We start from the raw sequence: 57671 nt of genomic DNA on the forward strand, positions 1-57671 counted from the left end.
TACTTGCGATGCGGAAGCTGGCCGAAGCCCCTCCCTTGTTGCTCACCACGGCAGCTACTTTGTCGAGCACCGCTTTGGCCGGTTGGGCCATTGCCCCACAGCTTAGTGTAATCAAGGCTATCAAAGCAAGAATGTTTCTTTTCATATACTTTTCGTTTTCTAAATTCTATATGGTTGTGTACACTCAGTGAACCGTCCTCAATGACTTTATCTGGTTGTCAAGACTGACCTCGTCCTGGATAAGCACTTCACGCGGCTTGCTGCCCATTGCTGCCCCAACGATGCCGGCCTTCTCGAGCTGGTCCATCAGTCGGCCTGCCCTGTTGTAGCCGATGGAGAACTTGCGTTGGATGAGGCTGGTGCTGCCCGACTGGTTAAGCACAATGAGGCGTGCCGCTTCCTCAAACAGCGGGTCGAGGTGCTGCATGTCCATGTCGGCCGAACTGCCAAGGTTTTCGCCGTCGCCATTGTCCGGCTCTGGCAGCTCGAACGGAGTGGTATATCCCTGTTGCTGGGCAATGTACTTGTTGATGCGTTCCACTTCGGGCGTGTCTACAAATGCGCATTGCACCCGGACAGGCTCGTTGCCGTTGAGGAAGAGCATGTCGCCACGCCCAATCAGCTGGTTGGCACCCGGCCTGTCGAGAATTGTCTTCGAGTCAATCATGGCACTGACCTTAAAGGCAATGCGCCCCGGGAAGTTGGCCTTGATGTTTCCGGTGATGATGCTTGTCGTGGGGCGCTGGGTCGCAATGACCATGTGTATGCCCACGGCACGCGCCAGCTGGGCTATTCTCGCAATGGGAAGCTCTATTTCCTTGCCTGCAGTCATTATCAGGTCGCCGAACTCATCGATTATCACTACTATGTAGGGCATGAACCGATGGCCCTTCTCCGGGTTGAGTTGCCTTGAGATAAACTTCTTGTTATACTCCTTTATGTTGCGCGCGCCGGCTTGCTTGAGCAAGTCGTAGCGTGTGTCCATCTCCTTGCACAGGCTGTTGAGCGTCCTTACTACTTTGCTGACGTCCGTAATGATGGGTTCGGCGTCTTCGTCCGGCACTTTGGCAAGGAAGTGGTTGGCTATCGGGCTGTATATGCTGAACTCGACCTTCTTGGGGTCTATGAGCACAATTTTCAGTTCTGCAGGGTGCTTCTTGTATAGAAGTGATGTGATGATTGCATTGAGGCCAACCGACTTTCCCTGTCCTGTCGCACCAGCCACAAGCAGGTGCGGAATCTTGGCAAGGTCGAACATGAACACCTCGTTGGTAATGGTCTTTCCCACGGCACAAGGCAGTTCCATCGTCGTCTCCTGGAATTTCTTTGAATTAAGTATGCTTTCCATCGAGACGATGTTTTGCTTTGCATTAGGCACTTCAATGCCGATGGTGCCTTTCCCTGGTATAGGGGCAATGATTCTGATGCCCAATGCCGAGAGGCTCAGCGCTATGTCGTCCTCAAGATTGCGTATCTTTGAGATTCTGACCCCTTGCGCCGGGGTGATTTCATATAGGGTTATTGTCGGGCCTACCGTGGCTTTTATGCTGCTTATCTCGACCCCGAAGTTGCGCAACACTTCCACGATGCGGTTTTTGTTGGCTGTCTGTTCGGCCATGTCGATGTAAGGCTTGCCGTCATTCTCATACTTCTTCAGCAAGTCGAGCGTAGGGTAGTGGTAGTTCTCCAAGTCGCGCTTGGGGTCGTAGGGGGCCATTGTCGTCACATTCCCGTTGACCAGTGAGGTGCCGACAGCCTCTTTCTCGTCGCCGGCCACCTTGATGTCCATGACCACATCTTTGTCTTTCTCTGTGTCGGCAGGCTCAGGTGTCGCTTTTGTGTCGCCTGTGGCTCGGGCCGGCCCTGTTGGCATGGCAACGTCATCTCCTTCAAACTCAATCACTTCGGTTGTGGGGTCGTCAAACACCTTGGGGTCTTCAAGGGTTTCGATAGTGTTGGTCGGCTTTGCTGTGTTTTGCTCTTCATAGCTCGTGACGTTGAACTTGACCCTGTCGGTAAAGAATTTGACGGGGTTGAGCAGCTTCCTTATCAGGTAGATAGTTTCTGCGCTGATGTATGTCAGGAAGGCTATGGCAATGACAATAAGTATTGCTGTCAGGCCGGGAGAGCCCACCAGGTTTTCTATTGTCGTGCAAAGGAACACTCCGTGGTCGCCACCCGGGTTGTAGCACTGGTCTACAAACACGGGTGAGAGAAACTTAGCCAGCGTTACCGACAGCCATATCATCAGTAGCATTAGGCACAGAAACCACTTGACGAGGTTGAGTTGGTATGCCCTCATGAGCCTCATGGCCACCATGCACAAGAATGTGGGCACGAGAAACGACGCCAGTCCAAAGCATCTTTTTACGAAAAAGTAGGCTGTGTGCGCCCCGATGGAGCCACAACTGTTTTTAAACTCACGCTGGGTGTTCATCAATTCGCCTACCTTAGGCATTTCAATCAATGTCTGGTCGGCTGCACCTGTGGTGAAAAACGAGGTGAACGCCAATATCATATAACCGGCCATTACAAGTAAAAGCAGGCCAATTACAAAATTCAGTTTCTCGTTGTGGAATATAGTATTGAACCCAAGGGTTTCGCTTAGAGAAGAAGTTTTACGCTTATCTTTTTTCCTTGCCATCTTTGAATCTTTCTCAATTATTGTGCAAATGTAGCTGAAAAAAGTCAGAATAGATAATAAACTCATGATTTTTTTGTAATTTTGCATCTTGAAACGCTTTCACTGCAGAGGGGCGCGGCCGGCCTGTTGACAGTCTGAATGGCGGTGGCTGACAATGGGTGAAAGCTTACCATGCTACAGCATAGTCCTGTGGGTGAGTTGGTTCCGGTTGGCTGTTCGGCTCAGGCATATAGGATTGGCGTATAATAGTGTTAGAATAAACGATGAAAACAATATATAATAAGTATGACAAGTCGCAAATCGGCGTGCTGCCCCGGGCTTTGTTCCAGGGGCGTATCGTGGTTGTGCTGTCAGCAACAGAAGCCAAAAAGGCTGTTGACTTCCTGCTGTCACAGCCCATATTGGGTATAGACACGGAGACACGGCCTTCGTTTAAGAAAGGCGTGACGCACAAAGTGTCGTTGCTTCAGGTGTCTTCAGTGGATACTTGTTTCTTGTTCAGGCTTAACATCATTGGCATGTCTGAAGACATCATACGCCTATTGGAAGATACCAAGGTGCCCAAGGTCGGACTGTCGCTTCACGACGACCTCCTAATGTTGCACAAGATAGCCGAGTTTAAGCCCGGTTATTTCATTGACTTACAGGACCACGTGGGCGAGATAGGCATTGAAGACAAGAGCCTGCAGAAGCTTTACGCAAACGTGTTCGGTGAGAAAATAAGCAAAGGGCAGAGGCTTACAAACTGGGAGGCCGACGTGCTCAACGACAATCAAAAGCTGTATGCCGCTACGGATGCTTGGGCTTGCATCAAGCTTTACGAGGAGTTGCAACATCTGAAAGCCTATGGCGATTACGAATTAATAAAGCAAGAAGATGGACAAGTACAGAAAAGTATATCTTAGAAAAGGCAAGGAACAGAGCCTTGACCGCTTCCACCCATGGGTGTTCTCTGGCGCGATAGCCCACGTGGACGATGGCGTCGACGAGGGCGAGGTTGTTAATGTGTTTTCGTCCGACGGTCGTTTCATTGCCGTGGGGCATTACCAGATAGGCTCTATCTCTGTCAGGGTGTTGTCATTCGATGATTGCGATATTGATTCAAAGTTCTGGTCTGCCTCGCTGAAGGGCGCTTTGGAAATGCGCATTGCCCTTGGCCTGGCCGACAGTTCGGCCGGCGACACCTATCGTCTGGTGCATGGCGAGGGCGATTTCTTGCCCGGCCTGGTCATCGACGTGTATGGCAAGACCGCTGTAATGCAGGCCCACAGCGTTGGGATGCACATGATGCGCAACGACATTGCCCGGGAGTTGATGGCTGTCATGGGCGGGCGCATTGACAATATTTATTATAAGAGTGAGACAACACTGCCATTCAAGGCCGAGTTGGGGCAGGAAGACGGCTTCATCTGTGGCGGAAGCGCCGACAATGTGGCTGTGGAAAACGGATTGAAGTTTTACGTCGATTGGCTGAAAGGCCAGAAAACGGGCTTTTTCATCGACCAGCGCGACAACCGCTCTCTGCTCGAGCACTACTCGGCGGGGCGCAATGTGCTCAATATGTTCTGTTATACCGGGGGCTTTTCCGTGTATGCCATGCGTGGCGGGGCGGCGTCGGTGCATTCTGTCGACAGTAGCGCCAAGGCCATAGAGCTTACGGAGAAGAACGTGGAATTAAACTTCTCGTCTCACGAACGCCACGCTGCTTATTGTGAAGATGCCTTTAAGTACCTCGACAAGGTGGCTGACAAGTATAACCTTATCATTCTCGATCCGCCGGCATTTGCCAAGCATCGCGGGGCATTGCACAACGCCTTGAAGGGTTACACGCGGCTCAATGCCAAGGCACTTGAGAAAATACAGCCCGGCGGCATATTGTTTACGTTCTCTTGCAGCCAGGTTGTCACCAAGGACAATTTCCGCAATGCCGTATTTACCGCGGCCACTGTTGCCCGGCGCAAGGTCAGGATATTGCATCAGTTGCATCAGCCCGCCGACCATCCAATCAACATTTACCATCCTGAAGGAGAATATCTGAAGGGGCTGGTGCTTTACGTAGAATAGACTGCAGTGGCAATAAAAGACATTGTTGCGGGATATATAGCCAAGCACGGGCTTTTGGATAAGCGTTCCACATGCCTTGTTGCACTGAGTGGCGGGGCCGACAGCGTGGCCTTGTTGCTGCTTTTGCGCGAGCTGGGCTATGCCGTAGAGGCTGCCCATTGCAATTTTCACCTGAGGGGAGAAGAGTCCGACCGCGACGAGGACTTTGTTAAATGCCTTTGCCACACCAACAATGTGCCTTTGCACATAGTCCACTTTGATACAAAGGCGTATGCTTCGTTGCACAAGGTGAGCATAGAGATGGCTGCCCGACGGCTGAGGTATGCCTACTTCAAGCAACTGTTGGGCGACATCGGTGCTGCCGCTGTGTGTGTGGCCCACCATCAGAATGACAATGTCGAGACGGTGCTGATGAACCTCATGCGTGGCACCGGCATTCACGGACTGGTGGGCATAAGGCCGAAGAATGGCTTTGTGGTGCGCCCGCTGCTATGCTTGAGCCGCAGCGACATCGAACAATACCTCAGCTCACGCGGCCAGGGATATGTGACCGACAGCACAAACCTCGTGCCCGACGTGGTGCGCAACAAGATACGGCTTGAGCTGATTCCGCTGATGAAAACAATCTATCCCGAGGCTGTAGGCAACATCCAGCGTACTTCCGGGCTTGTGGCTGAGGCCGAAAAGGTGTATGATGCCGCAATCGCCGATTCGGTGTCGATGGTGACGGGGCGCGAAGGCGGTTTGGTGTATGTGAACATTGACCGACTGAAACAACAGCCTTCGCCCGAAGCCACGCTGTTTGAGATACTTCAAGGTTACGGATTTTCGTCGCAGCATGCAGAGCAGGTATACCTTAACATAGACGCCGCACCGGGAAAGGTGTATTCTTCCGGTGGCTATGACTTGGCCATAGACCGGGGCAGGATGCTTATTTCAGAAAAGCGTGAACCATGCCGTGATTTGCGCATGCCTGAGCCTGGGGTATATGTATATGGCGATGGAAGGAAGCTGCGCCTTGACGTCAGGCCGGTCGACGCGTCGTTTGCAATATCTCGTCAGGGCTGCGTGGCGAGTGTTGACGCGGCAAACGTGGCATTCCCGCTTACACTCAGGCATGTGCGCGAAGGCGACAGGTTTGTGCCGTTTGGCATGAAAGGGGCGAAGCTTGTCAGTGATTACCTCACTGACCGCAAGCGAAACCTGTTTCAGAAGCGTGGCCAGCTTGTGGTTGAAGATGCCACCGGTAAGATTGTCTGGCTCGTGGGTGAACGCGTAGACAACAGATGCCGCATCACCGGCGAAAGCAAATCGGCGTTGATAATGTCGTTTGTCGAAGAGCCTTAGGCTGCAACCGGGCTTTGCGCTTACGGTTGATTGATTGCCGTAGGTGCCATATCTGTCATGAGAGATTGTGGAATTCAAGCAATTCCGGCAGCCGGGAAATTTGGTATGCAAGGCTAAAAGACATAGTGTGCCAGTCTGCCACATGAGGCAAGCAGACAGGTTCGACATCTGTTTCGCCGTCATACCGAAACGGTGCGCCATGCTGCTGGAGGCATGGCTTTTGCATTCCTGCCATGCTCCGCAATCGCTTCCTGCCTCTTGCAGGCATCTTGCCAGCTCGCTTTGTCTGCCGTTGCCAGGTATGCCTTTGGCAAGGGCGCCAAGGAGCCTGCATGGTAAGAGAATGAAAAGGTGTGGATGTATAATGGCCGATAGGGGTTGAAGCCCAGGCAATAAGCAAGAAGGGGCAGGCCGCTTTCGGCCTGCCCCTTCTTGCATAGGGTTGATGGTTTATTCCAGAAAGACATCGTCCTTTCCCTCAGCTTTGCCAATCCTTATGGTCTGCCCTTGTTCAAGGTCGCCGTTAATGATCATTTCACACAGCTTGTCTTCAATGTAGTTCTGGATGGCCCGCTTCAAAGGCCTTGCCCCAAACTGCACGTCGTACCCCTTGGTTGCAACAAACTCCTTGGCTTCGTCGTTTATCTCGATGTTGTAGCCCAGGGCGTTGACCCTTTTGAACAGCCCCGACAGTTCGATGTCGATTATGCTCTTGATGGCCGTAAGGTCCAGTTGGTCGAATGTTATTATCTCGTCCAGGCGGTTGAGGAACTCTGGCGAGAACTGCCTGCTCAGCGATTTCTGTATGATGCTGCGCGCATACTCTTTGTCTTTGTCGTTCATGGCGATGCCCGCATTGCCCGCCGTGAATCCCACACCGTGGGAGAACTCTTTGAGCTGGCGCGTGCCCGCGTTGCTTGTCATTATGATTACCGTGTTGCGGAAGTCGACAAAGCGGCCGTTGCCGTCGGTAAGCCTGCCTTCGTCGAGCACCTGCAGCAACAGGTTGAACACATTTCCGTGGGCCTTTTCAATCTCGTCGAGCAGCACGATGGAATAGGGGTGGCGGCGCACCTTTTCCGTCAGCTGTCCGCCTTCCTCGTAACCCACGTATCCCGGAGGCGCCCCGATGAGCCTTGAAACATTGAAGCTCTCGGTGTATTCGCTCATGTCTATGCGTATAAGAGCGTCTTGCGAGCCGAACATAAACTCGGCCAGTTTCTTTGCAAGATATGTCTTGCCCACACCGGTAGGCCCGAGGAACATGAACACTCCAATAGGGTGGTTGGGGCTTTTCAGCCCTACACGGTTGCGTTGGATGGCTTTCACCATTTTGTCTATGGCCCTGTCTTGCCCCACAACCTCCTTCTTCAGCTCCGAAGCCATGCCTTTAAGGCGCAGCCCTTCCGATTCGGCCATTCGCTGCACCGGCACACCCGTCATCATCGAAACCACCTCGGCCACGTCTTTTTCGGTCACCGTCTGGCGCTCTTCGCCGTCGCCGTTGGTCCAGCGTTCGTTGAGTTCGGCCAGTTCCTTTTCCAGTTCGGTCTGCTTGTCGCGGAACCCAGCAGCCAGTTCAAAGTTCTGGTTGCGCACAGCCGCCTGCTTCTTTGCCTTTACGAGTTCAATCTCTTTCTCCTTCTCTGTTATCTCGGGAGGTATCCGTACGTTGCCCATGTGAACCCGCGAGCCTGTCTCGTCCAGGGCGTCGATGGCCTTGTCAGGGAACTGGCGGTCTGTGACATATCTCTCTGTCAGTTTGACACACGCGCTGAGAGCCCCGTCGGTATACTTCACATGGTGGTGATGCTCATACCTGTCTTTTATGTTGTTGAGTATGGTCAGCGTCTCGTCACTGCTTGTCGGTTCCACCAGCACTTTTTGGAAACGCCTCTCGAGCGCGCCGTCTTTTTCAATGCTGTTGCGGTATTCGTCGAGCGTTGTGGCCCCGATGCACTGTATGGTGCCCCTGGCCAGTGCCGGTTTGAGAATGTTGGCGGCATCCATGCTGCCGGGAGTCGAGCCGGCGCCGATTATTGTGTGTATCTCGTCGATGAATATAATGACGTCCGGGTTTTGCTCAATCTCCTTTATCAGCGCTTTTATGCGCTCTTCAAATTGCCCACGGTATTTCGTCCCGGCCACAATGCCGGTCATGTCGAGGCTTATAAGCCTTTTCCCGAAAAGCACCGGCGACGTCTGTCGCTTTGCAATAAGCTGTGCCAGCCCTTCCACTATGGCGCTCTTTCCAACACCGGGCTCGCCAATCAGAATTGGGTTGTTTTTCTTCCTGCGGCCAATTATTTCCACCACCCGGGCTATCTCGTGCTCGCGTCCCACCACGGGGTCGAGCTTGCCTTCGGCCGCTGCCAGTGTCAGGTCGGTGCCAAAGTTGTCGAGCACGGGCGTCTTCCCGCCAGGCTTGCGTGTCTGCGTGGTGGGTTGCTGCCCGCCCTGCTGCCTGTCGCCATATTTGCCCTTGTCATCCTGGTTTGCCTCTTCGTACTCGTCTTCGTCTGGAAGTCCGATACCGTCGTTGACGCTGCTCTTCTGTTGCAGCAGAGCATATACGTCGTCGTATGTCATGTCGTTCTGTTCCAATATTTCTTTTGCTCCGTTGTTTACGTTGTCGTGTAGTATTGCCAATAGAATATGTTGCTCGTCAACTCGCTGCAGGTGTTGTATTCGTGCCTCAAGTACAGCAAGTTTGAGAATGTTGCTCGCCTTTTCGTTTAACACGAGTTCGGATGTGTTTATTGGCTGGCCCACTTCGTTCTGCTTAACCCTGTCCTCCAGTTCGGCCTTTACGAGCCGGAGGTCGACATTCAGTCGCCTGAACACATCAATCACCGGGCCATCTTTCATCCTGAGAAGCCCCAAAAGCAGATGCTCCGGCGCTACCGAACTGCTGGCAAGGCGTGCTGCTTCTTCCCTGCTATAAGCGAGTATCTCTGATACTTTGGGTGAAAACTGGCTTGTCATATTGTCTGTTCCTTTCTTTATCTATGTAATGTGTAGTCAAGTGCGTGTTGGTGCAATGACAATATACAGTATTGCAAAAGCTGTGCCAAACATTGCTCTGATGCTCAGCCGCGACGTCGATTTATGACATTTTGCATTTGTTTGTGCGCTCTTGGTTCCACATTGTAAACATAATGTGTGGCTCAGGGCTGCCCCATTGCGCCTTTGGGGGTTGCCACCCGGTTCGGCAGGCCTGCCTCGGCCGCACGTCTCCGCCCGGGCTCGCTACTGTTGCAACTATCTCATCGGGGCATATTTCAGGTATTGTTGTTTATATTTAATTATTTGATATATGCTATTTTACATGAGAACATTAAATTATTGGTTTAGCGAATGGCCTGTGTTGGATTCTGTCCCGGTCGGCCCGGCTGGGTGAAACGGGTCGTATTGCATTGCGGAACGGCCTGTTTCGTTTTCAGGCAGATTCCGTTGGCCTTGTTCCCCCTGCTCGGTTCAACGGCAAGGGCAGTCGGTAGCGTGCCCGTAGGAGCCACTCTTGCCGGCAGGCAGATGGGGCGCGAGCCTTTCATATCCGTAAGGAATCCCGACGAATGCCGGCGTACGGCGGCAGGTATGGCCCTTGCCGTCACCCCAGATGGCGCAGTCGGCGATGCGGGCGTGAGGGCTGCTGCCGGCCGCTTGCGCTGCCCAGGCCTTGTGCCTCGGCTTGTCGCTCCACCGCCGCGGCGGCAGCTAAAACCCATAGCATTTGGCAGAGTAGCCTAAAAAAGGCTAAAATGTTTTGCCATGTAAAGAAAATGTAGTAATTTTGAATGCTAAAAAGGAACTTAATCGCGCCAGAAGCTGCGTAAATGGCCTTAGACGGCATTTTGCGCCGTGAGTGCCGCCGTCAAGTTGATGATGTGAAAACAACGGAGTGAGCGAATATAAAATAGAATTAAAACAATATAGACAATCCAATGGATCAGACATTAGATCAAGACAGAATTATTAAGATTAATATCGAGGAGGAGATGAAATCCTCCTATATAGACTACTCGATGTCGGTGATTGTGGCCAGGGCGCTGCCTGATGTGCGCGATGGTTTCAAGCCCGTACACCGCCGTATTCTGTATGGTATGTTGGGAATTGGCAACACGAGCGATAAGCCATATAAGAAGTGCGCGCGCGTGGTAGGTGAGGTTCTGGGTAAGTACCACCCCCACGGCGACAGTTCCGTTTATGGCGCCTTGGTCAGGATGGCACAGGATTGGAACATGCGTTACACGTTGGTTGACGGGCAAGGCAACTTTGGTTCGGTGGATGGCGACTCGCCCGCGGCCATGCGTTACACTGAGTGTCGCCTTTCGAAGATGGGCGAACACATCATGGACGACATGGAAAAAGACACTGTCGACATGGTGAACAACTTCGACGACTCGCTCACCGAACCAACCGTGATGCCTACAAAGATACCCAATCTGCTGGTTAACGGAGGAAACGGCATCGCGGTGGGTATGGCCACCAACATACCTACGCACAACCTCGGCGAAGTGATTGACGGTTGTTGTGCATATATAGACAACCCCGACATCGACACCGACGGGCTGATGCAGTATATCAAGGCCCCCGATTTCCCTACGGGTGCATATATATATGGTGTAAACGGGGTGAAGGAGGCTTATGAGACCGGGCGCGGCCGCATCGTGATGCGCGCAAAGGCCGAGATTGAGAGCGGCGACACCCACGACAAAATTGTTGTTACCGAAATACCTTATGGCGTAAACAAGGCCGACTTGGTTAAGTATATAGCCGACCTTGCCAACGAAAAAAAGATAGAAGGAATAACCAACGTCAACGATGAGTCGGGCCGTCAGGGCATGCGTATCGTTGTCGACGTCAGGCGCGACGCCAATGCCAATGTCATACTTAACAAGTTGTTTAAGATGACGGCGCTACAGTCTTCGTTCTCAGTGAATTGCATCGCGTTGGTGAAAGGCCGTCCGAAGCTCCTCTCACTAAAGGATTGCGTGCGCTATTTCGTTGAGCACAGGCACGACGTGACCATCAGGCGCACCAAGTTCGACCTTAACAAGGCACAGGAGCGCGCCCATATACTTGAGGCTTTGATTGTGGCCTGCGACAATATCGACGAGGTGGTTCACATCATCAGGGCTTCAAAGACACCTCAGGAGGCCATCGAAAACCTGAAGCAGAGGTTCGGCTTTGATGACGTTCAGGCAAGGGCCATCGTTGACATGAGGCTCAGGCAGCTGACAGGACTGCAGATGGACCAGCTGCGCCACGACTACGAGGAACTTGAAAAGCTCATCGCCTACCTGCAGTCTATACTTGACGACCCTGAGCTATGCAAGAAAGTGATAAAGGATGAGCTTCTCGAGGTGAAGGAGAAATACGGCGACGAGCGCCGTACGGAAATAAAGTATACAAGCGAGGAGTTCAATGCTGAAGACTTCTATCCCGACGACCCCGTGGTGATTACCATCAGTCACCTGGGCTATGTCAAGCGCACGGCGCTCTCGGAGTTCAGGGAGCAAAGCCGTGGCGGGGTGGGCAGCAAGGGCGCCAATACCCGCGACGAAGACTTCACAGAGTATATCTATCCGGCCACGATGCACAACACGTTGCTGTTCTTCACCCAGAAGGGCCGTTGCTACTGGCTCAAGTGCTACGAGATTCCCGAGGGGGCGAAGAACGCCAAAGGGCGCGCCATACAGAATCTGCTCAATATCGAGTCGGACGATGCCATCAATGCCGTGCTCAGGATAAAGAAGTTTGATGACGCCGAGTTCCTTAACACACACTATGTGGTCTTTGCCACCAAGAACGGAGTGATAAAGAAGACATGCCTTGAGGCTTACAGCCGTCCGAGGGCGAATGGTGTGATAGCCATCAACATTATGGATGACGACCAGGTGGTGGGCGTGCGACTTACCAACGGCAACAACGAGATTGTGCTGGCCAACAGAAACGGGCGCGCCATACGTTTCAATGAGAGCGATGTCAGGACCATGGGGCGTGTCTCTACAGGTGTACGCGGCATGAAACTCGACGGTGGCGACGACGAGGTTGTGGGCATGGTGTGCATCAACGACCCACAGACGGAGACCATCATGGTGGTCAGCGAGAAGGGTTACGGCAAGCGCAGCAATGTAGAAGACTACCGCAAGACTTCACGTGGGGCCAAGGGTGTGAAGACGCTCAGCATCACCGAAAAGACCGGGCGGCTCGTAGCCATAAAGGTTGTGACCGACGACAACGACCTGATGATAATCAACAAGAGCGGAATACTTATCCGGCTCAAAGTTGCCGACGTCAGGGTCATGGGCCGTGCAACCCAGGGCGTAAGGCTGATAAACCTGACAAAGAAGAATGATACGATTGCGAGCGTATGCAAGGTGATGAGCGCAAGCGACGAGGAAGTGGTCGAGCAAGAGAGCCTCGATGAGTTCGGCGAGGAGATGGGCGGTGCACATCAGAATGCCGAAACGAGGCCGTTAGGCGACAACGGCGCCGATGCCTCGGGACTGGCCGAAGCGTCGCAGGATGGAGACGATGGTGATTCGGAATTAAGTTAAGGTGAAATAAATGTTAAACTAAATTTACAAAGCAATGAAAAGGATTATGATGATGGCAGCTTTGGCAGTCATGACTACCGCTGCTTTCGCACAGGATGACTTGGTAAAGAGTGCCAAGAAACTGTGCGACAAAGGTGAACTGGAGGAAGCTGTAAAGACTATCACTCCTGCACTTACTTCCGACCAGACGGAAGACAAGGCCGAGGCGTGGAACGTGATGAGCGAAATCCAGTATCAAATCTTCATGAAAGGTCAGGCTGCCGAGCAGGCAAACAAGGCCAACAACTCTACCACTCCTTTCGATACCGCGGCCATGCACAAGGCCATGGTGGCATCGCTGGAGGCTGCTATGAAGTGTGACGAGTACGACCGTCAGCCTAATGCCAAGGGCAAGGTGAAGATTCGCTTCCGCGAAGCCAACGGCAAGAAGTTCTTCATCTCGCGTCCTTATGTCATCAGCGCAGGTCTTTACGAGTACAACAACAAAAACCTGCCCGAGGCAATCAAGGCATGGAAGCTTTACATAGACAGCGCCGAGGATCCTCTTTTCACGGGTCTTGACATGACCAAAGATCAGTATCGCTCTGAGGTTTGCTATTATATAGGCCTTTCTTCCTATAATATCAAGGACTATGCAACAGCCACTAAGTATGCTAAGATGGCCGCACAGGACTCTGCCAAGGCACAAGAGGCTAACGAAATCTTGCTTTTCGCCCAGAAAGATGGCGCAAAGACAAAGGAAGACTCGCTCGCTTACCTTGCCACCGTCAAGGATTTGCATTCTAAATATCCCGACGAGGCCAGGTATTTCAACCTGTTGATGGATTACTATTCGAAGCCCGGACGCCAGGCAGAGATGAAGCAATGGACTGAAGAGGAGATTGCAAAGGATCCCAACAACAAGATGACATGGGCCTTGAAGGGCGAGGTTGAGATGAATACCGGCAAGTGGGACGACGCCGTGGAATCCTACAAGAAGGCTGCTGAGCTTGATCCTACTTTTGTGCAGGTTATCTTCAACACCGGCGTATGCCTCAACCAGAAAGCTATCGAGCTGAAAGACAAGCTGGCAGACAAGAAGACCGGTGGCCTGACTCCCGACAATGCAAGCAAGGTTAAGGCAGTGTTGGCTGAGGCAAAGGTCTACCTTGAGAAGTCGAAGGAAATCGACCCGAACCGTGAGAAGGTCGACTGGGCTTATCCATTGTATCAGATTTACTATAACCTCGGCGACAAGGCAAAGGCTGCTGAAATGGAGAAGCTCGTGGGAAACAAGTAAAACAGTAAATGCGGATGAGGAAGCTTGTTATTATAACGCTTCTCTTGCTATCCATAACACCGTGCTTGAGAGGTCAACGAAAGGAGATGTCTCAAGCACGGTCTTACATAAAGAGCGGCAAGGATTATGACAAAGCAGAGAAGCTGATGGTTGAGCTGCTGTCTAAGGATTCATTGAACAGGATGAATCCAAAGATTTATTTGCTTTTGTATCAGGCTGTGCTTAAGCAGTATGAGGCTGGGAACGAGAAACTTTATCTGAACCAACAGTACGACACTGCATCGCTCTTTAATATCACAAAGCGTATGTTTGCCGTCCTTGAGGCGCTCGACTCGGTGGATGCCGCGCCCGACAAGAAAGGGCGGGTTAAGCTCGAGTATCGGAAGAAACACGCTTCGGAGCTCGATACTTACAGGCCAAACTTGTATTACGGAGGGACGTTCAACATACACAAAAAGGATTATAAGACGGCCTTTGTTTTCTTTGACGCCTATTTGGATTGCGGGCGCCAGCCTCTCTTTTCGGCGTTCGATTATTGGCAAAATGACAGGAAGATGCTTGATGCGGCATATTGGGCCACTTATTGCGGATTCAAACTGAAAGACCCGCAGCTCACGTTGAAATATGCAGATGCGGCATTGAGCGATTCAACGCGCCGCAAGACAGCCCTAATCTATGTAGCCGAAGCTTGCAATCTGATGGGTGCCAAGGATAAGTACAGGGATGTCTTGAAGGCCGGATTCGACAAATATCCGCAGTCGCCGTATTTCTTTTCCCATCTGATGGACTGCTACACGCTTGACAACAAGCTCGATAGTGCATTGTCGGTAGTAGACAGGTCGTTGTCGTTGGACGGCGACAATCCGTTGTTCCTCTTTGCAAAGTCGACCGTATTGCTTAACTTGGGGCAATATGATGAGTGCATTTTGGTAAGCGACTCTTTGATTAACGTTAACGACACATTGGCTGAACCATATTACAATGCAGGCACGGCATACCTGAACAAAGGGCTTAACTTGGTGCAAAAAAACAACTCACGGCAATACGGGAAGCAGATTAAGGAGTTGTACCAGAAGGCTTTGCCATATATGGAAAAGTACAGGAAGCTGGCTCCCGAAGCCAAACAAAAGTGGGGGCCGGCGCTTTACAGGATTTACCTGAGGCTTAATATGGGCAAGCAGTTTGAAGAGATGGACAACCTGCTTAACGAAAAGTGAGCCGTTGTTTGGCCTTGCCGGCTTGTTGGGCTGGCCGCGATGGATTACCATCATTTGCAATTTTGTATCATTCCGTCATTCAGATGAGAGCGGTGTCTTAGCTTTAATGACACCATCTTGCCTGGCTGTAGGGCAACACGGCGGCAGGAATGCCGCTTGTTGCAGCCTTAGGTTGTGCAATAGTTCACTGCTAAAAAAATGAAAAACCGTAATGTAATGCCTTCCGTTCGGGATATTTTTGTTATCTTTGTAAAAGGATTTTTGTATATCTAAACATTGAAAATTATGGAGAATAACGAACAACTTATTGCTCAATGCGAGGCTAAGGCACAACAGTGGCTTGCCCCATCGTTTGATGCCAAAACCCAAGAGGCGGTAAAGGCAATGTTGTCGAGTGACGACAAAACAGAGCTCATTGAAAGTTTCTATAAGGATTTGGAGTTCGGAACCGGCGGACTCCGTGGGATAATGGGTGCCGGAAGCAACCGCATGAACATCTATACCGTAGGTCTGGCCACGCAAGGTTTCGCCAATTATCTGCGCAAAAACTTCGCCGGACTGAATGAGATTTCGGTCGTGGTTTGCCACGACTGCCGTAACAACAGCCGCTTGTTTGCAGAGACTGTGGCCAATGTGTTCTCGGCAAACGGCATCAAGGTATACCTGTTCGACGACATGAGGCCTACGCCCGAGTGTTCTTTTGCTATACGCTACTTGAAGTGTCAGGCCGGAGTGAACGTCACGGCAAGCCACAACCCGAAAGAGTATAATGGCTATAAGGCCTATTGGGAAGACGGTGCTCAGGTGCTTTCGCCCCACGACACAGGCATTATCGACGAGGTTAACAAGGTTAAGATATCTGATGTTAACTTCTCCGGCAACAAGGATTTGATTAATATCATTGGCGAAGAGATAGACAAGGTTTATCTCGACAGGATAAAAGAAATATGCATCGACCCTGAGGTGATAAAGCGACAGAAAGACCTGAAGATTGTCTATACGCCTCTGCATGGAACCGGAATGACCCTTATTCCGCGCTCGCTCAAGCTTTGGGGCTTTGAGAACGTGCATTGCGTGAAAGAGCAGATGGTGAAGAGCGGCGATTTCCCCACCGTTGTTTCGCCCAACCCAGAGAACGGCGAGGCCCTGACGTTGGCTCTTCGTGACGCGAAGGAGATAGATGCCGATATCGTGATGGCAAGCGATCCGGATGCTGACCGTGTGGGAATGGCTTGCAAAAACGACAAGGGAGAGTGGATTCTCATCAACGGCAACCAGACATGCTTGCTGTTCCTGTACTATATCATCACCAACCGCAAGGCCAAGGGACTGCTCAAGAAAGGCGACTTCATAGTGAAGACCATCGTTACCACGGAAGTAATACGCAAGATTGCCGATAAGCAGGGCATAGAGATGCGCGACTGTTACACCGGCTTCAAGTGGATTGCAAGCGAAATAGCCAAGTCGGAAGGCAAGCAACAGTATATTGGTGGCGGTGAGGAGAGTTACGGATTCCTGGCCGAGGATTTCGTCCGCGACAAGGATGCGGTATCAGCCTGCTCACTGTTGGCTGAGATTTGCGCTTACGCCAAGGACCAGGGCAAGACGCTGTATGACATACTTATGGACATATACATTGAGTATGGGTTCTCAAGGGAGTTCACTGTCAATGTGGTTAAGCCGGGCAAGAGCGGTGCTGACGAGATAAAGCAGATGATGACCGACTTCAGAAACAACCCGCCTCAGGAACTTGGTGGCAGCAAGGTTGTGGTATGGAAGGACTATCAGACACTTGAGCAGCTTGAAGCTGACGGCTCAAAGTCGAAGCTCGACATGCCTACAACGAGCAATGTTTTGCAGTGGTTCTGTGAAGACGGCACCAAGGTGAGCGTGCGCCCATCGGGCACCGAGCCTAAGATTAAGTTCTATATAGAGGTTAAGGACAACACCATGAAGTGCTCAAACTGCTACGGCCGTTGCATGGAAGGCGCCGAGGCAAAGATTGAGGCTATAAAGAAGTCGTTGAACCTTTGATGTGACGATATTGCATAAATAGTAAAATCATTGCAGGCATGGTGCTCGTTGACCATATAGCCTGCAATGATTTTTTATATGACATAAAGGCTGTCAGGCAGTAGGTAGCTTAGTCCACATTGTTGCTTGGCATGTGGTTTGCCGTTTGTTTGCGGCTCGCGGCCTTATGGACTTTACGCCTTCCAGGCTTGTGGACAGCATGTTTTATATGCGTTCCAGCACAAGCCTGATCAAGTCGTCTATCTGGTTTTTGTATCCTGTGTTAGCTTTTCCGGCCACACGATTGGCAATCACCATGCACACCGTGGTGGCTTTGTGGCCCATGAGCCTCGACAAACCGGCCAGGGCAGAGCTCTCCATCTCGAAGTTTGTTATCCGGCGGCCGTTATACTCAAAGCTCTCCACTTTCTCGTTCTGGTGCGGGTCGGCCAGCGGGATGCGCAGTTCGCGCCCTTGCGGTCCGAAGAATCCGCCGCAGGCGATGGTTATTCCCCTCACCATGTCGTCAGCGGCAATGCGTTCTACGAGCTCCTCGTCGGCATCGACAGCATAAGGGTAGGGGGCGCACATGTTTCCCGTCCATCCCAGGTGGGCAATGAGGGCGCGCTCCAACTGTAGGTCGCACACGGCATTTCGGCCGGCATAGAAGTTGAGTAGGCCGTCGAAGCCGATGGAAGTCTGCGAGCATACGAACGTACCTTCGGGAGTGAAAGGCTGCAGTCCGCCACAGGTGCCAATCCTTACTATCTCAAGATGGCGCAGGGTGCTTTTCTCTTGCCTTGTCTTGAAGTCTATGTTGGCAAGGGCGTCTATTTCGTTCAACACTATGTCGATGTTGTCGCAACCAATTCCGGTAGATATGACAGAGATGCGCTTTCCGTTGAATGTGCCGGTTATGGTGTGGAACTCGCGGCTCTCGACGTCACACTCCTTAGTGTCAAAATGCGACGCAACCAGCCCAACGCGGCCCGGGTCGCCCACCAATATGACCTTGTCGGCCAGTTGTTCGGGAGTTATGTGCAGGTGGAACACACTGCCATCAGAGTTAATGATTAGTTCTGACTCAGCAAAATATTTCTTCATATACCGTCATTTTAAAAGTTTGTTCTCTTCGTTTCTTATCTCTTTGCCTGTTTGGGCAATATTTGTCTCAAGCGATTCTATCTGTCTCTCGCTTTGCAAAATCTCGTTTTTCAGGGCGTTGCGTTCGTTGGTGCTCGCTGTGGCATAGTAGTCGCGGGCCTTTGCCAGCGCCTTGCTCAGAGCGGCATGCTTGCTTTCCAGCTCTTGCAGTGCCTTGAATTTTTCCAATCCTGCTTTAGAGCGGAAGTCGGCCATCTTGGTGTAGGTGGTCTTGTCGTTGACCACGAAGCTGAAAGAGCCCTTGGCTGCCATGGCAACCTTTTCGCTTTGCATGGCCTTGAGGCGCTCCATGGCCAGTTGCCTTTCTTTTCCGTCGCCCCAAGTGTCGGCAATCCTGTTAAGGTTGGCAAGGCTCCTGATTTGCTCTTCCGAATATTCGTCGGGCGAGTAAAGCTGCCTTGAGTCCGACGGAACGAACATATATATGCACACCTTGCCTTCGCTTTGGTTCCTGTCGGTGGCAAACCAGCCAATGTTGTTAAACTCGTCGATGGCATACATATAGTCGTTTGCCGTAGAGTTGAAAGGCATGCCGATGTTCTCCGCTTTCAGGAAAGTGCCCCTCTCCGAGTCGAATCGTGTGGCAAAGATGTCGTATCCGCCAATGCTCTCGTCGCCGGTGGCTGCAAAGTATAGCGTTGATCCGTCGGCCATCATGAACGGATAGTTCATCGACTTGTGCCCTGCGTCGTCGTCGAGTCCGTCAAGCCGGGCTGCGGGAGTCCACGAACCGCTCAGGTTGTCGCTTGTGTATAGGTTGAAGTCGCCCACCGAGTCTTCTCTTGAGAAGTAGCATTTGTCGCCCAGTCCGTTGACATACACGTATGCGTTGGCCTGGTCTTTGGCCTTGAAGAAGTCGTCATACTTGTACAGCCGGCCCGCATCCTGGCACAGGTTGTATTTTGTCAGGAATGCGTCTTTGTCTACAACCACGCTGTCAATGAACATTACTTTCTGTGTTGCGGCCACCATCTGTTCTATTCTCTGTTCTGCCTCCTTGGCCGTCTTTGCAGCCTGGGCCTTTGCGGCGGCCTGGCTTTGCCTTTTGCTTTGCCCGCTTGCCGGCATTGCCGAGAGCATGGCGAGTGCAGCTAATGATATCAATGTAGTCTTCATCATGCGGTTTGTTGTTACACTTCGTTTGGCATGCAATCACCGTTGCCCTTTGCAGCCGCGCTTATGTGGCTGCCGTTCAGATGATTGCTGGTTGTCTTTACAAAGGTAATGAAAAGATTTTGAAAACTTATGGCGTTAACATAAATTTGTTTTGGCTTTGGTGTCGCCAGCCTTCCGGCATGGTTTGGCCCCGGTCTGTTTGTATGAATATGTTACTGTATGGCTCAAATGGGCAACGCATTGTATGCCAGTGGCTTGCGATTCATTTCCGATGGCTTTGCGAAACGTGCCGTATGGTGTGTCCGTATGGCCCGTTTCGCATTGCAAAACAGCCCGTTCGGGCCCCTCGTTCGGGCCGTATGGCGTCGGCATGCCCGCCGTGTCATTATATTTCATGCACATTATGGGGTGGCACCATGCCATGAAAAAGCCGCCAGGCACATCTGTCTGATGGGCTTGGCGGCTGGTTTGCTTGCAGCTGTCGGCTCATCGCCGGCGCTCTTTGATTATGCCATGGCGGTAGGCATACAGCAGTTTCTTCAAGTCGACGATTTGCGCCTTCAGTTCGTTGCCGCAGTCGGTGTCGGCCACTAGCATCCTGTGGGCCGACATTTCCACTATTTGCGTGGTGCTCTTGATGTCGGTTCCGCGTTTTATGGCATCGGCCGCGCTGGTGAACGGCTCGTGTTGCACGAGCTGGAAGCCGCGGCTGTGGTATACGAGCGTATACCCGGCAATTCCCGTTTCGTTGTGGTAGGCCTCGCTGAATCCGCCGTCGATTACCATCAGCTTGCCGCCGGCCTTGATTGGGTTCTCGCCGTTTGACGCATGCACAGGCACGTGCCCGTTTATGATATGCCTGTTGTCGCCTGTCACCCCGAAAGCGTCGAGTATGCTGTCGCATATTGCCTCGTTGTCGCGCAGCCTGAAGTAGTATCCCTTTTCTTCCTTGTATGTGGTCTTGTCTTTCAGGAAATATCTTTCAAAAGTGGCCATCTTCGACTTGTCGAACAGCGGGCTGTCTTTTCCGCACCACAGGTAAAGGAAGTAGTCGATGGCGTAGGTGCGTTCGGCGGGGGCTGTGTCGGAATTGAACGCCGAGCGTATTGTCATCTCAATCTGGTACATCAGTTCCTTGCCACTGTATTTCTCGCCGTTGTAGAGCGTCACTTCTTTCAGCGTTCCGTCAGAGTTCAATGGCACGGAGGCGTGGAACAGCAGGTTGCTGTTGTATATTGCGAACATCCCTCCGTGTCCGAGCAGTGTCTTGATATGGCGGTGCAGCTTTTCGCTTACGGCGAAAGAGTGGTGCAGCCGCTTCATCAGCTTTGTTTCCTCTTCTGTCAGTTTGTATGGCGCGGCAGGGTCGACGGTTGGGAAATTGTTGCTTTTCATCTCGTATTCTTTGCCGTCGATGATGCAGACGCCGCGCTGCCGGTCGATGCACGACAGGAGGTTGCGCCCCGACATGCGCCATTCCGGGTTGCGCAAGAATATCTGTGCCTCTACCTTGAATTGTATTATGCTGATGGCTTTGTGCATTTGGGCTATCAACCTTATGGTCTTTCCGTCGAAAGTGGCTCCGTTGGTCACCTTGGGCATGAACTCCTCGCACGGGTCGTTGCCGTAAGTTTCCATTGCGAATGTGGCAAGCGGCACAAGGTTTATGCCGTAGCCTTCTTCGAGTGTGGCCAGGTTGGCATACCTGAGCGAAAGCCTCAGCACATTGCAGATGCAGGCGTCGTTGCCGGCGCATGCCCCCATCCATAGTATGTCGTGGTTGCCCCATTGTATGTCCCAGCTGTGGTAGCGCTGCATGGTGTCCATGATGATGTGCGCCCCGGGGCCTCGGTCGTAGATGTCGCCGAGTATGTGCAGTTGGTCGATGGCCAGCCTTTGTATCACGTTGCACAGGGCAATGATGAAGTCGTCGACCCTTCCGGTGGTGATTATGGTGTCGACGATGACGTTGACGTATGCCGTCTTGTTGGTGTCGTCGGTGTGTTCGTGCAGCAGTTCCTCGATGATGTAGCTGAAATCGGGCGGCAACGACTTGCGCACCTTTGAGCGGGTGTACTTGCTGCTTACGTCTCTGCAAACCTTGACAAGCTGGTGTATGGTTATGTGGTACCAGTCTTCAAGTTCGGGTTCGGACTCCTTAATCAGCTCAATCTTCTGCTCCGGATAGTATATCAGGGTGCAGAGCTCCTTCTTTTCCGACTCCCTGAGACTGTTTCCGAACAGTTCGTTCACTTTGCGCTTAATGTTTCCGGAGGCGTTTTTAAGCACGTGCTGGAAGGCTTCGTTCTCTCCGTGGATGTCGGCAAGGAAGTGTTCAGTGCCCTTTGGCAGGTGTAGTATTGCCTCGAGGTTGATGATTTCCGTGCATGCCGCCGCGATGGTGGGGAACAATTTGGACAGCCAGTTGAGGTACTGTGTGTCTGAATTGTGTTCAGTCTGTTGATTTTGGGTCATAGGTTAACGTGTTTTGTTATTATCTTCTTTATTTTTCTCGTTGTCCTGTCATCCTTTTCTGGCAGTATCATGAAGCCCTCGTCCAGTCCGGTCATGTCGGACAGCAGGTGCATGATGCGTGACGTGTGCTGCTCAAGCCCGCATTCCTTCAGCTCACCGGCCACCTTTTCTTCGTCTATGATGCTGTGTGTGAGCAGCTCAGCCATTCTTATCAGGTGACAAATGCCGAAGCCTTGTTCCTTGATTTGCCTTTTAGAGGCCTTTATTGCGGAAAGCAGGGCGTCGTCGGGCGATTCGTGCCCTCCCGTGGCCACTGCCTTGGCGTGGTTTGTCGCCGGCATGTGGTAGTTGTCGACACACTGCGGCAGTGCTTCAGGGGGTGTGAATCCGATGCATTCGATGCCTTTCGCTATAGTGTCGTTTATGTGCTCGTCGCATGAGAAAACGGCAATCTTGTGCCACTCTTCGTCGCTAACAGCGTTGCAGGCCTGCTGTTCCTCACTGTCCAGCCATCTGCTGTCGCCGGTTATCCCTGCCTTGATGAAGCCCCTGAGGGCCGTCTTCGTCTGTGGCAGCATGAGTTCCATCGTGTCGGTGTCGAGCACTTTCTTGTAAGCAAGAAACATCTGCCGGCCCATCTGCCCGTCGCTAATGGTCTCGGTGATGAGCGAGTTGAGAATGGTTTCAATGCGCGTGTTGTATCCAAGGCGTTCCATGTAGCCCGCCTCCATGCGCCCCATGGCTATTATGCAGTAGGCTTTCCGCAGGCATCGGCGTTGGTATAGCAACAGCTTTGGCAGCTTTTCGGTCCAATGCCTTTGCTTTATCACCCACGGTTCCAGTTGCCCGTGTGGGGTGATGACAACACGTGCGCCAGACTTCATGCCTATCTTTGCCGCCCTGGCAATAGACAGTCGCCATGCACCGTGGAGGTGGACGATTTGGGGTTTCCATGATTCGATTGCCTTGCGAAACGCCTTCAGGCTGTCGCACGATTGTATTTCAGTGCCATCAAGCATCGAGCCGGCCAATCTGTCTATGTATTGGCAGGCTCTCTCATCGTTTTTTATGTAGAAATGCAATATCCTCATGGTGCAGCTGGTTTTACCTTCTAATGAAGTCGTATTTGTCTGAAAACCTGTGGCGGAGCATGAAATAGAGGTTTTGCCAGGCAACCCTTGTTTCCATTAATGGCACAGACCACAAACTGACATGTACGCCGAACAGTTTCATTGCCTTGTTGGCAATGGTGGCCCTGAGCGCAAGCGTGATCATTGCCGAGGCTACGGCAGCACCCAGGATGGGCCAGTCGGAGGTCAAGGCCGAATATACCATGGCCGCTACCTGGGCCAGGTAGTTGATGTGCAGCAGCAGCGTGTCGGTGTTGAACAGCATCCGATAGCCGAAGCTGCGCTCAAGGTGCCTTCTTGTTTCCATGTAAAATAGGTGGCTGTTTGCCCATTTCTTCCTCGACGGGCTGTCTTGGATGATGTGGGCCTCGGGCTCTATGGCCACGGCTGTGCGTTGCGGCTGTGCATGCTCATTGGCTATGAAGTCGTATTCTCCGCGCAAGAACTTGAGGTTCTTCAGAAACCCGTTGTTGCTCATGAATACGCTTTTGCGCATAGCCAGGTTGTGCCCGTCGTACCTGTATGCCATCCCCCTTTGTGCCTTGCGCATGCAATAGCACGATGTGAGCAGTCGTTCAAACTGGTAAAACGGTTTGGACGACTGCTCAAAAGGTGTGAATCCGAGCACCAGGTCGTGAGAGGCGTTGCAGTGTCTGGACATAGCCTGAAGCCAATTGCTGTCATTCGGCTTGCAGTCGGCATCGGTTATTATAATCCATTCATTGTGAGCGGCTTTCACGCCAAGGGTTAAAGCCAGTTTCCGGCGGCTGAGATAGTGGCTCGACTCGGGAATGAACGTGGTGTATAAGTTGTTGTGCTGATGCTTGAAACGCTTCAGCACGTCTTCCGTTTCGTCGGTTGACGATTCGTCGACGATGATGATTTCATACCCCGGGGCATAGTCTTGGGTGAGGAATGCCGGCAGGTTGCGTTCCAGTTCTTGGGCATTGTCGTGGACAGCCATTATTATCGAGATGGCTTGTCCTTCGCCTTCCGGCGTGCCATCTTCTTCGCGATGCGGCCTTCTGTGCAGTCCGCTGCAGAATGGTGTGGCAGCGGCCAGCATGACAAGCAACGCGCAAATACATATAGTCAGCATGCTTATGACCATGGCCTGTGCATTAAATCAGCTCCTCACTCGTATATCCGGCAGGAAGGCGGCGGCAGTTGTATTGCGAAGCCATTATCTCGCCGTATGCCCCCGCCGACCGTATGGCAATCAAGTCGCCGCGCTGGCATCTGTTTATTTCGGCCTGCTTGGCGAATACATCGCTTGACTCGCATATCGGACCCACCACATCGTATGTGCCTACCGGGCCGTCGTTGCTTATGTTTTCTATCTTGTGGAAGGCGTGGTATAGGGCTGGCCGTATCAGGTCGGTCATGCCGGCGTCAACTATTGCGAATTGTTTTGCGGTGCCTTGTTTCACGTATAGCACCTTGGTGATGAGCGAGCCGCACTGGCCAACAACCGACCTTCCAAGCTCGAAATGCAGTTTTTGGCCGTCGCGCAGCTTCAGATGCTTTGCATAGGTGGCGAAATAGCCCTTGAAGTCGGGTATTGGCACACGGTTGGGGTGCTGGTAATCTATGCCCAGACCGCCTCCGACGTTGATGTGTTCCACCCAGATGTGGCTCTTCTCAAGCCTGTCTTGCAGTTCGTTGATGCGGTTGCATAGAGCCATGAAGTCATTCATGTCCATTATCTGCGACCCGATATGGAAGTGCAGGCCTTTAAACTGCACGTTGTTCAGCTGTTCGGAGTGGCGTATTGCCGTCTCCATGTCGGCCATGGCTATGCCAAACTTGTTTTCGGCCAGGCCCGTAGTGATGTTTGCATGCGTGTGTGCACCGATGTCAGGGTTTATCCTGAACGCAACCATTGCGGTCTTGCCGGCCTTCTGCGCCAGTTCGTTTATGACATCAAGTTCGGCAATGCTCTCAACGTTGAAGCAGAAAATGTCTTTTTCCAGGCCAAGGTTTATCTCCCAGTCGCTTTTGCCCACACCCGCGAAAACAATCTTTTCAGGTGAGAATCCGGCCTTGATGGAAGCCTCTATCTCGCCACCGCTCACACAGTCGGCTCCCATTCCGCTTTCCCTTATGATGTTCAATATCTTCGGGTTTGCATTGGCTTTTATGGCGTAATGCACCGTAAAGCCATTGTATTTGCCTGCCTCGGCATTTATTTCAGCCAGGGTGCGGCGCAGCAAGTCGGTGTCGTAATAGTAGAACGGGGTTGCTAATGTACTGAACTTGTCTGTTGGAAAATGTCCTTTCATAATGATGAGATTAATTACTTGGCACTATAGATGCACCCCGCGTGCCCCCGGTGACTTGGTCACGGGGGCACGGCGGGCAAGTAGGGAGATTTATTTGTTGAACAGAGTGTCGCTCAAGCTTTGCAGGGCGCGCTGCTTGTCGGCCTCTTTTATCAGGAACGATATGTTATAGTTGGAGCCTCCGTAAGAAATCATCCTCACCGGGATGTTCTTCATCGCTTCCATGGTGAGCGTCTCAAAGCCCACGTTGCTCCAGTCAAGGTCGCCCACGACGCACACAATGCACATGTTGCGGTCGACTGTCACTGTGCCGTATTTTTTCAGCTCGTCGACTATCTCGTCGAGGTGGGTCACGGTGTCTATGCTCATCGAGACGCCAACCTCCGACGTGCATACCATGTCGATGGGGGTCTGGTAGCTTTCGAATATCTCGAACACCTTGCGCAGGAAGCCGGTTGCCAGGAGCATTCGGCTGCTCTTAATCTTAATCGCCGTGATGTTGTCTTTGGCTGCCACGGCCTTTATCTTGCCTTGTTCGGTTTTGTTGCTGATAATTGTTCCTTCGGCTTCGGGTGCCATGGTGTTGAGCAGCCTCACCGGGACGCCTGCGTATTTTGCCGGCTGTATGCAAGTGGGGTGTAGTATTTTTGCCCCGAAATATGCCAGCTCGGCAGCCTCCTCAAAATGAAGCTGGTGCACGGGCGACGTCTTGTCGACAACCCTCGGGTCGTTGTTGTGCATGCCGTCGATGTCGGTCCATATCTGTATTTCCTCCGCGCCTATTGCCGCTCCGATGAGCGAGGCGGTGTAGTCGCTGCCTCCGCGCTGCAGGTTGTCTATCTCGCCATAGGCGTTCCGGCAGATGAATCCTTGCGTGATGTACACCTGTGCCCCGGCATTCTCGGCCATGATGGCGTTGAGTTTCTCTTTTATGTATAGAGGGTCGGGCTCAGAGTTCTTGTCGGTGCGCATGAAATCGAGGGCAGAGAGCAGCGTCACGTTGACCCCGGCCTCCTTCATGTAGTTTGTAACCATGTTGGTGCTGATGATCTCGCCTTGCGCAACGATGCTCTTTTCTTCGAAACTTGTGAAGAGCTCCTTGGTGAAAGTGCGCAGGTAGTTGAACTCCTCTACAAGGAAGTCCTTGGTCTTTTGCTTCCATTCGTCGGTGGAGTACAGCTCTTCGACATGCTTGAAGTATTTGTCTTCGAGCTTGTTTATTATTTCATTTGCACCGTCGGGGTTCTTTTTGTAGAGGTAGTCGGAGATTTCAACGAGCGAATTTGTTGTTCCTGACATTGCAGAAAGCACAACAAAAACAGGCTCCCCGGATGCGGTTACCAGTTTGGTTACTTCTTTCATTCTGGCTGGCGTGCCTACCGAAGTGCCGCCAAATTTCATTACTTTCATATCTTATTCAGTTTTTGTCTGTTATACTTCATGTCGTGGGCAGTTCCTGCCTGAGGTCAGCGTCGTTGTCGGCATCGTTTGGTTGCTCCTGGCTTTCGGCGTCGTCGGCCGGCGCCATCCTGTTGAAGTCGTCGGTCACTTCATGCAGATGGCCGTTTGCACAGCGGTAAACGATGCCGGGATATTTGTCGAGCAGGGGCATGTTGTGTGTGCTCATTATCACCGATGTGCCGGTTTGCGATACATATCTTAGCAACTTTATTATGTTTTCGGCGGTTTCGGGGTCGAGGTTTCCCGTCGGCTCGTCAGCCACTATCAGCTTCGGCTTGTTGAGTATGGCCCGTGCTATGGCTATTCGCTGCTGTTCGCCTCCCGACAGTTCGTGGGGCATTTTCTGCGCCTTGTCGAGCATGCCTACATCGTTGAGCACCTCGTTGATGCGCTTGTCAATCTGCTTCTTGTCTTTCCAGCCGGTGGCCTTGAGCACGAACCTCAGGTTTTTGTAAACCGTTCTGTCGCCCAGCAGTTGGAAGTCTTGGAATATAACGCCCATCTGCCGCCTGAGCGACGGCACGTGCTTGCGCTTGAGGTTGCGCAAGTCGTGGCCCAGCACCGTAGCTTCTTCGGCCTCATCCACGTCAAGCTCAAAGTAAACGGTCTTGAGCAGTGAGCTCTTTCCGGAGCCTACGCGGCCTATGAGGTAGATAAACTCACCCTCGTCGACGTGGAAATCAACGTCGCTGAGCACCGGTGTGTCGGCCTGTTGGTATATGTTGACCTTCTTGTAGTCTACTAACATATCTGCAATTTTTATGTTGTTTGCTGTTCTTTATCGTCGTTTTGCCGGGGCAGCAGCCCCTTGTTTGGCACTCTCAAGTGTAAGGCTTTTTCTTATAATAGCCGATGGCGTGTAACAAACTGTGCATCAGTCTGTTGGTAGACCGCCGTTAGAGCATTGCCGAATGGCCTGTTCCAGGCTCCCATACGGCCCGTTTCACGGTCTGTTCCGGCCCGTTTTGCCGCCTTGTTTCACCGTTGCCTTGCCCCCGCTTCGGTTTTGTACATATTGTTCACACCCGATGTGGCTTCCCGCCAACCATCTTGCCGTGCGCCATCAGTGCTTGTGCCAGTTCGGGTCGTGGCGCACCTGCAATTCCTTTGCGAGGTCTTCGATGCGAAGCCCCTTGCTGGTGAGCAACACCGTGAGGTGATAAAGCATGTCTGCCCCTTCGTATATAAGCCTTTCGTTGCTACCGTTGACAGCTTCTATCACAGCCTCCAATGCCTCTTCGCCAACCTTTTGGGCCATGCGGTTTATCCCGTCTTTGAAGAGCGACGTAGTGTAGCTGCCCTCCGGCATTTCTTCGTGCCGCTTCTCGATGAAGTCTTGCAGTGTCGTAAGGAACAGCAAGGGGTTGGCTTCGTTTGCCTCGCCCCAGCACGTGTCGGTGCCCTTGTGGCACGTGGGGCCGCAGGGGTGGGCCATGACCAGCAGCGTGTCGTTGTCGCAATCAGGGGCAATGCTAACAAGCTCAAGGTAGTTGCCCGACGTCTCTCCCTTTGTCCACAGGCACTTGCGGCTGCGGCTGTAGAATGTCACCCGGCCGGTCTGTATGGTCTTTTCGTATGCTTCGCGGTTCATGTAGCCAAGCATGAGCACTTTCATCGTAGTGGCGTCTTGTATTATGGCGGGCACGAGTCCACCTGATTTGTCGAAGTCTATTTCCATAATTGCGTTGTTATATCCTTACGTTGATGTTTTCTTCTTTCAAGTATGCCTTCAGTTCCCTTATGTCAATTTCTCCGAAGTGGAACACGCTCGCTGCCAAGGCGGCATCAGCATGGCCAATGGTGAAGGCGTCGCGGAAATGCTCTTTCTTTCCGGCCCCGCCGCTGGCGATGACAGGTATCGACAGCGTGTCGGCCAGCATGGCCAGTGCCTCGTTGGCATATCCCTCCTTGACACCGTCGTGGTTCATGCTTGTGAAGAGTATTTCTCCGGCTCCTCGGTCTTGCGCTTCCTTGGCCCACTCGAGCAACTTGCGCTCGGTGCGCAGTCGGCCGCCGTTGAGGTAGCAGTGCCATTGGCCATCCTCGAGCCTGGCATCGATGGCGCACACGCACACCTGGCTGCCGAATCGCCTGGCGATGTCGTCTATCAGGCCGGGCGAGCGCAGTGCAGCGCTGTTCACGCTCACCTTGTCTGCCCCGGCGTAAAGCAGTCGCTCGACGTCGGCCAGTTCGTTGATGCCTCCGCCGACGGTGAACGGTATGTTTATTTCGGCAGCTATCCGGGTAACCGTTTCTGCAAACGTCTTTCTGCCCTCGTGGCTTGCCGTTATGTCAAGGAAGATCAGTTCGTCGGCCCCCGCCTTGCTGTATGCCTTGCCAAGCTCCACAGGGTCGCCGGCCTTGCGTAGGTTGACGAAGTTTGTTCCTTTCACCGTCTGCCCGTCTTTCACGTCGAGGCAGGGTATTATCCGTTTTGCCAGTCCCATAGATCGTTCAAGTTTATCTTGCCTTCGTATATGGCCTTGCCAAATACTACGGCCGGTATTCCTTCGTTGTCAAGTTCCTTTATGTCGTCGATGTTCGACACCCCGCCACTTGCTATTAGGTGGAGTGTGGGGTGGGCAGCCATGATTTGCTTGTACAGTCCGGTGGCCGGCCCGCATAGCATGCCGTCTTTTGATATCTCGGTGCATAGCACGTTTTTGATGCCGTGGGCCGAATAGAAGTCAAGGTATGGCATGAGGCCCTGCTTGGTTTCGTCGAGCCATCCGTTCACAGCTATGTTCCCATTGCGCACATCGGCCCCCAGTATCATCTTGTCGGCCCCGAACCGGTCTATCCATTCGAGGCATGTGTCAGGCGATGTGACCGTCACCGAACCGACGGTGACCATGCTTGCGCCATTGTCGAATGCCGTTTTTATGTCGTCTTCTGTCTTGATGCCTCCTCCGAAGTCAATCGTGAGACTGGTCGCGGAGGCAATGGCGTTCAGTGTGCTTGCATTGACGATGTGCTTTGATTTGGCCCCGTCGAGGTCGACCACATGCAGCCTTTTGAACCCAATGTCTTCAAACCTCTTGGCAATGCTTGCCGGGTCGTCGCCATATACGGTCTTTTGGTTGTAGTCTCCTTTTGAGAGACGAACGCATTTCCCGCCGATTATGTCGATTGCTGGTATGAGCTCAATCATAGTTCGAGGAAGTTTTTAAGTATTTTCTCTCCTGTGCTGCCGCTTTTCTCCGGGTGGAACTGCGTGGCGTAGAAGTTGTCTTTGTTGAGCGCAGCGCTGTAGCTGACAATGTGTTCCGTTGTGGCAATGGTCGATTCGCACACCGGGGCATAATAGCTATGCACGAAATAAGCGAATTCTCCGTCGGATATGCCGGCGAAGAGCGGCGACGCAAGGCCGTGCAATGAATTCCATCCCATGGCCGGCACCTTGTCTTCATGCTTCCGGGGGGCAAACCTGATTACGTCGGCGTCGAATATTCCAAGGCAGTCGGTGCCTCCGCCTTCGTCAGAATGGCGGCACATCAGTTGCTGGCCAATGCATATCCCGAGCACCGGCTGGCGCAAATTGCGTATCACTTCGTCGAGCCTGCGTTCCTTGAGGTAGCGCATGGCGCCGCTGGCCTCGCCCTGGCCGGGGAACAACACGCGGTCTGCCTTGGCCAGCAGTTCGGCATTGTCGGTCAGTACGGGGGCTATTCCAAATCTCCTCAGGGTGTTGTCCACTGACTTGATGTTGCCTGCGTTGTATTTTACTATGGCTACGTTCATCAGCTGAAAATGATTGTCTTGTTCTTGTATGTGAGCACCTTGCGCTCTATATGTTTTGTTACTGCGCGTGATAGAACTATCTTTTCAAGGTCGCGGCCTTTCAGCATGAGGCTTTCTGGGGTGTCTTTGTGGGTGATTCTGACCACGTCTTGCTCTATGATGGGGCCTGCGTCAAGTTCTGTGGTGACGTAATGGCTCGTTGCTCCGATTATCTTTACGCCGCGCTCCCATGCCTGGTGGTATGGCTTTGCCCCGATGAATGCGGGCAAAAACGAGTGGTGTATGTTTATGATGTGGTTGGGATATTCGTTTATCATCTTCTCGCTGATGATCTGCATGTACCTCGCGAGCACAATGAATGTGACTTTCTCTTTGCGCAGCAGCTCTATTTCGGCTTGCTCTACCTCGTCTTTGTTTGAGTGGTCTTTGTTTATTGACCACACGTGGAACGGTATGTCGAATTGCTCGGCAACATACCTGAGGCTTTCGTGGTTGCTTATTATGCACGGTATGTCGACATTCCATTCGCCGGCATTGTACCGTGCCAGCAGGTCATACAGGCAGTGGCTCATCTTGCTTACGAAGATAGCCATTCGCGGGCGAACCTCATTGAAGTATAGATTGCATACCATGTTGTATCTCTGGGAGTAGAGTGTGTCGATGTATTCCTTTATTTTTTCACGCGGAATAAGGAAAGAGTCCAGTTCCCATTCAATGCGCATGAAGAACATTCCGTCTTGTCTGTCCACGTATTGGTCAAGGTATACGATGTTACCTTGATTGTCGGTGATGAACTTCGTCAGTTCCGTTATTATGCCTTGCTGATCGGGGCAATGTAGAAGCAAAATAGCCGTTGGTTTCATTTTTGTCTTTGTTGGTTTGCAATTATACTCCAATCAAAGGGCAAAGTTACAAAAATAATTTTATAATTGCATTTTATTTGTGGGAATATTGCACGCTAAATGGTTTTTGATGGCAATATGTTATTATTGCATGACGATTTTGTGCAATTCATCATTAAATAGCACTTGTTTCCGAACTTTTTGCCCATGGCGCATCGACACCAGGCCTGCTGGGTGCTCGTTTGTGGGTTGAGCGGCGGCAATGCGTGGCATTTGTGGGTTCGTCATGACTGCCGGTTTGTGTCAAAACCACTATGTCGAATTGTCCGGCTGTGCAATTTACGAACACGGCGGCACAAGAAATGTTGTGCCGCCGTGTTTATGTGTAACTGTGTGAAGGCTGGTGCCTTATTGCTCTTTTTCCTCTGCGCCCTTAAGGATTATGCTTGTTGCACCGATGGTGAAGAGAGTTCCGTCTTCGATTACACGGCGCTCGCGGTCACCAAGTATCTCGTTGTGTACAAACGTGCCTGTGTTGCTGGGCCCGTCTCTTAATATATACTTGAGCCTGTTGCGTTTGTCGTAGCTCACGTTAATTACGCAGTGGGTTGTGTCTATGCTCGGGTCGTTGGTCTCGATGGGAGTGTTGACCTTGCTGCCTTTCATGTATCTTCCAATCACGTTGTCGCCAAGCTTGAGCGGTATTACCTGTTTGTAATGGAAAACGTTTTCAATTACGATTAAGGCACCTACGTTGTTGTCCTTCAGGTTCTCGTCGACATTCTCCTCCTTCTGCAGGGCGCGCAACTTTGAAACGCCGATGCGTATGCTGAACTGCTTGCCGCACTGGGGGCATTCAAATACCAAAGACTGGCCTGTCTCGTATTTTGTTTCATCGAATGTGACGTAATTGTCACATTTGGGGCACCTTACTCTCTTCATCGCTTTTTATAAACCCAAGCCTGTTCGAAATATTTGTTGTTCCTGATGTTGCGCAGTGTGTCGTATGCATCCGACTCGTTTTGGAAATGGCCATATACAACCCGCACGATGTCATTGTTGATGTAGACGTCTGCATCTTTCCATCCTTCCTTATGAAGCTCGCTAACAAAGGCGTCGGCATTTCTTTGGGTGATGCGGCTTGCGAGCACTATGCAATAGCGGCCCAAGTCTTTTTGCGGAGCCGTAATGACGGAGTCGGCGGCTTGGTCCATGCGTGCTTCTGCCTTGGCTTTTGCCTTTGCCGAGTCTACCGACGCTTTCAGCTTGAGCGGTTTGGGCAGGCTGGTGCTGCCGGTGGCGTTTTGTTGCGCGTCGTCGAGTATGTTTGCCGACATTATGGCCTGCGGAAGGCTTCCAAAATTGGCATGGTTCTGGTAGCTGTTGGATATCGGCGGGGTAATTGCAAAGAATGCGATGACGGCCGCGGCGATGGCTACGGCGTTGCGAATCCACGCAACCTTTATTCTTATGACCTTGTCGTCGTCGGCTTCGCCGGTGGCATCGAGGGCATGGCGAGCCTGGGTGGGAGCTTCCTGCATGGCATCGTTGTTGCCGGCGGGCACGTCGTCTTTGGGCGTAGCGGCGCTGGCGGCCTTGCCCTCGGCTGTCATCTTCATCTCGAAAGAGCACAAACCGTAGAGCCATGGGGTCAGTACGCCGGCCTCACACGGTTCAAACTCATAGTTGCCATCCTCGTTGAGGGAAATTACGCCGATGTCGGTAAGCTCGTACGAACCTTCGTTCTGTATGTGTTGCTTGAGCTCGTTGACCTCTTCCTCAATCCTGTTGACGGCTTCCGGGTAGCTTATGTCGTAAGCCTCGACATACGACTGCGCGAGAAGCGAGTCGTTGAGCTTGAGCTTCGGGTTGAATCCCAGTGTGCTCAATGGCGGTAAAAAAGTATTGTCTGCCTCATCGTAGCGAGCTTCCACGTGATGAGTCATAAATCCACCTAAGCCGGGCACTATGACACACTCATAGTCCAGCAATAATATCTCGATATGTCTACCTATTTCAATCACATCTGCAAAATTACTCGTTTTTTGTGATATATACAACAAAATCAGGGATAAAATAGTATAAAATGGGGAAAAGCGTTTTCCATCTCAAATATATTTACTACATTTGCATCGTATTATTACGGTCAAAGCTTGAACTATGGAATACAAGGAAACAGCAATAAAGGGAGTTTTTATATTGGAGCCAAGGGTGTTTGAAGATTCTCGCGGCTATTTCTTCGAGGCTTGGAAGGACTCCGACTTCGCCGAGCACGTTGGCAAGGTGAATTTCATACAAGACAACGAGTCAAAATCCTGCTACGGCGTATTGCGAGGGTTGCACTATCAGAAAGGTGAGTTCTCGCAGGCAAAGCTGGTCAGGGTAATCAGGGGAAAGGTGCTTGACGTTGCCGTGGATATGCGTAAGGGCAGCCCGACGTTCGGCCGGCACGTCATGGTTGAGCTCAGTGAAGAAAACAAGCGCCAGTTTTTCATCCCCCGCGGTTTTGCCCATGGCTTCTTGGTGATGAGCGACGTGGCTGTATTTACATATAAGGTAGACAATGTTTATGCCCCGGCCCACGAGGCCAGCGTGCGTTACGACGACCCAGACCTGGGCATTTCTTGGCCCATCGACATGAAAGACGTAATAATGAGCGACAAGGACAGGGCTGCATCGCTGTTCAAGGATGCAGAGTATTTTGACTGATTAAAATAATGACGGCATAATTATGAACATTGCTATAGTTGGAACCGGCTATGTCGGCCTGGTGTCCGGGGCCTGCTTTGCTGATACAGGCGCCATCGTGACATGTGTTGATGTAAATGCAGACAAGATAAGGGCGTTGCAAAACGGGCAGATTCCCATCTACGAGCCCGGGCTCGACGAACTCGTGCTGAAGAACACCAAGGCCGGCCGGCTGAAGTTTACTACCGACTTGGCTTCGGTGCTCAATGAGCAGGAAATTGTGTTCTCGGCTGTCGGTACGCCCCCCGACGAAGACGGAAGCGCAGACTTAAACTATGTCTTGCAGGTGGCAAAGACCATCGGAGAGAACATGAACAAATACATGGTGGTGGTGACCAAGAGCACCGTGCCCGTTGGGACGGCGAGGAAAGTGCGCCATGCCATACAGGCGGAGCTTGACAAGCGGGGCGTCTCCGTTGAGTTTGACGTGGCCAGCAACCCCGAGTTCCTGAAGGAGGGCAATGCCATCAAGGACTTCATGTCGCCCGACCGTGTTGTAGTTGGCGTAGAGAGCGAGCGCGCAAAGAAAATCCTCACCAAGCTTTACAAGCCATTCCTAATAAACAATTTCCGCGTCATATTCATGGATATCCCTTCGGCCGAGATGACCAAATACGCCGCCAACTCGATGCTGGCCACCCGTATTTCGTTCATGAACGACATTGCCAACCTGTGCGAGTTGGTGGGAGCCGATGTCAACATGGTTCGCGCGGGCATAGGGGCTGACACGCGCATAGGCCGTAAATTCCTTTATGCAGGTTGCGGATACGGCGGGTCTTGCTTCCCGAAGGACGTCAAGGCCCTCATAAAGACGGCCGACGGTTACGGTTATTCAATGGAGGTGTTGAAAGCAGTAGAGCGCGTCAACGAAAAGCAGAAGTTGGTTTTGTTTGACAAACTGCAGAAAGCATACCATGGGCAAGGCCTCGGCGGCAAGACCATAGCCATGTGGGGGCTGGCGTTCAAGCCCGAAACCGACGACATGCGCGAGAGCACCGCCTTGGTAATGATAAGGAAACTGCTCGATGCCGGGTGCAATATCAGGGCCTACGACCCTGTTGCCATGAATGAGTGCAGGCGGATAATGGGCGACAAGGTTACATATTGCAAGGATATGTATGACGCCACTTTGGATGCCGATGCCCTGCTTTTGCTCACCGAATGGAAGGAGTTCAGGTTGCCAGCATGGAAAGTGATAAAGAAGTCTATGGCCCGTCCGCTTGTGATAGACGGCCGTAACATATTTGATTCTGAGGAACTTAGTGAGCTTGGGATAGAGTATCACTGCATTGGTAAATAAACAATATGCCATGTTAAGGAATGTTGTTGTGGGTTGGGCTTTGGTTTGTGTTCTGATGGTGTCGTGCCGTCAGGGCGCAAAGTCGCCCGACGCGACGCCTGCCGAAGACAAGGAAGCCAAAGGCTTGCTGCAGGGGATTTGGGTAGATGAGGAGTCGGAGAGCGTGGCTTTCAAGGTCGAGGGCGACTCTGTGTTTTACCCTGATGACACCAGCATGCCCACTTCGTTCAAGATTGTTGGCGACACACTTATCATGGGGAATCCTCCGTCGCGTTACCCCATACAGAAGCAGACGGCCAACTCTTTCTGGTTTACCAACCAGGCAGGCGACGTCATCCGCCTGGCCAAAAGCACCGACCCGAATGCCGCATTGGCCTTTGTGCACGAAAAGCTTAAGGTGATTTCGTTGACCGAGGTGTTGAAGAAAGACACCGTGGTGATGTACGGAGGTGAGCGTTACCATTGTTACATTGCCATAAACCCAACAAAATACAAGGTAATCAGAAAGACTTACAATGATGACGGCGTCGAGGTCGACAATGTTTATTACGACCAAATCATCCATGTGAGCGTATATCACGGGGCCGAGCAGCTGTATTCGCGCGATTTCAAGAAGAGCATGTTTGCCCATTTGGTGCCCGAGAGGTTCCTGTCGCAGGCTGTGTTGAGCAATATAGACTACAGCAGTGTGGGGTCCGACGGTTTTCATTTCGACGCCACATTGTGCATACCCGATGCTGCCAGTTGCTATCTGCTTGACGCCGTCATCTCGTTTGATGGCGAGATGCGCATGGAAGTGATAGACTACTGATAGCCTGTATGTGGGCGACGGCCGCCGGCCAGTGTCGTAAAAGCGCTTGTTGCCGTGTTGCCGCGCAGACAGTTTGCCGATTGGCAACAGATGCTGTGCCATTCGCCTTATGGCTGCTGGGCTGGGCGGGCTTACACGGTTGTTAGGCCGTTTTAAGCCCCAACTGGCGCTTAGAGCCCCAATCATATCCTTTCGTTGGCATGAATAAAGGCGGCTGCATTGGCTGGCATTGTAGCTGCCGGTGGCGCTGAAATGCGCCGGTAATGATGCCGCGGGCTAACGGTATTTTCTCGTTAAGCATGGAAGAGACATTGAGTTGGCTTGAAAATTCGCGCAGAGTGTCGTGTGATTTTCTACAGGTCATCATGCAGTACGGCCCGTTTGATTGTGTCAAACGGGCCGTACTGCATGGTTGTTTATGCCGTTTTGCAATGCAAAACGACCGTTTTTGTAAGATTGTGACTGTCAGGTCATTGCGTGGCGTTTGCAGCCTTGTCAGCCATTCTGTGCCGCGTGGCAGTCTTCTTGCAGCCACGCGTCAATGAGTTTTCTGGCTATCGACAGCTTTTCGGGTATCTCCGGCAAGTCTGATTTGTTGAACCAAGCCCCAGCGCTCAGCTCCGAGTGCTGCAGTTTAAGCGTTCCGCTGTCGTAGTCGGCGTTGAACCCGACCATCAGTCCGCAAGGATACGGCCATGGTTGGCTGCCGAAATAGCGTATGTTCTTAATTTGCAGGCCAGTTTCTTCCATTACTTCGCGTTTCACGGCCTCCTCAAGCGTCTCGCCCGTCTCAACGAAACCAGCCACAAGTCCGAAGAAGTTGCCTTTGAAATTCTTTGCATGAACCAGCAGCACATCGTTGTCGCGGTGCACCAACACAATGATTGCCGTCGACAGTTGTGGCCATACCTCGTTGCCGCATTTCACGCATTTTTTGCTTATGTCCGTGTGCTTCTCCATTTTAGACCCGCATATTCCGCAATACCTGTTGTGCGCGTCCCAATACAGTAGCTCCACACATTTGCCGGCCTTCACGTAAAGTTCGTAAGTCAGTTTGTAGTAGCTTTTTTTAAGTCCGCACAGTTCAAGCCTTCCGTCGCCGGTCTCCGGCGAGTCCAGTCTGTATGTCTTTGCTGTCGTGCCGTCTGCGTATGCTACGTCAAGCATGGCCATCTTTCCGTCAGTTGCAGTAGGCGGTTCTTCTCTGTAGGGTATTGAATACGTTCCGTCGTCCTGTCGTTCCAACAGCAAGTCGTTGCCGTAGAATGCAAAATAATAGTGCTTCATCGTTTCGTTTTGTTTTGTGTTCGTCTTTCGTGATTATTGTCAAAGATGGTTGGGCGTCATGGCTGTGAGCCCGATATGAGGCGCCTGTCGCGCTCGATGGCTCGGCCGGCCCATTCCAGGGGCACAAAGCGCCAGTTGTTGTTGGCCCTTGGCGTGATTGTGCCCATGCGTTCTATTTCCTCCATGAGGCACTGGCGTTGGTCTTTGGTGCTTTGCCATACGATGCGCCGGGGCAGTTCTGTGGTGGGTATGCCGGCGCCCTTGGTCAGCAGTTCGCCGCCCCCATTGCCGCGGTAGCTGTTCATAGCCACCGTGTACCATGCACTGTAGTCAAACATGCCGCCGCCCGACATGCATTTGACGTTAATCCTTTCACCGGCAGGTTTCGTCACGTCCACATCGTAATCTATGCCGGCCGCGCTGTCAAAATTGAATGTAAGGTTTTTGAACCTGTATCTCACTTTGCCAGCTTTCGTCTCCTTTTCCATCAGCATTATGTGGTCTTCTTCCGACGCCATAGTGCCCACCCATAGCCCATAGCTCATTTCAAGGTAGTCTTTTATTTCGCGCCCGGTCATCTTGACTACATATATTTGGTTTTCATATCTGTACAGTTTAAACATGTCGCTTACCCTGATGTCGCCTTTTTCAATCTTGCTGTTGAACGACAATGGTGCATTGAACGATATGTCGGCATGCGTTATGGCAAGCTGCAAGTTGTGTATCAGGTCGGTGAATGGCGCACACCCGAAGAAACAGTCGTTGGTGTTGATGCTGCTTTCAATCAGTCCGATGCGCCGGCGGCAAAAGTCGTTTGTCTCGTCCCGGGCTTGTCGGAAATGCATTTCAAAGCCAACGTCGGCGCGTTCATGGGTTATGTCGACAATTCCGCCGGTTATCCTCTTGCCTGAGATTTTGTTGCCGGCCTTCTCAACCTTAATTTCCGCCGAGGCCACGGCCCTTGCGTCGCACGAGGGGTTGAGGCAAACCACACTGCTGTTGTCACCGTTGCAAATTGTAGCCTGCCTTGTTGTGTGGTCGTGTCCAAAGAAAATCACGTCGATGCCTTCCACCTGGTGGGCCACCCGTTCAACCTCGTCTTCATTGCAGTGGGTGGTGCTTATGCCTCCGTTCCATCCACTGTGAAACAGTCCGATGGTCAGGTCGGGGGCTTCCTTTTCCCTGATCAGCTTCACCCATTTGCTGGCCGAGTCGGCTATGCTCTCGAAGCGCATGCCACTCCACAGGCTCTCGTTGAGCCAGTTGGGTACCGCCGGAGTCACCATTCCGAGAATGGCAATCCTTATGCCCTGCCTTTCAATCATGGTGTATGGCTTGAAATACGGCTTGCCGCTTGCTGTGTCAATGATGTTTGCCGCTACGACCGGGCAATTGGTTTCGCCAGCCCATTTGTCATATACGCCGTGGCCGGTTTCTATGTCGTGGTTGCCAATGGTGCAAGCATCGTATCCCAGGTAGTTGAGCATTTGCGAAGCAATGTTCGTTGACTGTGGCTTTATCGAGTTGAAATAGTTGCATATTGGCTGCCCTTGCAGTATGTCGCCATTGTCAATGAGTATCAGGTTGCTGCCATACTTGGCCCTTTCCTTCTTGACATAAGAGCAAACCCTGGCCAAAGAGCCCGGGGTGGGGCGCTGTTCGATGAAGTCGTATGGCAGGAAGAAGCCATGCACGTCGCTTGTGGCGATGATTTTCAGGTTGATAGTTTCTTCGTTTGTCATGTCCGCAACTGTCATTCGAGCAAGAAGTTGAGTATGCCTTGCATTATCGACTGCCGCTTTTCGGCGTCTTTTATGCATTCAAGCGGGAAGCCCATGGCAAACGAACGGTAGTCGGCACCGCGGTAGGCAACCCCCGCATCGCGCCCGTCGGGATAGCGCATGGCGGCAAATGCCGGCCAGATGGGACGCAGCACTTCGGGCGAGGCCACGCAGTAGTGTTGCTCGTTTAGCGTGTCGTATATCTGCATCGTGGTGCTGAGCCCGTAGACCGAGCCACCGCGCGTGCGGCTGTTGCCTGTGTATTGGAATTTCAGTATGTCGGCCAGAAACTGCTGTTCTGCCGGTTTTTGCATGTCGCTGCCCATGTATGCTCCGCTGACCAACACCGCTCCGCCGCGCGCGGTATAGTCTTTCAGCTGGCTTTGCATCATGGTCGAGAACGTCTTGTAGTATTTCAGGCTGTGCCCGTCGTTGCGCTCCAGTCCCAGTATAAGGTCTACCATCTGGTAGTGTGACAGGTTTACGCTTCCGCTTTCGACGGCTTCGTCAGAGCAGCTTGCAATGTTGTAGCGTTTGTTTGCCATCATTGCCTCGGCATGGCAACGCACATAGTCCATGTCGTTGCCCGCCATTACCATCCCGCTGAAGTCGTCGTTGCTCCAGCCAAGGCCGCTTTCGTCTTCAATGCCCATCTTGTCGCGGTCGAAGCAGACCTGCCGGCCCACCCAGCCCCCGGTGCTTCCGAGCGTCACGCCCGGGTCGGCGTCGAAGTCAAAGCCTTGTTCCTCGGCGTTGTCGCGTACGGCAGGCGAGGCCAGGCGCTGGAATCCGTTGACGATAAGTATGCTTTTTTCTGCCCCGGGGTTGTACATGGCGCACAGCACTTCGGTTGGGAAGCTCTTGCCGCCGCGCGTCACTGCCGCCACGCGGAAACTGTAGAGCACGCCAGGGTCGAGCTTCACAGTGTGGCTGTTCTTGCCTCTGATGTATGTGCCGTTGTCGAAGTCACTGTGCCCGTAGCTTGTGTACACTATGTAGCCCGTGGGGTGTGACGTGGCTTCCTGCGGGTCGTCTACCGGCTGCCATCTCAGTGTGGCTTCGCCTTTGCCCGACACTTCGATGCTGAAGTTCTGCGGTGTCAGTGGCGTCACGGCGTAGGGGCGGCCGTGTTGTTCTGATATATAGCGCAGGATGGTCTTGTATATGGAACGGGCAAGGGTGAACTTGAAGTTTGGGTCTTGCCCGTAGCGCATGTCGGGAAAGTTCTGGTGCGACATTGTTTCAAGTATTGCGCTTGGCACTCCGGGCACCCTGGTTTCCGAATAGTTCTTGTCGAGCAGGTCGCGCTTGCTCCAACTGCCGTATTTGTATTGCAGGTCGCGCGTGGTGTTCGTAAGCAATGCCTCGGCCAGGTCGCGTGAGGCTAAGCGTGATATGCCTGCATTTAGCCTGCCGCCGTTGAACCTTGTCGTGCAGATGGCGAGCGAGCCGATGAGCCCCACGCCGTCTTTGGCGTACCCGGCGTCGCTGTGTATTGCCAACGAAAGCTCGAACGGCACCTTCTTTCCGTCGGTTGTGGGCATGTAGCATGAGCCTCCGCCAAGGTAATTGGTCATGAACGACCTCACGTTTATGTCGTCGGCATAGTCGTTTGTGCCATTGCGCGAACTGTAGACCGTGTATGGCATGCCGGCCCATTGGGCATAGTAGCGTGCTCCTTCCATGCTCCGTGGCAAGCCGCTCGTCTGTCCCCCGCGCTCAATGTTGCCCATGCCGCCGCCAAAGCGCACGGCGTCTGCAGTCACGACACCGCGGCGCGAGCTTTGGTTTGTAAGCACAACGCGGTTGAACTCGTCGCTGCCTGCATCGAAATCAAACGTGCCCAAGTAGACCCAAGTGCCTCCGCCCATCTGTTGGTTGACTCGGAATTCGGTCTTCTCACCTTTGTGCCATACTGTATACCTTGCGTCGTCGACGCTGTTTTCCAGTGTCTGGTAGCTTACGTACACGGCATATCGCCCTTCTGCCGGGAAGTTGGGCTGGTATGATATGATGCTGTATCTTTTCTTGCTTCCCGTGGCTTGGGCCATGCGAGCCGTCCCGGCAACAAACGGATTCTCGCCGTCGGTATACGTGCCATTGTGCGATGCGAACCCCTTGTCGCCTGTGTTGTGCCACTCGTGCTTCGAGTTGACTTCGATGTACCGTGTCCCCTGTTGCCTGTCATCGTTGTCTACAATGACCTCATGCTTCTGCATGTCGCGTTCGCGTGGCGTAAACACAATGGCGCCGGCGTTCTCGAGCATCGGTATGAGGTAAGGTATGACGATGGTGGGGGTAAACAGGTCTTCGGTCGTTCCGAACAGTTTGGGGCGTTGCCATTTCCATTTGCCCTTGTCGGAGTCAAAGTATCGGCCATGGCTAGCCCACAAAGAGATGTGCCTGTTCTGTAGCCCGTGGGTCGGCTCTATAGGCGAAGAGGCGTTGCTCACCCATGGTTTCCCGTCGTAATCGATGTCTCCCCATAGGTTTATTTTGCCAGGTTTCCTTATTATCCTGTGCGGAACCAGGTCTTCAATGGCCATCCCGTTGGTTATGATGGTTATGGCGTATTTCCTGTACGGCTTCGGTATGGCTTTCCTGACGCGCTTGTATATGTCGGCGGTTGTCTCCTCAGAGAACTCCTGTGCGGCAAAAGTGCCGTCGGCATTGATTACCAACGTCTTCTTGTTGTTGTCGACCTTGTAGCTGAGCATCTTCGGAGCTTGCGCCAACTCTTGCTTCTTTGGCTTGTACTTTGTGAAATATGCCTCAAGCTTTTGTGCCATTTTCCGCTCTTGTTCGGCCGTTTGGGCAAATCCAGCCGCGGCCATGAGCAATGCCATGGCTATGGAAGTATATCGGATATCCATTTGTCTCTATATGTCGCCCGTGGTGAAGTTTTCCGGCTTCAGGCCCTCGAAGCGTTTGAAATACAGTTTGATTTCGCGCATCTGCCTGTCGATGTCGCCGTCAGGCATTATTGTTCGCGTGCATTCTATTAGTTTTTTCTTATAGTCGATTCCGTACAGCAGTATCGGCATGTTGGCTTTTGCGGCAATGTAATAGAACCCTTTTTTCCATTCGGCCGTGGCCGAGCGAGTGCCTTCCGGGGTGATGCAGAGTTGGAATGTTGCAGATTCGGCCGCAGTCTTGGCCAGGTTGTCTGTCATGTTTGTGTGCTTGCTGCGCCATACGGGTATGCCGCCTATTTTCCTGAAAAAACACCCTAAAGGCCAAAAGAACCATTCTTTCTTCATCAGAAAGTTGCTCTTCAGGCCTTCAGCACGTGAATACAGCAAACCAATTATAAAATCCCAATTACTTGTGTGCGGTGCCAAGCATATTATAAATTTGTCGGGGTGTGCCTCTGTAACATTGGTTGTCCACCCCATGCGCTTGAATAATATCCAGCGGCAAAGTGATTTCAGCATTTCAATGGCACTCTTATTCCGAGATTTTTATTTGGTTGATGATTTCAGAGATTTGCTCGTTGAACTTGTTGACCAAGTCGTTGAAGTATGCTTTGGCGGGCAAACCGGGTTCCGGATGGGAAATACGGCTTATGAAATCGCTCTCTGTCTTTATCAGGGTGTGCATCAGCGCCTCTGCACATTCTTTCTCTTTTGGGGTTCCGTACAAAGATACTGCAACGCATTCTGCGAAGATGTCCAGGCAAGTCTGCTTGATTTCTCTTTTCAATGTTCTTTTGTTTGGCATGATTGTGTTTCCTCCTTGCTTAATTAGTCCAGTTATTCTTTCTTTCGTCAAAGATACTGTTTTTATCTCTACGTGCAATGGTTTTCTATGAAAAAAATATTAAAATATCGTTATTGGCAACTATTCGCAAAGTGATTCTGATTATTATTGCTTACTTTTGCACATCGAAAAAGGATACATATCATTTCGTAAACAATTTAAATATGGAAAAAAGTGCTTTGCAGAAAGAGAGAGCTGCATACCAGCCAAAGTTGCCGAAGGCTCTTAACGGAGCAGTAAAAGTTAAGGAGGGCGCTCCTACACAGAGCGTGGATAACCAGGAAGAGATAAAGAACTTGTTTCCCAATACATATGGTATGCCGGTTGTCGAGTTCGTTGAAAGTGATGAACCGAACAACAAGAGGATTAACGTAGGCGTGATTCTCAGCGGCGGCCAGGCCCCCGGCGGACACAATGTGATAACTGGGCTGTTTGACCAGATTAAGAAACTAAACCCGGAAAACCGCCTGTACGGTTTCATCTTGGGGCCCAATGGCTTGGTGGAGCACGACTACATGGAGCTGACCAAGGAGATTGTTGACGACTACCGCAACACCGGCGGTTTCGACATGATTGGCTCTGGGCGCACGAAGCTCGAGGAGGAAGAGCAGTTTGAGAAAGGTCTTGAGATACTCCGTGAGCTTGACATCAAGGCCCTCGTGATAATCGGTGGTGACGACTCAAACACCAACGCATGCGTGCTTGCCGAGTACTATGCGGCCAAGAACTGCGGCGTGCAAGTGATTGGTTGCCCGAAGACCATCGACGGCGACCTCAAGAACGAGCAGATAGAGACATCGTTCGGATTCGACACAGCCACCAAGACTTACTCTGAATTGATTGGAAACATAGAGCGCGACTGCAACTCGGCACGTAAATACTGGCATTTCATCAAGGTGATGGGCCGCAGCGCAAGCCACATCGCGCTTGAGTGCGCCCTGCAGTGCCAGCCCAACGTGTGCATCATTTCAGAGGAGGTGGAGAAGAACGACATGACCCTCAACCAGATTGTAGACAACCTTTGCCAGGTGATTGCATTCCGTGCATCGCAGGGCAACCACTTCGGAACGGTCATTGTTCCCGAGGGCCTGATAGAGTTCATACCCGCCATCGGCAGGTTGATCCAGGAGCTCAACGACTTGCTGGCCGCCCACGGTGCCGAGTATAAGGACCTGGATGCAGACGCGCAGCGTGAATACATCATCGCCCATCTCTCCAAGGAGAACGCCGCTACATTCGAGACGCTTCCCGCCGACGTTGCCCGTCAGCTCTCGCTTGACCGCGACCCGCACGGAAACGTTCAGGTTTCGCTCATCGAGACAGAGAAGCTGCTTTCAGACATGTGCGCCGCAAAACTCGAGAAATGGAAGGCTGAAGGCAAGTTTGTGGGCAACTTTGCCGCACAGCACCACTTCTTCGGATACGAAGGCCGTTGCGCTGCGCCCTCAAACTTCGACGCCGACTACTGCTATGCACTCGGAACGAGCGCCGCTCAGCTCATTGCCAACGGCAAGACGGGCTACATGGCCATCGTGAAGAACACAACCCGCCCGGCAGAAGAGTGGGTGGCCGGAGGCGTGCCAATCACCATGATGATGAACATGGAGCGTCGCAACGGCAAGATGAAGCCTGTGATACGCAAGGCGCTGGTAGACCTCGATGGCAATCCGTTCAAGACGTTCGTGGGCTGCCGCGACAGGTGGGCAAAGGAAACATGCTACGTTTACCCCGGCCCTATACAGTATTGGGGCCCGAGCGAAGTGTGCGACCAGCCCACAAAGACCCTTGCTTTGGAGCACGTGAAATAATGCATTCTGTATAATCATGACATCACATGTTGTTTTTATGTACGCAAGTTGCATAAAAGCAATGTGTGATGTTTGCTTAATAATGCTATAGCCAGTCAGTATGCCGTCAACAAATTCACGCCGCAAGGGGCGGCAGCGTCCTGTCCGTAGGCCTGCATCAGGCAGTTCGCGCAGGAGGTCGAAGCCCCGGTCGCTGTATTCGTGGTTGTTTCGTAAGCTGCCGGGGTGGGCGTGGCTCATCGGCGGAGGCTTGATTGTGGGGGCATACGTCTGGGCTTTCTACTACTTTTTTGTCAGTCCTTTCGGCTTCAGGTGGCGAGCGTTGTATGGCGACGCCTCTTATCCCGAAGGCTACGAGATACACGGCATAGACATAAGCCACCACCAGGGCGAGATTGACTGGGAGGTGCTAAGGAACAACGGCATGATAGACAAGTACCCGGTGCGCTTTGTCATGATAAAGGCGACCGAGGGAGCAAGCAACCTCGACAGGCGTTTCAAGGAGAATTTTCATCAGGCCCGCGAATATGGCTTTGTCAGAGGGGCTTACCATTTCTGGAGCACCACGTCGTCGGGGAGGGCACAGGCCGAGTATTTCCTGAGCAACGTGCAGCTTGAGGAGGGCGACTTGCCGCCGGTGCTCGACGTGGAGCGCAAGCCCAAAACGCAGACAACCGAGGAGTTCAAGGAGAGCGTGCTCACCTGGCTGCGCTTGGTTGAGAGGCATTACGGGGTAAAGCCAATCATATATACATACTATAAGTTCAAGATGGCTTACCTGAGCGACTCGGTGTTCGACGCTTACCCATATTGGATTGCACACTACTATGTAGACAAGGTGGAGTATAAGGGCAAGTGGAAGTTCTGGCAGCACACCGACTGCGGTCGCCTGCCGGGCATAAAGGGCTATGTTGACTTTGACATATACAACGGCAGTTACTATGACTTGCTGCGCCTGACGATAGGCAATCAGGACGACGAAGAAGACGATTCGTGGTACGACTGACATCCTCGGGCGGTCGGGCAGCTCTTTGCAGCGGCTGTTGTCTGTGGGTGTTTGCGGTGATAAACAATCCCGACAAGTTTTGCCTTTTTCGGCTGTTTAGTGCACATCTGGTCACTAAATGGCCCTTTTAGCGTTGCCATACGGCCTGTTCCGCATTGTGAAACGGGCCGTATGGCAACCCAAAACATACGGTTTTGCAACGTGCTGCCACTCAGGTAGTTGCCTGCCAGCGTCAAAGTGGAAGATAAATCTAGACATCGGGGCAGGCCATAGCGCCGTTTGGTGCATGCTGCCTGATGGCCGCCGTTAGCCTGCGGGCTATCTTTCAAACACCATGCAAGCCCATCCGTTGTCGCTGGCTGCACCAGCCTGCTTCAGTCCGAGCTCCGCAGCGCGTGTCGATATCAATCGGGCGTCTTCAGTATAGAAACCACTAAGCATGAGCAGGCCGCCCTTCTTCATCTTCGAGAAAAAACGAGGCATGTCTGCAAGCAGTATGTTGCGGTTTATGTTGGCAGCCACCACGTCAAACTCTCCGTCAACCGTGTCAAGCACATTGGCGTCGCCCTGCATGGCAGTAAACCTTCCGCCAACGTTGTTGGCCTCAGAGTTGTGGCGTGCGTTGTCAACGCTCCATTCGTCGATGTCGTAACCCACGGCACGTGCCGCGCCCAACTTCAATGCAGTGATGGCCAGTATGCCGGTGCCGCATCCGCAGTCGAGCATGGCCTTGCCTTCGAGCCTGGCGTCAAGCAGGCATGCCACCATCATCCTCGTGGTCTCGTGAGTGCCTGTGCCGAACGCCAGGCGGGCGTTAATCTCAATGGTAATGTCGAAGTGGCTTTGGGGCAGATGTCGCCCGTCGTGTATGCAGCAGCGGCTGCCAATGGTTATCGGCTCAAAGCCGTTTTCCTCCCATTGCTCGTTCCAGTCTTTGTATTCGGCATCCCTGATGGTGTAGGCAATCTTCACACCGTCCATCGGGAAGTCCTCTACAAGCCTGTCGATGGCGCCGCCATCGAATGCCCCGGTCTGCACATAGCCCCTTGTCCCGCAGTAGGTTTCTTCGAAAGCCTCGAAGCCTTCGTCGCCCGCAAGGGCCGCGATAAGGTCGCGCGCGTCTTGCATGGCATCGGCGGGAGCTGTTATCTTAAACTCAACTTCGTAGTATTTCATGATGTATTGATGTTAATTTGGCTTGCAAAAATACAAAAAATAGGCGAATCCCTACATGGGTTTAGGTTTTTTCCGTATTTTTGCATAGAAAGAACAAGTAACTTTGTAGCGCAATATGATAGTCAAAAAAAGAAAAGGAGGTTGTATATGAACAAGCTGGCAATGTTATTGGCCGTATCATTCGCGATCCCGGTCAGTGTCGCAGCCCAAGATGACATGTATTTCGTGCCGTCAGAGTCTGCCGACGCTCCTGTTAGCGAAGTGGCGGAAGAGCCCGCTCCCACGTACTATATAGGCAGTCAGCGTGATGTCGATGAGTATAACAGGCAGGGCACTTATGTGCAGCAGATAGACTCTGCTGGCAACGACATAATCGACTTCGACGGCACTGTTGGCGTTTACCCCGACAGCCTGCGTGACTATGAGTGCACGCGGCAGATGAGCCGTTTCGACGACTACTCGTGGTTCGAGCCTTACTGGGCCGGCTACAACGACGGCCGCTGGGACTCGTGGTGGTGGAACGATCCGTGGTATTACGGTTACTGGTATTCGCCGTGGTATTATTCCGGATGGTATCATTACCCGTGGCATTACTATAGTTGGTACCCGCATCACCACTACTGGTATGCCGGCTCATATTACCGGCCTTACCGCGGAATCACCGGCACGTCAAACCACGGATATGTCAGCAGAGGCGGACGTTTGTCGGGAGGCAACGGCTTCCGGGGCTACAGGGGCAACCGCGGCAACACTGTGAGCACGAGCCGCCGGCCATCGACCAACTTCAGCGGCAACCGCTCGTCGAACAGGGTGACCACGACAACCACGCGCAGGCCGTCGTACAGTAGCGGCAGCTCGTTTGGCGGCAGCCGCAGCAGCGGCAGTTTCAGTGGCAGCCGTGGTGGTGGCGGCAGCCGTGGCGGAGGCGGAGGGTTCCGCGGACGCAGGTGATTGAGTAAATATTTAGTATTGTTTTTTCGTAAAAGGATTTATTATGGATAGAAAGATATTGATGCTTGTGGCCTTGGTGGCGGCAGCTTCGGCCACCGCCCAAGAGACTTACGAGAATGCGCGCATAGCCACAGAAGACCTTAACGGCACTGCCCGCTACGTTGGAATGGGCGGCGCTTTGGACGCCCTTGGGGCCGACCTGTCGACCATAGGCACCAATCCGGCCGGCATAGGGCTCTTCCGCCACTCGCAGGCCAAGATATCCTTTGGCTTCGTGTCGCAGCAAGATGCCAGAGACTTTGACAATGCAAACAAGACAAACATGAGCTTCGACCAGGTGGGGTTCGTTTATTCGATGCGCAACGGTAGGAAGTCGTTTGTCAATTTTGCGTTCAATTATCACAAGAGCACTAATTTCAACCAGATTCTTTCGGCTGCCAACGTGCTCTCGGGGGCTTCGCAAAACAAGCTCTCTTACCTCAAGGGAGCCGGCGGACTGTTTTCCGTAGGGCCCAACGACAAAGGTGACCTGGTGGGTGACAACAACATGTTCAACTCTGTCGACTACCTTTATTACAATGCGTTCCTTACAACCCACGACGAGGATGGGGTGCCGTCGTATGGATACAACGACGCCACTGCGTATGCGTTCAACCGGGCAAGCAGCGGTTACATTGGCGAATACGACTTCAACATCAGCGGCAACATCGACGACCGGCTGTATCTCGGCCTTACCGTAGGCATTCATGACGTAAACTACAACGGCTACAGCGAGTATTCAGAAAACCTCGTCTCCAGCGAAGGCACTCCGGTTGGGAGCGTAGCCATAGGCGATGAGCGAATAATATCGGGCACGGGTTTCAACATAAAGTTTGGCATGATATTCAGGCCAATAGAGAATTCTCCGTTCAGGATTGGCATTTCGGCGTCGACACCTACGTGGTATGACCTGTCTACTCGCAGCCATACGGTCTTGGCAAACAATACCGACCTGGGTGAGTATGACTCTGGTACGAGCGACGAGGCTTACGATTTCAAGCTCTACACCCCGTGGAAGTTCGGCCTGAGCCTCGGTACAACGTTTGGCAACTATCTCGCCGTGGGAGCAAGCTATGATTATGCCAACTATGGCAAACTTGACACGAGGATAAACGACGGAGGCGGTTACGACTGGTATTATGGCGACTATTACGAGAGCAGCAGCAGCGACAAGGCCATGAATTCGCATACAGACCGCACACTGAAAGGCGTGAGCACGCTCAAGGTCGGCTTGGAGTTTAAGCCCGACGCCGCCCTGGCCATAAGGCTTGGTTACAACTACGTGTCGCCTATGTACAACAAGAATGGCTACAAGGACTACACTGTTGATTCGCCGGGCACTTACTACACCTCGTCGACCGACTATACAAACTGGAAGGCAACAAACCGCATTACCTGCGGCTTGGGCTACAGTGTGAAGAAGTTCTCGTTCGACGTGGCTTATCAGTATTCCGTCCAGAACGGCGATTTCCATCCGTTTACCGACTTCGGCTCGGCCGCCATGCCCGACGGTGAGAGAAACCTGGCCTCGTCGACCGACGTTAGCAACAAGCGCCACCAGGTGCTCTTCACCATGGGATATGCTTTCTGATGACACAGCCTCGTGCCTTATGGATGGTGAGGGGCATGCGGCTTGATTGCAGCCACAGCGGGCTGAAAGCCACATGGACACGACAGAGCCACGGCATCATGGTCGATGCCGTGGCTCTGTGTGTCAAAGAAAGGCTGCCGACCGGCCGGCTAGCTTGCTGCATGCTGGCTTCGTGGCGCCTCGTGTGAAACATTATTGTGGCATTTCTTGTCATTTATTCGTTCGTTTCGGCGATTTTGTGTAACTTTGTGCGGTTTATGACTGTATGGTGAAATGAAGGAAGGCGCAAAAGCATCTGTACACCAGATATTGACAGAGTACCTGGAACTGAACAACTATCGCAAGACTCCCGAGCGTTATGCGATACTTGATGCCATATACAGCATCAACGGACACTTCACTCTCGACGAGCTAAGTGCAAAGCTGAGCGACGAGTGCCATTTCCCAGTAAGTCGCGGCACGCTCTACAACACGTTGCGGCTGTTCATGGAGTTGCGGCTCGTGTTGCGCCACAGGTTCCAGGGTTCAACCAAATACGAGGCCTGTTACAACAACGGCAGCCACAGCCATCAGGTGTGCACAATATGCGGCAAGGTGGTTGAGATAAAGCTCCCTGAGGTGAGCCTTGCCATCAACAACCTGCACTTGAAGAGGTTTCGCAAAGACGGTTATTCGCTTTACATCTACGGGGTGTGCAGTTCCTGCCTGGCCCGGATGAAGCGTAAGAAAGCCAATGAGACAAAACAGAAATCACATAAAGACAAGAATAATGAACAAGGGTAAAGTTGATGTCCTGCTGGGCTTGCAGTGGGGCGATGAAGGAAAAGGGAAGGTGGTCGACGTGCTTACACCTCAATATGATGTGGTTGCACGCTTCCAGGGTGGCCCCAACGCTGGCCACACATTGGAGTTTGAAGGGCAGAAGTACGTATTGCGTAGCATACCTTCAGGCATCTTCCAGGGAGGCAAGGTTAACATTATAGGCAATGGCGTTGTTCTTGCTCCAGACTTGTTTATGGAGGAGGCAATGGCTCTCGAGGCAAGCGGTCACGACCTGCGCAACCATTTGCACATTTCAAAGAAAGCCCACCTTATAATGCCTACGCACCGTGTGCTCGACGCCGCTTACGAGGCAGCCAAAGGCAAGAGCAAGGTTGGCACTACTGGCAAAGGCATCGGGCCCACTTATACCGACAAGATATCCCGCAACGGTCTCAGGGTGGGTGATATTTTCGAGAACTTCGACCAGAAGTATAATGCATGCAAGGCCCGACATGAGTCTATCCTGAAGTCTATGGGATATGAGTATGACATCACCGAGGTTGAGAAAAACTGGATGAAGGGCATCGATTACTTGCGTAACTTCCAGATAGTCGACTCTGAACACGAGGTGAACGGTCTGCTGCGCGAGGGCAAGAGCATCCTGTGCGAGGGAGCGCAGGGCACGATGCTCGACGTCGATTTCGGCTCATACCCCTTTGTTACGTCTTCAAACACAATTTGCGGAGGTGCATGCACCGGTCTCGGCATAGGCCCGAACAAGGTCGGCGACGTGTATGGCATTATGAAGGCTTACTGCACCCGCGTTGGGGCAGGCCCGTTCCCCACGGAGCTTTTCGACGAGGTAGGCGACACAATTCGCCAGCTCGGCCATGAGTATGGGGCCGTTACAGGGCGCGAGCGCCGCTGTGGCTGGATTGACTTGGTGGCGTTGAAGTATGCAATCATGGTGAATGGCGTTACCCAGCTCATCATGATGAAGAGCGATGTGCTCGACGGTTTCGACACAATCAAGGCTTGTGTGGCATACAGGCAGAACGGTAAGCAGATTGATTATTTCCCGTACAACATTGAGGAAGGCATAGAGCCGGTATACAAGGAGATGCGCGGCTGGAAGACAGACATGACGAAGTTTACTTCCGAAGACGAGTTCCCGAGGGAGTTCCGCGAATATGTCGCATTCCTTGAAGCAGAGCTCGAGACACCGATAAAGATTATTTCAATAGGCCCCGACAGGGAGCAGACAATAGTAAGAGAGTGATGGCACAAAAACCAAGCATACCTAAAGGCACACGCGACTTCTCTCCTGTGGAGATGGCCAAGCGCAATTATATATTCGACACCATACGTTCGGTGTTTTCGCTCTATGGTTATCAGCAGATAGAGACGCCTGCCATGGAAACCCTCCAGACCCTAATGGGCAAATACGGGGAGGAAGGTGACAAACTGTTGTTCAAGGTATTGAACAGCGGCGACTATCTGAGCAAGGTGACAGACGAGGAACTTTGTGAGCGCAATTCGCTGCACATGGCTTCAAGGCTGTGTGAGAAAGGCTTGCGTTACGACCTTACCGTGCCTTTCGCAAGGTATGTCGTCATGCACCGCGACGAGCTTCAGCTGCCCTTTAAGCGCTACCAGATTCAGCCAGTATGGCGTGCCGACCGCCCACAGAAAGGCCGTTACCGTGAGTTCTATCAATGTGATGCCGATGTCGTCGGCAGCGATTCACTGCTCAACGAGGTTGAGCTGATGCAGATAGTAGATACGGTTTTCTGTCGCTTCGGCATCAGGGTGGCGATAAAAATCAACAACCGCAAGATACTGTCCGGCATAGCCGAAGTTATCGGCGAGGCCGACAAGATTGTTGACATTACCGTTGCTATCGACAAACTGGACAAGATTGGCATCGACAACGTCAACGCGGAGCTTCGCGCCGACGGCATTTCTGAAGAGGCAATCGACAAGCTTCAGCCCATAATCAACATGAAAGGGACCAACGAGGAAAAGCTCGACGTCATTGCCGGACTGCTCTCCGGAAGCGAGACCGGCATGAAAGGCGTAGACGAGACCAGGTTCATACTCAACTCACTGAAGGCTGCCGGCCTGAAGAATTGCATCGACCTTGACCTCACCCTGGCCCGCGGCTTGAACTATTATACGGGTGCCATATTCGAGGTTAAGGCCCTTGACATACCCATGGGCAGCATAACCGGCGGCGGACGCTATGACAACCTGACCGGCATATTTGGCATGCCGGGCCTCAGTGGTGTCGGAATCTCTTTCGGGGCAGACCGTATCTTTGATGTCCTCAACGCCCTGGAGCTGTATCCCGACGACGCTGTGAACGGCACGCAGTTGCTGTTTATCAATTTCGGCGATGCCGAGGTGGATTATTGCCTGCCTTTGGTGGCAGCAGCGCGTAACGCCGGCATAAGGACCGAACTGTTCCCCGATGCAGCCAAGATGAAGAAACAGATGGCCTACGCCAATGCCAAAGGCATCCGTTTCGTGGCCTTGGCAGGCGACAATGAGATTGCGGAAGGCAAGGTGACTTTGCGCGACATGGCCACAGGCGACCAGCGACTGGTTGACTGCGAAGAGCTTGTGAGCCAAATAAAAGGCATTTGATTGCTTATTGACAATGCGGCCTGCCGGTGGGCGGGCCGCTATCTTTACTTTTACTAAATACTAAGACAGATGAAAAAACTAAGGATTTTGATTTATGCAGCCATCATGGTCTTTGTGTTGTCTGCATTCAAGAGAGACGGCGTAGTCACCATTTTCATGATTGGCGACTCTACCATGGCAAACAAGAGCTTGAAGAACGGCAACCTTGAACGTGGCTGGGGGATGGCCCTTCCATGTTATTTTGACGACGGGATAAGGGTTGACAATCACGCCGTCAACGGGCGTTCGTCGAAGAGTTTCATAGATGAGGGCCGGTGGCAGAAAGTGGTCGAAAAGATAAAACCGGGTGATTACGTGTTTATCCAATTCGGTCATAACGACGAAAAGCCCAAGCCCGACAGGCATACAGAGCCCGGGTCGACATTCGACGAAAACCTCCGCAAGTTTGTGAGGGAGACCCGCGACAAAGGAGGAATACCTGTATTGTTCAATTGCGTCGTGCGCCGTAACTTCATGAAAGAGCCCCCCAAGAACGACGATGATGAGGCTTTGCGTAACACCACAGGCATGACCAAGGGCCAGAAGCCCGAAGACGAGGGCGACATACTGGTAGACACACACGGCGATTACCGTATTGCGCCAATGAATGTTGCCAAGGAAATGGGCGTGGCTTTTGTCGACGCAAATAAGATAACGCATGACTTGGAGCAGGGCCTTGGCCGCGAAGACTCAAAGAAACTTCACATGTGGTTCTATCCCGGCGAAGAGCCTTCTGTTCCGAAAGGCCGCCAGGACAACACCCATTACAATGTTTACGGCGCCCATGTGGTTGCCCGCTTGCTGGCAGACGCCGTGACCAAGGAAGTGCCCGCGTTGAAGAGGCACCTTTTGAATTATGACATTTCTGTGGCATCAAACGGTGTAGGCGATTATTTCAGCGTACAAGAGGCCGTTGACAAAGCTCCCGAGGGGAAGAAAACCACCATACAGCTGTTCCCCGGAGAATGGGAGAAGCCAAACATTCCTGAAGGCAAGAAGGTCAAGTTCATACTGCGTGACGGCGCAAAGTGGAAAGAATAAAATAATATTAATGCGTGTTTAATATTTGCACGGGTAATTATTTATGACTAACTTTGCATAGGATAAATAACTAAACAAATACAATTATGAAGAAGAAGTTTATTTGCTCCGTATGTGGTTACATCTACGAGGGCGAGGCAGCACCCGAGCAGTGCCCCATTTGCAAGGCTCCCGCATCTAAGTTTGTTGAGCTCTCTGACGACGGTCAGGCCACGTTTGCCACAATGCACGTGCTTGGCGCAGCCCGCAAGGAGGGTGCAACCGAAGAGATGATAAAGGACCTCGAGGCCCATTTCAACGGCGAGTGTGGCGAGGTAGGCATGTATCTGGCCATGAGCCGTCAGGCAGACCGCGAAGGCTATCCCGAGATAGCTGAGGCTTACAAACGCTATGCATTCGAAGAGGCAGAGCACGCTTCCAAGTTTGCCGAGCTGCTGGGAGATGTCCTGAAGGACACCAAGAGCAACCTGCAAGCCCGTATTGCAGCCGAGAAGGGCGCTTGCGAAGACAAGTTCCGCATTGCCAAGAACGCCAAGGCTGCCGGCATGGACGCCACTCATGACACCGTTCACGAGATGGCAAAGGACGAGGCACGCCACTGCGCAGGCTTCATCGGCCTCTACGAGCGTTATTTCGGCGAGAAGAAATAAGCCACAGAACAATAAATAACAGTAATAGCCGTTTTATCATTATGATGAAACGGCTATTATTTTTCTGTCATATCATGTTGGTTTTCGTTGTGTTCGCCTCGTGCGACGACAACGACTCGTTCACTACCAACCCGTCGTCAATCCTCAGTTTCTCTAAGGATACGGTGTCGATGGATACGGTTTTCAGTACCGTGCCAACGTCTACATACACCTTTTGGGTATATAATCACAACGATGATGGCCTGCGGCTCAGCCAGGTGCGCCTTGCCCGTGGCAACCAGAGCGGTTTCCGCGTGAATGTAGACGGCACATATCTCGACAACTCCATGGGCAGCCTTGTGCGCGACCTTGAGGTAAGGGGGGGCGACAGCATACGTGTTTTTGTTGAACTCACGTCGTCGCTTACCAACTCTTCCGACCCCCAGCTGGTGGAAGACAACCTCGTTTTCACCCTTGAGAGCGGCACTGAGCAGCGCGTCAACTTGCGTGCGTATTCATGGGATGCCCTTCTGTGCCGCAACGTTGTGATAAGCCGTGACACAACTATAGCCTCGTCGAAGCCTGTCGTGGTGTATGGCGGGCTGACGGTTGACAGCGGCGCCACGCTAACGGTCACCGCCCCGACCAAGCTCTATTTTCATTCTGATGCCGGAATCGATGTCTACGGGCGTCTGGTGATAAGCGGGTCGGCCGGCAACGACGTCGTGTTGCGCGGCGACCGAACCGACCGAATGTTTGATTACCTGCCTTACGACCGCGTGAGCGGGCAGTGGCAGGGCATACGGTTCCGTCCTTCGTCTACGGGCAACACCATTGCCTATGCCGACATACACAGTGCCACCGACGGCATAGTGTGCGATTCTGCGGCTTACGACTCCATTTCGCCGCGCCTTTCGTTGGCCAATGTTACTATACACAATTGCAGAGGGGCAGGCATCAAGGCATACAATGCATACATAAAGGCCGAAAACTGCCAGATAACCAACACCCTTGGCGATTGCATGGCCATCTATGGCGGCAAGGCGTCTGTCTTGTATTGCACCCTTGCCCAGTTTTATCCGTTTGATGCCCAGCGTGGCGTGGCTTTGCGCTTCGCCAACAGGTATGGCGAGGCCGACTATCCGTTGCACCAGATGGAATGCTGCAATTCGCTCGTCACCGGCTATGCAAGCGACGAGATGATGGGCGAAACGGGCGACACGCTCGTTGCGTTCAATTACCGGTTTTACGATTGCATACTGCGCACGCCACCAATCGGCGACTCACTATTGCTTGAAAAGTTTGTCAATGTGGTTTTTGAAGTGCCCGAGGACACCGTCCAAGGCACCGACCATTTTGTCAACATAGACACCGACAACCTGTATTACGACTTCCACCTCGACTCGCTTTCAACAGCGCGCGGGCGTGCAAAATCCATCGATGCCTGTCCGCTCGACCGTGACGGGCGTGAGCGCGGGCAGGCACCTGACGTGGGATGCTATCAGTATTTCGGGCGTGAGGGTGCTACATCTGGTCGTCGGTGAACGACAGCGGCATCAGCGTGTTGATTCCGTCTATCACATACACGTGGCTGGTGCCATAGAGCAGTATGCGTATTTTGCGCTTATGCCTGAATTCGGTTTCCACCAGCGCCTGCCTGCAACTGCCGCAAGGCGTCACCGGCTCGGCCAGCAGTCCGTCGGCGTTGCGCGCGGCTATGGCAATGGCCACGACCGGTGTTGAGGGGTATTGAGCCCCGGCGGCAAACAGGGCCGAGCGTTCGGCGCATATCGTTACGGGGAAAGCAGCGTTCTCCTGGTTGCAGCCTGTTATCTCCTTGCCGTTCTCCAGCAAGACGGCGCTGCCCACGCTGAAATGCGAATATGGCGAATAAGCGTTTTCGGTGGCTTTGATGGCCAGTGAAACAAGGTGCTGCTCGCTTTCCGACAGCTCGTTTGTCTGGCAGACCTTTATTGTCGATTTGAGTACTCTTTCTTCCATAATAATCCTAATTTTGTCGCAAATTTAATAAAAATGCTGTAGTAAATGGATTGTTTTGAGTATTTTTGCACGAAAATATAGTTCTTTATATGAAACGTCGATTTATCACTCTGCTTATGCTTTCTCTTTCAGTGTCGATGATGGCACAGATGAAGTGGAACCAGAGCTACCAACAATATTTTGACCAATATAAGGATTTGGCCATTGAGCAGATGATGAAATACCGCATCCCTGCCAGCATAACGCTTGCTCAAGGGGTCTTTGAATCGGGCGCCGGCAAGAGCGAGTTGGCCCGCCGCGGCAACAATCATTTTGGCATAAAGTGCCACGGTTGGCGTGGGGCAAAGACATATCATACCGACGATGCGCCAAACGAGTGCTTCAGGGCTTATAAGAATGTATACGAGAGCTACGAAGACCACTCAAAGTTTTTGGCCAACGGGCGGCGCTACAGCAATCTTTTCAGGCTCAAGATAACCGACTACAAAGGGTGGGCGCGCGGTTTGAAGGCTGCCGGCTATGCCACCAATCCGCAGTATGCCAACCGGCTTATCAACATCATCGAGCTCTACGGGCTTTACCGTTACGACACGGCCAAGAGCTACGACAAGTTCTTTGCCCGCCACGCCAAAGACCAGGCTGTCAACGGCATACTGCACGCCATATATGCATTCAACGACAATTACTACATAAAGGTGCGCCGTGGCGACACGTTCAACAGCCTTGCCGAAGAGCTTGACGTGTCTGCCCGTTCGTTGGCCAAATACAACGAGCTCGACCGCGATGCCGTGCTTTCTGAAGGCGACATTGTTTATCTGAAGAAGAAAAAGAAGCGCGTGCCCAAGGAGTTCAGGGGGCGCATACACTATGTGCGCCCGGGCGAGTCGATGTATAGCATAGCCCAGTTGTATGGCATACGCATAAAGTATCTGTACAAGATGAACCGCCTCTCGCCCGA

General features: G+C 52.4%; 46 protein-coding genes (2 of these 46 running past the window's edge). 21 read left to right on the top strand and 25 right to left on the bottom strand.

Features of this window, described 5'->3' with window-relative positions; translation table 11 throughout:
• Positions 1-145 carry the beginning of an outer membrane lipoprotein periplasmic chaperone LolA1 gene (gene lolA1 / locus H6B30_RS02660; protein ID WP_205107637.1) on the bottom strand. 458 nt of this gene lie to the left of the window's left edge, so only the first 145 of its 603 coding nucleotides appear in the window; it begins with the start codon at positions 143-145; the stop codon falls past the left edge of the window.
• A 39-nt stretch (positions 146-184) separates the two neighbouring features.
• Complete coding sequence (locus tag H6B30_RS02665; RefSeq protein ID WP_205107639.1) at positions 185-2644, bottom strand: FtsK/SpoIIIE family DNA translocase; 2460 nt, start codon at positions 2642-2644, stop codon at positions 185-187.
• 263 nt (positions 2645-2907) lie between these two features.
• Between H6B30_RS02665 and H6B30_RS02670 the strand changes: the two genes are divergently transcribed.
• Genes H6B30_RS02670 through tilS form a run of 3 tightly spaced genes read left to right on the top strand, consistent with a single transcriptional unit; the run spans position 2908 to position 6055 of the window.
• On the top strand, positions 2908-3549 hold the full coding sequence (locus tag H6B30_RS02670) for a 3'-5' exonuclease (RefSeq protein ID WP_205107641.1): 642 nt from the start codon (positions 2908-2910) through the stop codon (positions 3547-3549).
• A complete protein-coding gene (locus tag H6B30_RS02675) occupies positions 3521-4708 on the top strand; it encodes a class I SAM-dependent rRNA methyltransferase (protein ID WP_205107643.1) in 1188 nt (395 codons plus the stop codon). Before H6B30_RS02670 ends, H6B30_RS02675 begins: the two co-directional genes overlap by 29 nt.
• A gap of 6 nt (positions 4709-4714) precedes the next feature.
• Positions 4715-6055 carry a tRNA lysidine(34) synthetase TilS gene (gene tilS, locus H6B30_RS02680; RefSeq protein WP_205107645.1) on the top strand — a complete coding sequence of 447 codons (1341 nt, stop codon included), beginning with the start codon at positions 4715-4717 and terminating at the stop codon, positions 6053-6055.
• Between the two features lie 450 nt (positions 6056-6505).
• Here the strand turns inward: tilS and H6B30_RS02685 are convergent, their stop codons facing one another.
• Positions 6506-9040, bottom strand: coding sequence for an ATP-dependent Clp protease ATP-binding subunit (locus H6B30_RS02685; RefSeq protein ID WP_205107647.1), 2535 nt, complete (start codon positions 9038-9040; stop codon positions 6506-6508).
• A 959-nt stretch (positions 9041-9999) separates the two neighbouring features.
• Here H6B30_RS02685 and gyrA point away from each other — a divergent pair.
• The 4 genes from gyrA (at position 10000) to H6B30_RS02705 (ending at position 17148) form a co-directional block, all read left to right on the top strand.
• Complete coding sequence (gene gyrA / locus H6B30_RS02690; RefSeq protein ID WP_205107649.1) at positions 10000-12618, top strand: DNA gyrase subunit A; 2619 nt, start codon at positions 10000-10002, stop codon at positions 12616-12618.
• A 34-nt stretch (positions 12619-12652) separates the two neighbouring features.
• Positions 12653-13897, top strand: a complete 1245-nt coding sequence (locus tag H6B30_RS02695; protein WP_205107651.1) for a tetratricopeptide repeat protein — start codon at positions 12653-12655, stop codon at positions 13895-13897.
• An 86-nt stretch (positions 13898-13983) separates the two neighbouring features.
• Entirely contained in the window at positions 13984-15114 is a 1131-nt protein-coding gene (locus H6B30_RS02700; RefSeq protein ID WP_239483460.1) for a tetratricopeptide repeat protein, read from the top strand.
• Positions 15115-15399: 285 nt separating this feature from the next.
• Positions 15400-17148 (top strand): phospho-sugar mutase, encoded by a 1749-nt coding sequence (locus tag H6B30_RS02705; RefSeq protein WP_205107655.1) that lies wholly within the window; start codon positions 15400-15402, stop codon positions 17146-17148.
• A 204-nt stretch (positions 17149-17352) separates the two neighbouring features.
• Here H6B30_RS02705 and H6B30_RS02710 read toward each other — a convergent pair whose 3' ends face one another.
• The 15 genes from H6B30_RS02710 to H6B30_RS02780 all read right to left on the bottom strand — a co-directional run bounded on the left by H6B30_RS02710 (position 17353) and on the right by H6B30_RS02780 (position 33362).
• Positions 17353-18231, bottom strand: a complete 879-nt coding sequence (locus tag H6B30_RS02710) for a nucleoside phosphorylase (protein ID WP_205107657.1) — start codon at positions 18229-18231, stop codon at positions 17353-17355.
• Positions 18232-18237: 6 nt separating this feature from the next.
• The gene (locus tag H6B30_RS02715) at positions 18238-19410 is read right to left on the bottom strand and encodes a hypothetical protein (RefSeq protein WP_205107659.1); all 1173 of its coding nucleotides are present in this window, start codon (positions 19408-19410) and stop codon (positions 18238-18240) included.
• Between the two features lie 483 nt (positions 19411-19893).
• Entirely contained in the window at positions 19894-21882 is a 1989-nt protein-coding gene (locus H6B30_RS02720; RefSeq protein WP_205107661.1) for a fructose-1,6-bisphosphatase, read from the bottom strand.
• Positions 21879-22973, bottom strand: a complete 1095-nt coding sequence (locus H6B30_RS02725) for a glycosyltransferase (RefSeq protein WP_205107663.1) — start codon at positions 22971-22973, stop codon at positions 21879-21881. Before H6B30_RS02725 ends, H6B30_RS02720 begins: the two co-directional genes overlap by 4 nt.
• A gap of 13 nt (positions 22974-22986) precedes the next feature.
• Positions 22987-24111, bottom strand: coding sequence for a glycosyltransferase (locus H6B30_RS02730; protein ID WP_205107665.1), 1125 nt, complete (start codon positions 24109-24111; stop codon positions 22987-22989).
• A gap of 22 nt (positions 24112-24133) precedes the next feature.
• Positions 24134-25294 carry a diaminopimelate decarboxylase gene (lysA, locus tag H6B30_RS02735; protein WP_205107667.1) on the bottom strand — a complete coding sequence of 387 codons (1161 nt, stop codon included), beginning with the start codon at positions 25292-25294 and terminating at the stop codon, positions 24134-24136.
• Positions 25295-25384: 90 nt separating this feature from the next.
• The gene (locus H6B30_RS02740) at positions 25385-26704 is read right to left on the bottom strand and encodes an aspartate kinase (protein ID WP_205107669.1); all 1320 of its coding nucleotides are present in this window, start codon (positions 26702-26704) and stop codon (positions 25385-25387) included.
• A 28-nt stretch (positions 26705-26732) separates the two neighbouring features.
• Positions 26733-27503 carry a cell division ATP-binding protein FtsE gene (locus H6B30_RS02745; RefSeq protein ID WP_205107671.1) on the bottom strand — a complete coding sequence of 257 codons (771 nt, stop codon included), beginning with the start codon at positions 27501-27503 and terminating at the stop codon, positions 26733-26735.
• A 315-nt stretch (positions 27504-27818) separates the two neighbouring features.
• Complete coding sequence (gene hisIE, locus H6B30_RS02750; protein WP_205107673.1) at positions 27819-28433, bottom strand: bifunctional phosphoribosyl-AMP cyclohydrolase/phosphoribosyl-ATP diphosphatase HisIE; 615 nt, start codon at positions 28431-28433, stop codon at positions 27819-27821.
• A gap of 10 nt (positions 28434-28443) precedes the next feature.
• Positions 28444-29202: an imidazole glycerol phosphate synthase subunit HisF gene (hisF, locus tag H6B30_RS02755; RefSeq protein WP_205107676.1), complete on the bottom strand. Its 759-nt coding sequence runs from the start codon at positions 29200-29202 to the stop codon at positions 28444-28446.
• Positions 29181-29906 (bottom strand): 1-(5-phosphoribosyl)-5-[(5-phosphoribosylamino)methylideneamino]imidazole-4-carboxamide isomerase, encoded by a 726-nt coding sequence (hisA, locus tag H6B30_RS02760; protein WP_205107678.1) that lies wholly within the window; start codon positions 29904-29906, stop codon positions 29181-29183. Before hisA ends, hisF begins: the two co-directional genes overlap by 22 nt.
• Positions 29903-30496 (bottom strand): imidazole glycerol phosphate synthase subunit HisH, encoded by a 594-nt coding sequence (gene hisH, locus H6B30_RS02765; RefSeq protein WP_205107680.1) that lies wholly within the window; start codon positions 30494-30496, stop codon positions 29903-29905. The genes hisA and hisH overlap by 4 nt, the downstream gene beginning before the upstream one ends.
• Positions 30496-31359 carry a formyltetrahydrofolate deformylase gene (purU, locus tag H6B30_RS02770; RefSeq protein WP_205107682.1) on the bottom strand — a complete coding sequence of 288 codons (864 nt, stop codon included), beginning with the start codon at positions 31357-31359 and terminating at the stop codon, positions 30496-30498. The genes hisH and purU overlap by 1 nt, the downstream gene beginning before the upstream one ends.
• Positions 31360-31746: 387 nt before the next feature.
• A complete protein-coding gene (locus H6B30_RS02775) occupies positions 31747-32280 on the bottom strand; it encodes an FHA domain-containing protein (protein WP_205107684.1) in 534 nt (177 codons plus the stop codon).
• Positions 32277-33362, bottom strand: a complete 1086-nt coding sequence (locus H6B30_RS02780) for an HU domain-containing protein (protein WP_205107686.1) — start codon at positions 33360-33362, stop codon at positions 32277-32279. Before H6B30_RS02780 ends, H6B30_RS02775 begins: the two co-directional genes overlap by 4 nt.
• 136 nt (positions 33363-33498) lie before the next feature.
• Here H6B30_RS02780 and rfbC point away from each other — a divergent pair, with 136 nt between their 5' ends.
• The 3 genes from rfbC to H6B30_RS02795 are packed head-to-tail and all read left to right on the top strand — an operon-like array spanning position 33499 to position 36197.
• The gene (rfbC, locus tag H6B30_RS02785; RefSeq protein WP_205107688.1) at positions 33499-34047 is read left to right on the top strand and encodes a dTDP-4-dehydrorhamnose 3,5-epimerase; all 549 of its coding nucleotides are present in this window, start codon (positions 33499-33501) and stop codon (positions 34045-34047) included.
• 22 nt (positions 34048-34069) lie between these two features.
• Positions 34070-35386: a UDP-glucose dehydrogenase family protein gene (locus H6B30_RS02790; RefSeq protein WP_205107690.1), complete on the top strand. Its 1317-nt coding sequence runs from the start codon at positions 34070-34072 to the stop codon at positions 35384-35386.
• 10 nt (positions 35387-35396) lie between these two features.
• Positions 35397-36197: a DUF4738 domain-containing protein gene (locus H6B30_RS02795; RefSeq protein ID WP_205107692.1), complete on the top strand. Its 801-nt coding sequence runs from the start codon at positions 35397-35399 to the stop codon at positions 36195-36197.
• Between the two features lie 495 nt (positions 36198-36692).
• Here the strand turns inward: H6B30_RS02795 and nudC are convergent, their stop codons facing one another.
• From nudC to H6B30_RS02820, 5 genes are read right to left on the bottom strand one after another with little or no spacing between them, the layout of a single operon-like run.
• Complete coding sequence (gene nudC / locus H6B30_RS02800) at positions 36693-37484, bottom strand: NAD(+) diphosphatase (RefSeq protein ID WP_205107694.1); 792 nt, start codon at positions 37482-37484, stop codon at positions 36693-36695.
• Between the two features lie 56 nt (positions 37485-37540).
• Positions 37541-39226: a bifunctional metallophosphatase/5'-nucleotidase gene (locus tag H6B30_RS02805; protein WP_205107696.1), complete on the bottom strand. Its 1686-nt coding sequence runs from the start codon at positions 39224-39226 to the stop codon at positions 37541-37543.
• A gap of 11 nt (positions 39227-39237) precedes the next feature.
• A complete protein-coding gene (locus tag H6B30_RS02810) occupies positions 39238-42138 on the bottom strand; it encodes a golvesin C-terminal-like domain-containing protein (RefSeq protein ID WP_205107698.1) in 2901 nt (966 codons plus the stop codon).
• Positions 42139-42144: 6 nt separating this feature from the next.
• Positions 42145-42699 carry a 1-acyl-sn-glycerol-3-phosphate acyltransferase gene (locus tag H6B30_RS02815; protein WP_205107700.1) on the bottom strand — a complete coding sequence of 185 codons (555 nt, stop codon included), beginning with the start codon at positions 42697-42699 and terminating at the stop codon, positions 42145-42147.
• 13 nt (positions 42700-42712) lie between these two features.
• Complete coding sequence (locus tag H6B30_RS02820; protein ID WP_317236395.1) at positions 42713-42967, bottom strand: hypothetical protein; 255 nt, start codon at positions 42965-42967, stop codon at positions 42713-42715.
• A gap of 221 nt (positions 42968-43188) precedes the next feature.
• On the opposite strand from H6B30_RS02820, the gene H6B30_RS02825 reads away from it, so the two are divergent.
• Positions 43189-44832, top strand: coding sequence for a diphosphate--fructose-6-phosphate 1-phosphotransferase (locus H6B30_RS02825; protein WP_205107702.1), 1644 nt, complete (start codon positions 43189-43191; stop codon positions 44830-44832).
• A gap of 100 nt (positions 44833-44932) precedes the next feature.
• Positions 44933-45838, top strand: coding sequence for a glycoside hydrolase family 25 protein (locus H6B30_RS02830; RefSeq protein WP_205107704.1), 906 nt, complete (start codon positions 44933-44935; stop codon positions 45836-45838).
• A 318-nt stretch (positions 45839-46156) separates the two neighbouring features.
• On the opposite strand, the gene prmA is transcribed toward H6B30_RS02830, so the two are convergent.
• Positions 46157-47014, bottom strand: coding sequence for a 50S ribosomal protein L11 methyltransferase (prmA, locus tag H6B30_RS02835; RefSeq protein ID WP_205107706.1), 858 nt, complete (start codon positions 47012-47014; stop codon positions 46157-46159).
• A 147-nt stretch (positions 47015-47161) separates the two neighbouring features.
• Between prmA and H6B30_RS02840 the strand changes: the two genes are divergently transcribed.
• From H6B30_RS02840 to H6B30_RS02875, 8 genes are all read left to right on the top strand, one after another.
• The gene (locus H6B30_RS02840) at positions 47162-47965 is read left to right on the top strand and encodes a hypothetical protein (RefSeq protein ID WP_239483463.1); all 804 of its coding nucleotides are present in this window, start codon (positions 47162-47164) and stop codon (positions 47963-47965) included.
• Between the two features lie 43 nt (positions 47966-48008).
• Entirely contained in the window at positions 48009-49595 is a 1587-nt protein-coding gene (locus tag H6B30_RS02845) for a hemin receptor (protein WP_205107708.1), read from the top strand.
• A gap of 273 nt (positions 49596-49868) precedes the next feature.
• The gene (locus tag H6B30_RS02850) at positions 49869-50378 is read left to right on the top strand and encodes a Fur family transcriptional regulator (protein WP_205107710.1); all 510 of its coding nucleotides are present in this window, start codon (positions 49869-49871) and stop codon (positions 50376-50378) included.
• On the top strand, positions 50365-51636 hold the full coding sequence (locus H6B30_RS02855; RefSeq protein WP_205107712.1) for an adenylosuccinate synthase: 1272 nt from the start codon (positions 50365-50367) through the stop codon (positions 51634-51636). The genes H6B30_RS02850 and H6B30_RS02855 overlap by 14 nt, the downstream gene beginning before the upstream one ends.
• Positions 51636-53003 (top strand): histidine--tRNA ligase, encoded by a 1368-nt coding sequence (gene hisS / locus H6B30_RS02860; protein WP_205107714.1) that lies wholly within the window; start codon positions 51636-51638, stop codon positions 53001-53003. Before H6B30_RS02855 ends, hisS begins: the two co-directional genes overlap by 1 nt.
• Positions 53004-53072: 69 nt before the next feature.
• Positions 53073-54083 (top strand): rhamnogalacturonan acetylesterase, encoded by a 1011-nt coding sequence (locus H6B30_RS02865; protein ID WP_205107716.1) that lies wholly within the window; start codon positions 53073-53075, stop codon positions 54081-54083.
• A gap of 86 nt (positions 54084-54169) precedes the next feature.
• Positions 54170-54733, top strand: a complete 564-nt coding sequence (locus tag H6B30_RS02870; RefSeq protein WP_205107718.1) for an NADH peroxidase — start codon at positions 54170-54172, stop codon at positions 54731-54733.
• A 74-nt stretch (positions 54734-54807) separates the two neighbouring features.
• Positions 54808-56256, top strand: coding sequence for a right-handed parallel beta-helix repeat-containing protein (locus H6B30_RS02875; RefSeq protein WP_239483465.1), 1449 nt, complete (start codon positions 54808-54810; stop codon positions 56254-56256).
• On the opposite strand, the gene H6B30_RS02880 is transcribed toward H6B30_RS02875, so the two are convergent.
• Positions 56237-56713, bottom strand: coding sequence for a cytidine deaminase (locus tag H6B30_RS02880; protein WP_205107720.1), 477 nt, complete (start codon positions 56711-56713; stop codon positions 56237-56239). The genes H6B30_RS02875 and H6B30_RS02880 overlap by 20 nt on opposite strands.
• 89 nt (positions 56714-56802) lie before the next feature.
• Here H6B30_RS02880 and H6B30_RS02885 point away from each other — a divergent pair, with 89 nt between their 5' ends.
• Positions 56803-57671: the 5' portion of a glucosaminidase domain-containing protein gene (locus tag H6B30_RS02885; RefSeq protein WP_205107722.1), read on the top strand. It continues 40 nt past the right edge of the window; only the first 869 of its 909 coding nucleotides appear in the window; its start codon is at positions 56803-56805; its stop codon lies off the right edge, out of view.

This window comes from Marseilla massiliensis (assembly GCF_016899955.1).
Taxonomy (GTDB): Bacteria; Bacteroidota; Bacteroidia; order Bacteroidales; family Bacteroidaceae; genus Prevotella; species Prevotella intestinigallinarum.

Bases quoted from the DNA above. Each gene is read 5' to 3' on its own strand.
- H6B30_RS02695 (WP_205107651.1), top strand. From the start codon at position 12,653: ATGAAAAGGATTATGATGATGGCAGCTTTGGCAGTCATGACTACCGCT.
- H6B30_RS02870 (WP_205107718.1), top strand. From the start codon at position 54,170: ATGAAGAAGAAGTTTATTTGCTCCGTATGTGGTTACATCTACGAGGGC.
- H6B30_RS02810 (WP_205107698.1), bottom strand. From the start codon at position 42,138: ATGGATATCCGATATACTTCCATAGCCATGGCATTGCTCATGGCCGCG.
- H6B30_RS02740 (WP_205107669.1), bottom strand. From the start codon at position 26,704: ATGAAAGTAATGAAATTTGGCGGCACTTCGGTAGGCACGCCAGCCAGA.
- H6B30_RS02855 (WP_205107712.1), top strand. From the start codon at position 50,365: ATGAACAAGGGTAAAGTTGATGTCCTGCTGGGCTTGCAGTGGGGCGAT.
- H6B30_RS02790 (WP_205107690.1), top strand. From the start codon at position 34,070: ATGAACATTGCTATAGTTGGAACCGGCTATGTCGGCCTGGTGTCCGGG.
- hisF (WP_205107676.1), bottom strand. From the start codon at position 29,202: ATGGGACTGGCAAAACGGATAATACCCTGCCTCGACGTGAAAGACGGG.
- H6B30_RS02665 (WP_205107639.1), bottom strand. From the start codon at position 2,644: ATGGCAAGGAAAAAAGATAAGCGTAAAACTTCTTCTCTAAGCGAAACC.
- H6B30_RS02795 (WP_205107692.1), top strand. From the start codon at position 35,397: ATGTTAAGGAATGTTGTTGTGGGTTGGGCTTTGGTTTGTGTTCTGATG.
- rfbC (WP_205107688.1), top strand. From the start codon at position 33,499: ATGGAATACAAGGAAACAGCAATAAAGGGAGTTTTTATATTGGAGCCA.
- H6B30_RS02700 (WP_239483460.1), top strand. From the start codon at position 13,984: ATGTCTCAAGCACGGTCTTACATAAAGAGCGGCAAGGATTATGACAAA.
- H6B30_RS02720 (WP_205107661.1), bottom strand. From the start codon at position 21,882: ATGACCCAAAATCAACAGACTGAACACAATTCAGACACACAGTACCTC.
- lysA (WP_205107667.1), bottom strand. From the start codon at position 25,294: ATGAAAGGACATTTTCCAACAGACAAGTTCAGTACATTAGCAACCCCG.
- gyrA (WP_205107649.1), top strand. From the start codon at position 10,000: ATGGATCAGACATTAGATCAAGACAGAATTATTAAGATTAATATCGAG.
- H6B30_RS02880 (WP_205107720.1), bottom strand. From the start codon at position 56,713: ATGGAAGAAAGAGTACTCAAATCGACAATAAAGGTCTGCCAGACAAAC.
- H6B30_RS02670 (WP_205107641.1), top strand. From the start codon at position 2,908: ATGAAAACAATATATAATAAGTATGACAAGTCGCAAATCGGCGTGCTG.
- H6B30_RS02875 (WP_239483465.1), top strand. From the start codon at position 54,808: ATGTTGGTTTTCGTTGTGTTCGCCTCGTGCGACGACAACGACTCGTTC.
- H6B30_RS02715 (WP_205107659.1), bottom strand. From the start codon at position 19,410: ATGATGAAGACTACATTGATATCATTAGCTGCACTCGCCATGCTCTCG.
- prmA (WP_205107706.1), bottom strand. From the start codon at position 47,014: ATGAAATACTACGAAGTTGAGTTTAAGATAACAGCTCCCGCCGATGCC.
- H6B30_RS02705 (WP_205107655.1), top strand. From the start codon at position 15,400: ATGGAGAATAACGAACAACTTATTGCTCAATGCGAGGCTAAGGCACAA.
- hisS (WP_205107714.1), top strand. From the start codon at position 51,636: ATGGCACAAAAACCAAGCATACCTAAAGGCACACGCGACTTCTCTCCT.
- H6B30_RS02845 (WP_205107708.1), top strand. From the start codon at position 48,009: ATGGATAGAAAGATATTGATGCTTGTGGCCTTGGTGGCGGCAGCTTCG.
- H6B30_RS02830 (WP_205107704.1), top strand. From the start codon at position 44,933: ATGCCGTCAACAAATTCACGCCGCAAGGGGCGGCAGCGTCCTGTCCGT.
- H6B30_RS02730 (WP_205107665.1), bottom strand. From the start codon at position 24,111: ATGCTGACTATATGTATTTGCGCGTTGCTTGTCATGCTGGCCGCTGCC.
- H6B30_RS02865 (WP_205107716.1), top strand. From the start codon at position 53,073: ATGAAAAAACTAAGGATTTTGATTTATGCAGCCATCATGGTCTTTGTG.
- hisH (WP_205107680.1), bottom strand. From the start codon at position 30,496: ATGAACGTAGCCATAGTAAAATACAACGCAGGCAACATCAAGTCAGTG.
- H6B30_RS02815 (WP_205107700.1), bottom strand. From the start codon at position 42,699: ATGCTGAAATCACTTTGCCGCTGGATATTATTCAAGCGCATGGGGTGG.
- H6B30_RS02850 (WP_205107710.1), top strand. From the start codon at position 49,869: ATGAAGGAAGGCGCAAAAGCATCTGTACACCAGATATTGACAGAGTAC.
- H6B30_RS02775 (WP_205107684.1), bottom strand. From the start codon at position 32,280: ATGAAGAGAGTAAGGTGCCCCAAATGTGACAATTACGTCACATTCGAT.
- hisIE (WP_205107673.1), bottom strand. From the start codon at position 28,433: ATGGAAATAGACTTCGACAAATCAGGTGGACTCGTGCCCGCCATAATA.
- H6B30_RS02675 (WP_205107643.1), top strand. From the start codon at position 3,521: ATGGACAAGTACAGAAAAGTATATCTTAGAAAAGGCAAGGAACAGAGC.
- H6B30_RS02710 (WP_205107657.1), bottom strand. From the start codon at position 18,231: ATGAAGAAATATTTTGCTGAGTCAGAACTAATCATTAACTCTGATGGC.
- H6B30_RS02825 (WP_205107702.1), top strand. From the start codon at position 43,189: ATGGAAAAAAGTGCTTTGCAGAAAGAGAGAGCTGCATACCAGCCAAAG.
- H6B30_RS02745 (WP_205107671.1), bottom strand. From the start codon at position 27,503: ATGTTAGTAGACTACAAGAAGGTCAACATATACCAACAGGCCGACACA.
- H6B30_RS02685 (WP_205107647.1), bottom strand. From the start codon at position 9,040: ATGACAAGCCAGTTTTCACCCAAAGTATCAGAGATACTCGCTTATAGC.
- purU (WP_205107682.1), bottom strand. From the start codon at position 31,359: ATGAAACCAACGGCTATTTTGCTTCTACATTGCCCCGATCAGCAAGGC.
- H6B30_RS02725 (WP_205107663.1), bottom strand. From the start codon at position 22,973: ATGAGGATATTGCATTTCTACATAAAAAACGATGAGAGAGCCTGCCAA.
- H6B30_RS02805 (WP_205107696.1), bottom strand. From the start codon at position 39,226: ATGACAAACGAAGAAACTATCAACCTGAAAATCATCGCCACAAGCGAC.
- H6B30_RS02840 (WP_239483463.1), top strand. From the start codon at position 47,162: ATGAACAAGCTGGCAATGTTATTGGCCGTATCATTCGCGATCCCGGTC.
- hisA (WP_205107678.1), bottom strand. From the start codon at position 29,906: ATGATTGAGCTCATACCAGCAATCGACATAATCGGCGGGAAATGCGTT.
- nudC (WP_205107694.1), bottom strand. From the start codon at position 37,484: ATGAAGCACTATTATTTTGCATTCTACGGCAACGACTTGCTGTTGGAA.